Origin of the sequence: Rhodohalobacter sp. 614A (assembly GCF_021462415.1) — a bacterium.
GTDB lineage: Bacteria > Bacteroidota > Rhodothermia > Balneolales > Balneolaceae > Rhodohalobacter.
On sequence record NZ_JAKEDS010000002.1, the window covers coordinates 922,747 to 980,417 of the forward strand.

Consider the following 57,671-nt stretch of genomic DNA (forward strand, 5'->3'; position numbering starts at 1 on the left):
GCACAAAATGTATCCACAGAGGATAACGGTGCTTATACCGGAGAAATCAGCACATCCATGTTGAAGGACGCCGGATGTGAATACGTTATTGTAGGCCACTCCGAAAGAAGAGAATATTACCATGAAGATGATTCATTGGTAGCAGAAAAAGCTTTGAAAGTTTTAAAAGACGGACTGAAAGTCATCGTCTGTGTAGGTGAAAAACTTGAAGAAAGAAAAAGCGGAAACCATGAAAAAGTTGTAAAAAACCAGGTTGAAGCTGTCATCAAACAAGTGGATAAGAGCAATGCTGATAACTTTGTAATTGCTTACGAACCCGTCTGGGCAATTGGTACCGGCGAAACTGCCACCCCCGAGCAAGCACAGGAAATGCACGCGTTCATCCGCGGATTACTCTCTGAAGTATGGGGAGACGATGAAGCTGAAAAAATTCGTATTTTATACGGAGGCAGTATGAAACCGGGCAATGCTGATGAGTTACTTTCCCAAAAAGACGTGGATGGCGGACTAATTGGCGGAGCCAGCCTGAAAGCAGACAGTTTCAGCGGAATTATTGATATTGCTGAATCAATATAGATTGAATGGATACTTATAATGTTTTATTAATTGGCGGTGGAGGGAGAGAGCACTCCATCGCCTGGAAATTGAGTCAATCGGATAAACTCGGGAAACTGTACACAGCTCCGGGTAATCCGGGGACGGCTCAATTCGGGACCAACGTAAAAATCGATCCGTTAAACTTCGAGGAAGTTGAAACATTCGTTCTAGAAAATAAAATTGAGCTTGTCGTTGTTGGCCCGGAAGCTCCTTTGGTAGCAGGAATTGCCGACTATCTTACAGAGAAAAATATCCCGGTATTTGGTCCCAGAACCTCAGCGGCGATGCTTGAGGGTAGTAAGGAGTTTGCCAAGGATTTCATGATGAAATATGAAATTCCCACTGCCGACTACGCAGTGTTCAGTGCTGATGAGTTTGACGATGCCCTGAAGTTTATCCAGCTTAAAGATTCTTATCCGATCGTATTGAAAGCTGACGGACTTGCCGGCGGTAAAGGAGTCTTTATTTGCGACAGTGAAGAGGAAGTGCAAAAAAGACTCAATAAAATCAAAAATGACCAGTCCCTTTCCGGTGCAGCCGATCGATTGGTCGTTGAGGAATTCATGGAAGGAGAAGAAGCATCCGTTTTTGTAATTTCAGATGGTCACACATCTCATATTATTCATAATGCGCAGGATCATAAACGTATTGGAGAAGGAGATACAGGTTTAAATACAGGCGGGATGGGTGCCTACTGTCCCGCGCCCGTTGTTACGGATGAGGTTCTTGCCGTAGTCAAAGAAAAAATTATCGATCCGACCATTGCCGGAATGCAACTCGAAGAATCTGCTTATTTAGGAATTCTTTATGTTGGGTTGATGATAACCGAAGACGGCCCTAAAGTGGTCGAATATAATTGCCGCTTTGGTGATCCCGAATGCCAGGCAATTCTTCCTCCTTTGGAAAACGACCTTTTGGATCTGTTTCTTGCTACGACTCAACAAAGGCTGGATGAAAAATCTATTCAAATCAGCAACAAGCATTATTGCTGTGTTGTGTTGAGCAGCGATGGCTATCCTGTTGAATATGAAAAAGGAAAGGAAATCACAGGGATAGAAAATGTTGATGAAGATACTTTTGTTTTTCATGCCGGTACGACTCTAAAAGACGGAAAACTGGTGACCAATGGCGGACGGGTTTTAAATGTTGTAGGAAGTGGACACACCCTTCAGCAGGCCATTGATAAAACCTACGAAAATGTCGAACGAATTCAGTTTGAGAATCGATACTATCGCAAAGATATTGGGCACAAGGGCCTTCGTAGAAACTGATTCATCGATGTCTGTATTTCAGCTATTCTAACTGGGATTGCCATCTGATATGAAAAATCCAGAGAAAGCAATCGAACTGATTTTCGATTCATCCATTTCGTTTGAGAAAAGATGTAAGACAGTCTTTCAATTTCAGGTTGAAAACAGCCCGATTTTTAAACGATTTGTTGAACCATTTGGGTTACGTGCGAATGATCATCCAGCTTCGTACGAAATTCCACTCTTACCAATTCGTGGTTTTAAAGATGGGAAAATCATCACTCAATTAAATAGAGAACCAGAACTTACCTTCAAAAGCAGTGGCACTTCAGATATGAGCCTTAGTGTTCACAGAGTTCTGAGCCAGAAAATTTATGAGGCTGCAATTCTAAAAGAGTTTCAAACGTACTTTCCGTTTGAGGACTATATCGTTCTTTTTCATTTACCAGGATATGACCAGAATCCTCACTCATCTTTGATATGGATGGCGAAATATCTGATTGAAAGTGATCCTTCCGGTGATAGTCAGTTTGTATCAAAAGAAGATTTAGAGAATCTGGATTTTCGATTTCCAGACAGAAAAAAGAAATTCCTTCTGTTTGGAGCGGCTTTTGGGTTGATGGATTTTCTTGATTCTTCCAAATTCAATCCGATAGATGATTTAGAAATCCTGGAAACAGGGGGGATGAAAACCCATCGCCGGGAAATGACAAAACCAGAGCTTCGTCGGGCTCTCTCAGATGGTTTTGAAATACCACTTGAAAACATTCATTCGGAATATGGAATGTGTGAGCTCCTCAGCCAAATGTATGCAATAGGAGAGGAGTGGTTCCAAACTCCGCATTGGGTTCAGGTTTCTATTCGTGATCCCAAAAATCCATCTCGAATTTGTGACGTTGGGGAAGAGGGAAAAATCGGAATTATTGATTTAGCAAATGTCTATTCCTGTTCGTTTATTTTAACTGATGACAGAGGAGTAATGAATGAGACTGGCCTTTTTAAAGTCTTAGGGCGATGGAATTCCGAAGATTTACGCGGTTGTAATTTTTTGATCGATCATGAGTGATTTGCAAAAACATATTGCGAGAGTTTCAACAGCTATTGATGAATGGCTGCAGCCGGATAATGCTGATCTCAAAAAGGCAATTGATCAAACCGTGGAAGAAGATCTGTTTAGTTTTGAGGATATCAAACATCAGATCCTCGTTCTGAAATCAACTCTTCAACAAAAGAATCTGGAAATATGGGCGAAGCGATCGGGGTTGCAACTCAACTCGCTCAATCAAAAAAAAATCTTATGTCTGCATGCCGGAAATTTGCCTCTTGTAGGACTTCAGGATTTATTGGCTGTAGTTTTAGCTGGAGGCAATTATCACGGAAAAATATCGAAGAAAGATCCTCATTTACTGCCATCACTTTTAAGCAAGTTTGCTGAATTCGATCTGATCAAAAAAAAACAATGGAGCCGGCATCTGAATGAATTCGCCGGGAATCAAATGGATGCGGTATTATTTGCCGGCTCGGAATCATCGTCGGTTGAAGTAAAATCATCTCTAAAATCTTTGAAAATTATGGATGAATTTACGCCAACATTAATGCGAACAGCCCATTTTTCCATCGCTTTTATTGAAGATAATCATCCCCAAACCATGGAAGATTTGACAGAAGCTATCTTTCGATATGGCGGAACAGGTTGCAGATCGGTTGCCATAGTTGTGGCTCCGTTTCATTTGAATGATGAAAAATGTGGTTATACCGATTATGTGGAATCATTTTGGCTTAAGAATCCCCAACACAAAAAACCGGATGAATCCCTTTTTCATCGATATGCTTATAATCGAGCTTTAGAAATTCCGCAGGCATGGCTGAATGATTTTTTAATTGAACAAAATGTTTCTATCCCGAATCAAAAATTCCTCCTTTTTTGGGTGAAAGGAGATATGAATACTTTAGAAGAACTGGTTGAGAAATATAGGAATGGACTTCAATCCGTTTATTCTACTGCCGATCATATCGGGAAAGAAATAAGAACATTTCGGATTGAGCCGTTATCCCAGGCACAGTCGCCTCCAATATGGTGGAAACCAGACCAAGTGGATACTATTGAGTGGCTTCAAAAAAAAGTGGCACATCTTTGAAAAAACTCACAGTTTAAAGCAACTATCACTTAACAATAAAATATTGGAACATGGCTCGATCTATAATTTTACTAACACTTATTACGATACTTTTTTCGTCATTGTCATTTGCCCAGAATGATGAAGCAGAACCGGAAAATTCCGTTTTACTATTTACAAAAACAGAAGGTTGGAGACATGCATCGATTGAACCGGGAGCGATGGCTGTTAAAAAATTGGGCCAGGAAAATGGCTTCAGCGTAATATGGACCGAAGATACCTATAGCTTCTCTGAAGAAAATCTCGCTAAATATGACGCCGTCATTTTCCTGAATACCACCCTTGATGTTTTGGATACTCCGGAACAGAATGCTTTTGAAAATTACATCCAAAATGGAGGCGGTTTTGTTGGAATGCATGCTGCTGCCGATACTGAATATAACTGGCAATGGTATGGAGATTTAGTTGGCGGTTGGTTTAATAGCCATCCAGGTAATCCTAATGTTAGAGATGCAACTGTACTTTTGGTTGATGGAAATCATCCGGCTACTGAGCACCTTCCAAATGAATGGGACCGCGCCGATGAATGGTACAATTACAAGTATTTTAATAAAGACACAAAAACACTTCTTGAATTGGATACAAACAGTTATGAAGGGAGCGAGCATCCTGGCAATCATCCAATATCATGGTATCATGAATATGATGGCGGGAGAGCTTTTTATACCGGTCTGGGACATACAAGCGAATCATTTTCTGAAGAAGCTTATTTAAAGCATATTCTCGGCGGCATTAAATATGCGATGGGAGTGGCTGACGCAGAGTAATATCAATCCCATTTCTAAATGTCTTATTATTTCAAAGCATAATTCATAAGTTTACAGTCTCAGGTTCAAGGTCTAATGGTTAGACTTTGAACCTTATTTTTTGAACCTGAAACCTGTCTTTCATTGGCCAGAAATAGCAGCTTAGATACATTTCGAAATCTTTATAACACTCTCAGAAAAAGAGAATCCATAAAGCCCGTTTACTATCTCTATGGGGAGGAATCTTTCCTGATTGATATGCTTCAGGAAGAGATTGAAAAATTGATCCCTCAAGAGCAGAAAGATTTCAATTTCGATCTGATTTATGGAGGTGAATCTTCCACGGCCAATGTTTTGAACATCGCCCAAAGTTATCCGATGATGGCAGAAAAGCGTATTGTTATTGTCAGGGACTTTTTGAAGCTTAATGACAATTTTGAAGGAGAGGGGATTAAGGAATTCACCGGTTATTTCGAAAATCCAATTCCTACAACGATTCTCTGTTTAATTGACACTAAATTTCCGGATAAAAGAAGAGATCCCGGAAAGTATCTTAACAAGAATAAGGACAACGGAAAATTTTCCATCCATGAGTTTGAAAAAATCGATGAGAGAAATCTGGCCGACTGGATTATTGATTGGGCACGCCATTCTCATAAACGCCAGATTAATCCGGACGCGGCACAGGTTTTAGGCCAACTTGTAGGTTCGGATTTAAAATTATTGTCCTCTGAAATAGATAAACTGTGTACTTTTGTGGACACTTCTGAGCCTATTGAAGTTGGGCACGTAAAAAAAATTACACAATCATATCGCGATTTTAACGTCATAGAGCTAAAAAATGCGGTAATTAAGAGAGATTTAGATCAAGCCCTACGAATTGCGGAACAGATGTTGCTTAAAAGTAATAACAGCACGGGTGAAATAATTAAAACCGTGGGGTTCTTTTACAGTGTGTTTAGTAATATCTGGCAAATTTGTCGTTTGACAGAAAAAGGCTTGAACAAACAGCAGGTTCAGGATCAATTGAATATTAGAAGTAATTACATCTTTAATATTCAATATCAGGAAGCCTCAAGTTTCAGGCTCGCAGAAATGCCAAATATTTTTGAAGCCTTGCTGGACGCAGACAGCGCAGCAAAAGGATTCAGCACTCTGGACACCCCATCAATATTTCTCCTGCTGATAAAACGCATCATCGGCTAACTTTCCGAAGTCGGTGTTGCGATAAATAGCAACTAAGAATTCGGAGGTATTTTATATGGACGGTGCAACAGTAGCTCAGCTTCGCAATATGAACGATGAAGATGTAATGGAACAACTTCAGGACGGTGTGATGCAAGCATTTGATATCATAGTTCACAGGTACAAAGATAGACTCCATAATTTTCTTTATCGTTACACACACAATCATGAAGATTGTGAAGATCTTGTGCAGGAAACATTCCTGCGGGTTTATCGAAGCCGCTATTCTTACCAGCGGATTGCCAAGCTCTCTACGTGGATTTATACAATTGCATTGAACCTTGCTAAAAGCATGTACAAGAAAAAGCAACGAATGAGCCTGGTTTCTATACATGCTGATGAATCAGATCCTGATGACCGGGAAATGGAAATTACAGATATGAATATTCTTCAGGATGATAAACTTCATCTGAAAAATTCCATGAATGAACTGGAAAAAGCTTTAACAGAGCTTAATGATGATTTCAAGGAAGTGATTATCCTGAGAGATATTCAACAATTAACCTATGAGGAGATCTCCGAAATTACAGGAGCTGCCATGGGTACGGTGAAATCCAGAATTAACCGAGCCAGAAATCAACTTCAAGAGTTGATTGGAGATTACGTACAGCCGGAAACATTTTAAAAAAAGCGGAGTATGGATTATTGTAATCACAACCTAATTCATACTCCGCTATGGCTACTAACACAAAACGATTGTCGGAATACAGTTCACTGCTTTGCAATTGCAAAAACTTTGGATCTTTAAAGGTCGAGGATATTCTCTCCTTTGAAAGGTTATCCAACTATCAAAAAAGTATTTCTGAGAAACTCACAGAATTGCCTGAGATAAAAGCACGACGTGGATTTGACCAGCGAATGGCAGCAGCGTTTGCAATGGAACTTGAGAGAGAAACTTTACAACGCAACAGAAGCTGGTTAGAGAAACATCCCAAAATTAAATTACCCGAGATTATTGCTGATCTTAAGAAGGATGTTCTTTAAATCATCATGATTAGCGTCTGTCTCTAAACCTTTTTTTGCATAGGTGAGGGCTTTGTCATATGCTTTAACTTCATTTAAAATCCAGGCGATATTAAGATAGGCGTCAGCAAAGCTTTCCTCGATTTCAATGGCATCTTCATATTTTTTTACGGCTTTAATATGCTCATTTTGCCGTAAAAGAAAATTTCCATGATTAAAAAATGCCAGCGCATTTTGGGGTGCCAACTGTGTAATATATTCAAAGAGCTCTCCAGCTTTCTCTATATCACCGGATGCTTCATAAGAATCTGCAAGATTGGTTAACGATGGTATATGTTCAGGATCAATCTCCAGAGCATCCAGGTAATACTTAATTGCCAATGGATATTCTTCTAACTGCGAATATGCGTTGGCGAGGTTGAAAAGATAAGTCGCATTCTTTTCATCAGACTCCACAGCAGATCTCAAATTTTCCACTGCTTTTCTATATTTTCCAATCAGATAATAACCAACTCCAAGATCATGAAGCAAAGAAGCATCACTTGGATTTTTAGCTAATTGTTTTTTTATCTGATTTATTTGATTGTTGATATACTCTTCACTACTCAAAACTGATATCCAATTTGTAAATCTGCACGCAAGTTATTTAAAGTATTTCCTGAAAAAATCAGTTTGGCAGGGCCTAAAATGGTTAAAGCTCCTACCGAAAGAGAGAGTCCGTATTCCGTATCATCAGAGAGAAAATCGAAACTCCAGTTTTTTTCAAACTGACCTGCATATAATTCGAGCTCTATAAACCGATGGTAGAAGGGCTCAATCTGAATTCCCAGAGAAACCATTTGGGCATTTCGTGTTGATATTTCATATGGTTCGGCTCCACCAAACTGTATAAAATCGTAAATGGGATCGTACCGATTTGGAGACTTCCAATACTCCCAAGGGAGATTGCGCCCGGTTGTGTATCCCATCCAAACTGAATTTGTGAGTGACACATCATCATTAAGCTGATAATATGCATTGTAGTACAGAGTGGAGGAGCTGAAATTTATTTCACTTAAAAAAAGTTCGTCACTATAATGTCCCTCGAGAATCAAATGATGGCCTGCCGTTGGATAAGCTTTGCGATTTAACGTATCTCTTATATATCGAATAAATACCGAATGATAGTTTCTATCTGAAACCTTAATATCTGAAAAATTAATTCGATTCGATATGGTGTTAAAATCCCTTCGTAATCCAAGAGAAACAAGGTTTTGTGCACTGAAGTAGTTCCCTCCTGATATTTCCGCTCTCACAATTTCATTTTTAAACTGAGAAACTCTGGTATCTCCGGAATACCAGTTAACCTGTTCAGAATTGTATTGAATGCTTGAAAGCAGTGCCAGGTTAGAACCTAAAGCTCCGTAGTAAACATGGTCCGCCTGAAAGTTGATACGATCTCCTAATCGTGTTTCAAACCGGGTTAATGATCCATCGTGCAGCAGATTCTGGAAAATTCCTTCCAGCAAAATAGACGCTTGTGAACCCGTTTCATACCGCAGTCCAACTTTAAACTCATCCGAATTGTTTTCCTGCACATTTATCTGAAGTGTGTAAAAATTATCAGAACTGGGAAGAAGGCGATAAGTAACGTTTTCTATATATTGAGAGCTGTATAATTGCGTTACTTTCTCTTCTATTGTCTCCGGGTCCAGTGTAGATCCCGGAATGAAATTCAGTTGATTTAGCACAAAATTGTCATCATAAAATGTGTTGCCTTCAACGATGATTTGATCAATCGGAAACGACCCGGTATTCTCAAGACCTTTTCTTTCATAGGGAGCGGCTTTTTGTAGAGCCGCAATTTTTCTAAAATCATCCAAGTGCCGTTTACCTGCTTCCTGGCCTATTTTGAGAAACCTTTCTGCAAGGTCGAAATCGGCAGCAGAATAGGGTTTCAGTTCGTCAATAGTTACCACATAATCGGCCATTTCCCTCTGAACATCTGCATAATCATGAATTCTGAAATTAATACTCTGATTCAATACTTTCGCGAAGGTGTTTAAACTATCCTTGGCCATTAATGGAGAACTTACATCCACAGCTATGGTATAATCTGCCCCCATTTCAATAACATCCTGAACGGGAATATTTCGAATAAGCCCGCCATCTACGTAAACTTTTCCATCAATGGTATGAGGACTGAAAAAAGAAGGTATTGAAATACTTGCACGAAGTGCATCGGGCAAATAACCGGACCTGAAAACTTTTGCAGAGCCCGTTTCAAGATCTGTAGCAATTGTGGCGAAGGGGATCGGAAAGTCATCAAATTTTTCGATGCCGTGAACACTCTGAGTTAGCCGTGCCAAATATGTGTAAACATTCTGGCCAGATATAATTCCAACAGGCAAATCGATCCTTTTTTCACTGATGGGAAAAGTGGCTATTGTTCGGTCGTCCGTTATTTTCTCGTAATTGGAAATAAATCTTCTGTCCGGTTTTTCCGAAAAAAGTTCAATAAAGTTACTTGATGTAGCCATTTCAGCCAATTGATCGCTTGTATATCCTATGGCATACAGTCCTCCAACTAGACTCCCCATGCTGGTGCCTGTTATATAGTCAATTCGAATCCCGGCTTCTTCAATGGCTTGTATAACACCGATATGGGCAATACCAAGAGCACCGCCACCACTTAAAGCCAAACCAACCCTAAGCGTATCATCATCCTGCTCATGAGGAATGGGGATATTCAAATCACCGGCATCAACATCAGAAATGATGAATGAAAAAAATAATAGAAAAAAAAGGGGAAGTACCCGATGCGGAAAAGCCATGATAAATGAGAATAACTGATTCAGAGCTTTTTAATAAAACGTTAGTTATACACCCGTTTGTATATTTTTATTTCATTATGAGGATAATACCAACACGAAATTAGGTTCGTATTTGTTACTTCACATTTACATCAAATCCTTCTTTTTGAAGAATTTTTTTAACTTTATCCGTATGAGATCCCTGAATAGCAATTGATTTTCCCTCCACATGGCCTCCGGCTCCACACGAACTTTTCAATTTGGACGCCAATTTCTCAATAACCTGGGGATTATGCTTGATGTTTGACACAACCGTCATTTGATTTCCGGTTCGTGGATTGCGTTCTTCATGTATTTTTAAGGTCAATGGTGTACCTCTAAATTTATTCTGGATTTTACAGAGTTTGATAGAATCAATACTAAAAAAGATGATATCATTCCACTCTTTTGGGAATTAGATTCAAACAATACAACGTTTGTCAATTCGTATAAACTCTTTAAGTTTGCTGACTGTTTAAGAGACATAAAAATAGTTAAATTTAGAGCTTTAGGTAAGTTTCCAAAAAAGAAAAGGAGATAACATTGCAAATTATTAGAATGGAAATATTAGGGCTCTCAACGAGTCCAAGCAGCGGTGGCGCTTATGCTTTGATACTCTCGGAGTCGGAAGGCAACAGGCGTCTTCCAATTATTATCGGAACATTTGAAGCACAGGCAATTGCACTTGAGTTGGAAAGTATAAAACCGCCGCGGCCAATGACACACGATTTGCTAAAAAATCTCGTACTCAGTTTTAATTCAGATATTCAAAAAGTTGTAATCAATGATTTGAGTGAGGGCACATTTTTTGCTCAGATTCATTACAACAGGGAAGATGACAAAATAAAATTAGATGCACGCCCAAGTGACGCAATTGCATTAGCCATCCGTTTTGGCGCTCCAATATTTGTAAGTGAAAATGTTTTAGAAGAGGCAGGTATTGTTACTGAGGAATCTTCGGAAGGAGAAAAAGGTTCTGCCCCTGAAACAAACGAAGCGGAAAAAGAGCTCACCCAAATGGAAAAACTTGAGCATGAACTCAAAACCGCTGTTGATACCGAGAACTACGAAAAAGCGGCGAAAATCCGCGATCAGATAAAAAAGTTAAAAGGATAAAGTGAACCTGTCTCAAATCTCATTTCTCGATCTGCCATTTAATAAATTATTTCAGGATTACATTTCTAATTTTCAAAAGCTCAACTCATTCTACGAGGTAAATCCAAACTCGGATGAAGAAATTGAGTCGGCTCTACAGGCTTTCAATTTTCAGGGTGACAGGAATAAGACTGTTGAACTTCTGAAAAAATTCAACAAGCAATTTGGAGCCGGTAAAAAAACGATCACCTCGATCGAGAAATTGGCAGAAGAAAATGCCATCGCCGTAGTTACCGGCCAACAGCTCACAATGCTTGGCGGACCTCTTTTTACAGTCTATAAGATTTTAACCGCTATTCATTTTGCCCAAAAGTGGCAAGAGCAATACAATATTCCGGCTGTTCCGGTTTTTTGGTTGGCTGATGAAGATCATGATTATGATGAAATTGCCGGTCTTGGGTTCCCCTGGAAGGATGATTATAAATCCGTGCAACTTGACAAAGGTTCTGAAGTTGGCCAAAGAGTTTCAGAAATCGAGTTGGATACGAACTTTGCAACGTTTAAAAAGCAAGTTATCGAGAGCCAGTATGATACTGATTTCACGGACCCGCTTTGGCGTATTCTGGATAAATGTTATTCAGAGGGAGAAACAATTGGAATGGCATTTGGAAAACTCATTCTCTCACTCTTTGAGGAGTATGGAGTTGTACTTGCGGGTACAGCTCATACTGAAATAAAAGAACATCTCGTATCAACAATGATTCAATCTGTTGAGAAGGTTGAAGAGCAATTCCAGGCTCTGAAAAATCAAACAGATAAATTAGTTTCAAACGGATATCACGGGCAGGTCCATCTTCAGCCATCCAATCTTTTCTGGATTGATGATGACAAGAAACGAATAAAACTTTCTTATGAAAATAATACCTGGACGGTAGACGATGGGGATAAATCCTGGACATCCGCGGAACTAATTGAAGAGATTTCAGAACAGCCAGAGCGCTTTTCTCCAAACGTATTTTTGCGTCCCGTTCTTCAAAATGAGCTTCTGCCTGATTTTGCCTACATCGCAGGGCCCGGAGAAATTTCTTATTACGCCCAAACAAAAGAGTTTTATTCTGGCTTCAATCAAAAAATGCCGGTTATCATGCCGCGTTTTAGCGCCACACTTGTGGAATCCGGAATTGACAGAATATTTGAAAAGCTACCTTTTGAATTTGCCGATTATAATGACCGGATTGAGGATTTGGAATCTAAATTCATTGAGAAATCCGATTCCCCCGATATTGAATCTATTTTTGATGAATGGAAAAAAAGTATTGAAAATGTGAGTGAAGAAAGGGTAGGAGAGATCAAAGAGGTGGATCCGACACTGGAAGGTAGCTCAGAAAAAGCAATCGCTGCTTTCTTCACCGAATTGGATAAATTAAAAGGCAAAGTATATCGATCCGTAAAAGATCAGGAAAAAACTCAACTGAACAGAATTCGGAAAATTAAAGCCAACTTATTTCCCAATGCAAATTTGCAGGAAAGAGAGATCGCTTCAATTTATTTTTTGAATAAATATGGACTCGATATATGGGACGAACTTTTGGAGATTTTTAAAAACGAGCGTCCGGATTCGCATAAAATCATCCGCTTATAATGTCTGCTCCTTCCATCTCAAAGAAAAAGCTTCGCAGATTCTTTTTGGTTGAGAGGATGAAGCTTTCAGAGGTGGAAGTGGAAACCAAAAGTGAGAGCATTATAAATCGTGTGTTGGAATCCGATGAATTCAAAAAAGCTCAAACCGTTCATACCTACATTTCAATTAAAGAAAAAAACGAAGTCCGTACCTTTCCATTTATCGAAGCTTGTTTTAAGGAACAGAAAAGAGTTGTGGTCCCAAAAATTGTAGGCGACGGAACCCTGGAACACATTGAACTTAATTCTTTGGATGATCTAACCATAAATAATTGGGGTGTCCCGGAACCTCCTACGAAGAAACAAGTTCCGATTGATACGCTCGATTTGATTATTGTACCTATGGTGGCGGGGGATCGTTCTAAAAACAGGTTGGGTTATGGAAAAGGTTTTTATGACAGATTCCTTGAAATATCGGAAGCTGTAAAAATAGGATTGTTATTTGATTGTCAACTTTATAACAACAAATTACCGGTTGAATCCTTTGATATTCCTTTAGACATTTTGATAACGGAATCTCAACGAATTGAATAAAGGTTCGAAACAGACAGAGCAAACATCCGTAGAGTTTAAAAACAATTAATCAAATATCAGTTGCGATGGTTAGCCAAATGGAAAGAACGTTAAATATTTCGGATCAGGATTTGCACACAACCCTGAACGAATTTCTGGAGGAAAAAGAAAAGAAACCCAAAGAGAGTATTTGGAATTTTTCCACAATTACGGGTTTGGTTCTCGTGTTGATTTCCGCTGCATTTGTTGGCAATGTAGTCAGCACGCAGCTGTTGGGAATTGCGACTTTACCATTTCTCAGTACGCTTATGTCTGTCACGCCCTATATTGGCGGGGCCATTCTGGGATTGCTTCTGATAGGGATGTTTTCGAGGAATAAGAGCGAAAAAATTGAAGCAAAAGAAGAAAAAGAGAAAGTGAGGGAAACCTACGATAAACTGGATAAATTCTTATATAGCGAAGAAGAAACAAAGACTTACCGACAAAAAACGAAGACTAAGACCTCAAGTGCTTCCAAATTCGAACGTTTTAAAGTCAGCACTTCAAACCGCTTGATGAAATCAAGAACGGATAAGAAAATTGCCGGGGTTTGCGGCGGACTTGCCAAACATCTGGGCATTAGTGCGACCATTATTCGCCTTCTTTTTGTAGCTGCAATTATTTTGGGTTGGGGATCATTTATTTTGGTTTATATTGCATTGGCTTTTGTAATGCCAAAAGAGCCGATCTATGAAATGGATGATTTTAAATCTTTTTAATTAACTCGACGTGCTCATATCATTTGAAGGGATTGACGGTTGTGGAAAATCAACCCAAATAAAACTTCTGAAAGAATATTTCGATCAAAAAGGAATAAAATACTCGGTTTTTCGTGAACCGGGCGGAACGGAAATTTCGGAAAGAATTCGTTCTCTTTTATTGCACGAAACGGATGAAATGCATCCCATTACGGAACTTCTTCTGTTTTCTGCCGCCAGATCTCAACTTATACAGGAAAAAGTATTACCCCTTCTTCAAAAAAACGAGATTGTGATTCTTGACCGATTCTATGATTCAACTACGGCTTATCAGGGATATGGAAGGAAATCGGCTGAACTTAAAAGTATCCACGTCCTAAACCAACTCGCTACGCATCATACAAAACCTGATCTTACCTTTTATTTGAAAATCGATCCGAAAGAAGCTGAGAGAAGAACAAGTGGAAACAGAAAAGACCGGATGGAAAATGCAGGATATCAGTTCTTCGTTGATGTCAGCAAAGGTTATGATGAGTTGGCCAACAATGAAGAACGGATTCATTCAATTGATGCCATGCAGTCTGAAGTTGAAGTTCACGCCCAAATTGTCTCAATCATTGAGAAGAATCACTGATTTTTTGAACAGGATTTAACCAATAGAAAAGGGAAGGAAGCAGAAATAAATCAGCCAAAAGAGCAGCAAAAATGGTTGTGCAGACCAGTGCTCCCATTAAGGTTGTGGATGTAAATGTACTTGTGATCAGTGTTCCAAAGCCTGACAAAAGAATCAAGCTGGTAATGATAATTGCACGTCCGGTTCGAATGGTGGTTGTTGTCAAAGAGGGTAGAAATGTCCCACTTCTTCTGTACTCAACTCTGAAACGAGCGAGAAAGTGAATACTGTCATCTACGGCAATACCTAATGCAATTGTAAAAATCACAGCAGTCGAGGGCTTTATATCCAGATTAAGATATCCCATCAAACCTCCAACCATCAACAGGGGTAATATATTCGGAACAAGAGCAATTATGAGTAACCGAAAATCTTTAAACATATAAACCATAATCGCTGTTATTGCCGTAATTGCCAGTAAAATACTCCATGCAAGAGAATAAACAATCTTATCTGTAAGGTCGGCATTCAGAATTGTAGTTCCGGTAATGATGACTTCCTGATCCGGAAAAATCCGAGCAATCTCAGTAGCAATTCCCTGTCTGATTTGGTTGATTCGTTTCGAACCGGCATCCTCGGTAAAAGCTGTGATTCTTAACTTGCTATAGTCAAAGTTTACATACCGGGACAATGCTTCAGAATTATTGATCTCAAGCAGTAAAATATATTGAGCAATGGCATTATCAGAAACGGGTAATTGATTTTGAGTAGATACAGAATCCGGATTCATGACCTTGTGAATTTCTTCCACCAATGTTTGTAATCCAACAACCCTGTGTATTTCCGGGTACGACTGTATTACTTCTTCAAGCTGTAAGGCTTTATTCATAATTGTGGCTGAAATAGCCGAATCAGGAAAGTTTGTATTGATAACAAATTCCATTGGAAATGGGGGCGAGATATTGTTCGTAAAGAAACGACTATCTCTCATTAATTTTGTGTCTTCACTAATATCATCAAACACCCGGCCGTTTACGTCCAGGTTTCGAATTCCAACGCTAAAAATGATTGTGATAAGTAGAAAAACCAGGATAATCCTGCGATAATGAAGTCTGTTAAAAGCGGACAGTTTTATAAGCCATTTGTGAACGGCCGGATAAAATGCGCTCGTTTTTTCATTTACCACTTTTTTTTTCCTTACAACTTTTAGTATCGCCGGTAAGAAAGTGATGGTAATCACATAAGCAATCAAAACACCAACGGCGGTATAAATTCCAAAGCGTTTCATCGGGACAACAGAACTGCTGACCAGCGATGCAAACCCAATCGCAGTTGTTATACTGGTAAGAAATGTTGCGCTTCCCAGCGTTTTTAACATTTCAATAATAGATTTTTTCTTGCCTGAACCTGACTCTCTCGAATCATCATATTTTGAAATCATATGTACTGCATCTGCAATACCCACGCACAACAAAATAGGCGCTATTGTTGTACTCATAATTTCAAGATAACCGCCCGATAACTGGATGATGGCTACAGCCAGTAGCAGGGTGGTCCAGACGATCACCATGGGAAACAAAATGCCCCAAAGTGTTCTGTACATATACCAAAGAAGCAACATGATTAAGACGGATGAAATCACGATGTACATCACAATTTCATCGTTCAGCATATTTACATATTGATTTCGAAAATAGGGGATACCGGATATATGAAACTCATAATCCTGACGATGATCTGACAAAATCTCATTGACCTGATGGATGATTTTGTTTTTGACTTCGTACGTATTGCTCTCTTTTTCAATGATCAAAACTACAGATGTGGCATTGCCCTCATGATTCACCAAATATCCTGAGAGAAGGGGATCTGAAGTTATTTCTTTCTTTACTTCATCCGAATTTAAACGCTCCAAAGAATTTGCTTGCAGGTAAGGTGTAAAGCGAAGAGAGTTTTCTTCTGATATGATCTGTTGAGCATCCCAAAGCGATAGGACATTCTCAATGTTTTCAATCTTCTTAAAATCATCGACTATCGTCAGCAGATCATTTAGAACCTTTTCAGAGAATAAAGAATCGTCTTTGAAGCCGACAAGAATTGCATTGTCATCTCTACCAAATTCCTCCTCAAGCTGCTCATATTCTTTGATAACCGGATCATCTTCAGGATAAAATCCTTCGAGATCAAAATCCGTTCTGATATTGCTTGCCGGATAAATCGCCAGAAAAGCCAATATTGTTATTGCTGCAATAATCAGCTTTGGATACGTAATTATAAAATTTCCAAATCGCTCCACGTACGATCAATGTCCTGAAAGATTGTTCAGGAAATGCAACTCAAAGTATTTGAAATGAATTCCCTTTTGACTAAAAAAAGAGAGCAAGCCTGGAAAAAATAAAACTATTCTCTCGATACTCGCTAAAGGAGAGATGACCCGATAATCCGTTTGAACTTTCACCGCCAAAGAGATTGGTTCCAAGGGTAAGTCGAAGGCTATCCGTGAGATCATACTGCCCCTGCAATTGTACCCAAAAATCATTTGTGTCGATATTATATCGTGAGAGAGTCAGCATGTGCAGGCGTTCTCTCAGAAAAGAACGGGCAGCAAGCAATGAGGTGTATTTATACACTTTCTGGTGTAGTATTTCTTCATCGTAATCAAAAATTCCTTCCACAAAAAACTGGGCATCAATTGTTGTTTTGAAGAATTCTGTCCGGATGCCGGCCATGGAATGTATCCATGGTTTCGTAACCAATAAATTATCATCAAATTCAATGTTTTCAGGTATCGTTAATGGATCTGGGAAATCACCCGGTTGGAAATCATCGGGAAATGGAAATCGTGTAAATAATTTATCTCTTACAAAGAGCGATTCCATCAAAACAATCAATTTTGAATGAATTTTAATTGATGAAGAAATCCCGGCCATCAAAGAGTTCTGAGAATTTTCTTCAAAATTAATGGATGGAAAATCCGGTAAATCTGCCAGATCAAAAGTAAGATTATATGCAGGAGTTGGATGAGTCCAACGCATTAAAAACAGGTCCAAGTCCAGATTCTGTGGTGAATATAAACTGTACCGCAAAGCCAGTTGTATATCTTTTATTGAATAAGGCTCTTCGTTAACATTACTTGTTACCGGGGTTATCGAAAAAATTTCTAAAAACTCCTGTGCAGGGAACCATCTGGAATCAATTGCCGGCAACAAATCATGTTGAGGAAAGGGTGAAAAAACGAACTGAAGGGAATTGGCTCCAAAATATCGGATGGCATTAAAAGAGGTGACACCAAATCGAATGTCTTCGGCTGAAATAGTCAAAAACTCTCGTAAATCAACCGGAGTTATAATGTCGGTTACAAATGCCCCATTTGCACGTCCCCAGATAATTTTTTGATGTCCAATTCTGAGATCGTATTTGTCGAGATACCAATCCAGGTAAGCTTCTTTTAATAGGAATTGAAGATCTTGGGTTTTATTAAACGTGTGAATAAGGTCAAGTTCTGCAGTAAGTCCGCCAAAATCCGTTGATTTATCAAATTGAAACCGCAGGCGATTTCGGGCAGCTATAAATTCCTGATCCCCTGAAGTTTGGGCAGCAAGGTAGTTTTGAAGCACGCCATTTAATGTAGATTGTCCCATCGCCCAATCCACTTGGAAAATAATCGTGAAAAAAATCGACAAAAATAGATGAAAAATGGCTCTAATGTGAATACTCTTAGATTTATTTTGAACCTTTATTCCCAAAATGATTGATGCTTAATCAAAATATGCGTAAATTTATTGCATTGTGGATGTATAGTATCTGCAATCTTTTCATTTCAACTCCGAATTAAAACCTTTCATTTCCGAAGTAAATGACACTTATGGCGCACGAAAGAATTGAAGTAGACTTACCTTTAGCCAAAGTTTACGAATTATTATGCAATCCTGTTCATTTTCCAAAGTTTCTCGATCGTATCGATAATGTTGAGAAAGTTAATTCCCAAACTTTCAATTACACAACTACTATTGGTGGCGAAGAGTTTCAATGGACAACCAATATAATCGATAATTTGAGAAATACCCGATTTGCCTGGATTACAATTAATGGCAATTTAAATCAAACTGGAACAATCCGTTTCACACCACTTGATAATGGAGAGAGAACCCGGGTTGATTTTTCTTTGGATTACCGAACATTTTTTGGTGAAGCAGAAGAAGACTTGGCTAATTTTATTGATGGTTTACCAGATCAACTCGCTAAAGATCTGCAAAAATTCAAAAAACTTGCAGAAACGGATACGTTTAAAGACGCAACTGTAGGAGAGTCTGAAAAAACGGAAAGCGAAGTTACTGCTTAAATCCATTCATCAAAAATATAATATGCGACCTGGAAATTCCGGGTCGCATTTTTTTTATCCTCATTTCTTAGTTTGCTCAAAAATGGTTGTTTCATTTGATGATTTCAAAACATCCACCGTTCCAAATAATAAAATTTATGCGGTTATTGGCCATCCTATCAGCCATTCTCTTTCGCCAATTATGCATCAAACGGCATTAGACCATTATGGGATTGATGCTGCATACATCGCCCTGGATTTGTCTCAATCGCAGCTTCATGAGTTTATCTCATGGTGTAACCACGACAATTTTCTGGGATGCAACATCACCATTCCGCATAAAGAAGCGTTTAATGAAATTGTGGATGAGATTGATCCTTTTGCTAAAGAAGTGGGAGTTGTAAATACTCTTGTGAAAAAAAATTATAAACTAATCGGTTATAACACAGATGTTTATGGTTTTTTACAACCCCTGAAACCATTTCTTCATGAAACAACTTATTCACGTGCTATTATATTCGGAACCGGTGGAGCCAGCAGGGCAGTGAAAACCGCGCTTGAATCAGAAGGATTTGAAGAGCTTATTTTTGTATCGCGAAAACCTCACAGACGGAATATTTACAGTGAACAAACTTCTATAAAAATTGTTGACTATAACCAATGGCAATCTTTTGCGAGTGAAGCGGAGCTTTTTGTAAATACAACTCCCGTTGGGATGTATCCGAATTCAAATAAAACATTTCTCAGAGATGACGAGGCCAAATTTTTGGAAGGTAAAATTTGCTATGATCTCGTTTATAATCCTCTCAAAACGAAATTCCTACAGTTAGCAGAAGCACATGGAGCAAACTGTATTAATGGATTAGATATGTTGATATACCAGGGTAGCAAATCATTTGAACTATGGACCGGAAACGAGTTTCCCGTGGATAAAATCAGGAACAAACTGACGGATTCTTTAAAAGTTACTCAATGAACATCATCAGGCCATCCATTTTTTCTGATTGCCCGAAGATTACGGCCGCTTTTACAGAAGCGAATCGTTCACTTTATCATCATCGTCCAATTTCTGGTCTCGATTTAGGAATCAATACAATCACAGAAACAACTGATCTCGACGAAAACTATAAAAATCTTCTGCAATTTTTAGGGTTACAAGAGAATTCCATAGCCCTGGCAAACCAGGTTCATGGGACAAATATTGAGATTGTTGACCAACCCGGTATCTACGAAAATACAGACGGGTTAATCACGAAAATCCCGGATCTACCAATTGGAATACAAGTTGCCGATTGTGCTGCCGTTTTAATAGCCGATGATATTTGTGGCGTGATCGGAGCATTTCATGCAGGATGGCGCGGTGCAATTTCAAATATTATTCCGAAGGGATTGGAAATGATGAAATCCATTGGCGGACAATTGGTTAACTATAAAATCTATATTAGTCCTTGCATATCAGAAGCCAGGTTTGAAGTGGGAGAGGAGGTTGCCGAGCAATTCCCGGATTTCTTTGTTGACAGATCCACTTATTCTAAACCACATGTAGATTTAAAAAGTTTTTTGACACATCAACTAATTGATGCAGGTATAAAAATGGACCAAATTGAAATCTCCACGGCATGTACTATGCAGGATGAACGATATTTTTCATATCGCAGAGAACGAGAAAAGGCGGGCCGAATGTTAGGCTTAATAAATTTGAATAAGAATTGAACTGCATTGCGTGTTAGTTATACTCCGGAGTATGTAGCTCCATTGCCGGACGGACATATCTTCCCGATGAAAAAGTTTTCAGGTTTGTATGAACACCTGATTGCAAAAGGAATTATTACCGATTCAAATGTTGTAGAACCAAGTCTCGTAGATTTTGTGAATCTCAATTTGGTTCATACAACTCGCTATTCCAATGGATTATGGTCAGGCGAATTGTCTGCAAAAGAGATCCGAAAACTTGGTTTGCCGTGGTCTAAAGAGTTGGCTGTTCGCTCCAGACTTGCTGTTCAGGGTACCATTAACGCTGCTGTTATGGCCTTACAGGATGGGATTTCCGGAAACCTTGCCGGTGGAACTCACCATGCCATGCCTGACGGCGGAGAAGGTTTTTGCGTTTTTAATGATGTTGCCGTTGCCATAAAAGTTTTAAAACAGGCAAAATGGATGAAGAATGTTTTAGTGATTGATTGTGACGTTCACCAGGGAAACGGAACTGCCGAAATTTTCAAAAATGATGATGATGTTTATACATTTTCGATCCACGGAGAAAAGAATTATCCATTTGTTAAACCACCGTCCACTTACGATATTGGCATGCCAGACGGCACTGGAGATCAACTGTATATAAATACTTTAACAGACGCGTTGAGCAAAATATTTGAAGATTTTACTCCTGATCTGGTTTTCTATCTTGCAGGAATTGATCCGCTGGAAAGCGATCATTTTGGAAGATTATCGTTGAGCCTGAATGGATTACTGGAACGTGAGAGGCTTGTAATAGAAACGGTAACTCAAAAAGAGGTTCCATTGGTTCTCCTGTTATCCGGTGGATATGCGCCAACACTCCAGCAAACCGTTGAGGCACATTCAATTATGTATCAAGAAGCAAAGGAAATTTCGAAGCCTTACTTTCACTAAACATTTTCTATTTTACTACATAAAGAAATACGACAGGATAGTTTGCCCGAAAAAAAAATTGCCATATTTGGAGCTACCGGTTCAATTGGAACCCAGGCTCTCGACATTCTCAAAAAAAAACCGAACCTCTACCAGGTTGATGTCCTGACGGCCAATAACAATTATCAAAGTCTCGCTGAACAGGCAAATCTATTTCAGCCGTCTTGTGTGATTCTTGCGAATGAAGCTCATAAAGATGAATTCAGGAAATATCTAAACTACTCTCCCCAACATCTTGAATTCGGCCAGTCCGCACTTGAAGAAGTCGCTGCAAATTATGAGTATGATTTACTTCTGAACAGCCTCGTTGGATTTGCTGGTTTTATGTCTACATACATCGCCCTGAAGCGGAAAAAGAGAGTTGCTCTGGCCAATAAAGAATCACTTGTTGTGGGAGGGGAGATCATCACAAAATTACCTGCCTTCAACGAAGGTTTTTTAGTTCCGGTTGATTCCGAACATTCTGCCATGATGCAATGTATTGAAGGCGAGAGTATGGAATCGATCCAAAAAATTATCATCACAGCAAGCGGCGGACCATTTTGGGAATACTCTGCTGAACAGATGAAAGAAATTACAGTCGAAGATGCTCTAAAACATCCGAACTGGGATATGGGATCGAAGATCACGATTGATTCTTCAACCATGATGAATAAGGGGCTGGAAATCATTGAGGCTCATTGGCTTTTTACAATTCCGGTTGAGAAAATTGAACCGGTTATCCATCCCCAAAGTATTATTCATTCTATCGTAGAGTTTGTGGATGGATCATCCAAAGCACAATTGGGCCCGCCCGATATGAAAGTTCCGATTATTTATGCACTTACATATCCTGATCGCGAACCATATCCCAATAAAACCCTGGACTATTCCAACAATTTAGAATTGGAATTCAGGCCTGTTGATTTCGAAAAGTTTCCCTGCCTTCGGCTTGCTATGGAATCGGCAGAGGAGGGAGGCTTTGCACCGGCCGTATTAAACGCCGCAAATGAAATTGCTATCGAACGATTTTTAAGCAAGGAAATTCACTATATTGATATCCCGAAAATCATAGAAAAATCACTTGAAAAAATTACCTCAAACAAGGAATTAACGCCAGCCTCGTTAATGATCATTGATAAAGAAACGCGTAATTATGCAAACTCGTTACTAAGATAAGATGGATTGGATTGTAAATATATCTTCTACAATTCTCATTTTTATAGCTGCAATATTTATTCTTGTCACCTTTCACGAATTGGGACATTTTCTTGCGGCTAAGTTTTTCAAAATGAGAGTGAATAAATTTTCTATTGGATTTCCTCCTAAAATTTTTGGCTTCCGAAAAGGAGAGACCGAATACGTAGTTGGTGCTACACCTCTTGGCGGTTATGTACAGATTGCCGGTATGATTGATGAATCCATGGACGATTCTTTTCTTGAGGAGGAAGTAAAACCCGATGAATTTCGTAGCCGTCCTGTCTGGCAGCGAATTATTGTAATTCTTGCCGGTGTAATTTTTAATATGATTCTGGCAGTGCTGATTTACACAGGAATGACCTGGAGCTATGGTGAAACAATGCTGCCTGTTTCATCTGTAGAAAGTGTCTATATCGAAGAAAGCTCGTTGGCTTATGAAATCGGCTTTCGTACAGGCGACCAGCTCATTGGGATAAATGGCGAACGTGTAGAACATTTCAATGATCTTTTTAACCCTGCTGCTTTAACTGACAGGGATTTGAGTTTTATGGTAAATCGTAGTGGAGAAACTGTTAATATCACTCCACCTCCCAATTTTTTGGATAGGATTAATCAAGAAGGCCGATTTATTCATGAAACGCTCAGTTTGCCAAGTTCCATTTCCAATGTAATGGAAGACAGTCCTGCTGAAGGTGCGGGTTTGCAGGCAGGAGATAAGATTGTCTCAGTAAATAGAGAACCTGTAAACTACTGGGTTCAATTGGTTGACCATATCCAGGAGGCTGAAGGAAGTTTACAACTCGAAATTGATCGAAATGGAGAGTTGATTCAAACGGAGGTTACTCCGGATCCGGAGACAAATCAAATTGGTATTCAATCTCCAAATCCTTTGGAATTTTTCGAATACGAGCGAAAAACCTACAACATTGCTCAATCATTTGTAATTGGCCTGGACAACACAAATGATACATTTTTTGGAATTATTCAGGGCTTGGGCAGAATGTTCTCGGGCGATATTTCCGTTAGGGAAAATTTAGGCGGACCTGTGGCTATTGCCAGCATCACAAGAGAAGCAACGGATGCTGCCGGTTGGCGCGGATTCTGGAACATTACTGCCTTTTTGAGCGTGACGCTCGCTATTATGAATATGCTGCCCATTCCGGCTTTGGATGGTGGACATTTTATGTTCCTGGCTTACGAGGGCATTACGCGCAGAGAACCCTCACCCAAAGTACGAATGGCACTACAACAGCTTGGATTTATTCTTTTGATAGGTCTCTTCATCCTGATAACCTTCAACGATATACTTCGCACATTCGGGGGTTAATGGATGTTCGCTAAAGAAGGTTACAGCACCATTTTTGTTGTTTTTCTATTTAGCATTTCAGTGGCGGTTGCCGTTTCGTTTGGTCCGCCCTGGCTTGGATATATTTTTTATCCATTGCTAATTATTCTTTGTGGGCTCATTCTTTATTTTTTCAGAGATCCGAAGCGAAATCCACCAACCGATGACAGTCTTATCATTTCTCCGGCAGACGGCCGGGTGGTTCTTATTCAGGAAACGGAAGAACATGAATATATGGGCGGACCTGCTACCCAAATCAGCATTTTTCTTTCGCCTCTTGATGTGCATGTAAATCGCGTTCCTATAAGTGGTGATCTGGAATACGTTAAATATTATCCCGGAAAATACCTGATGGCTTGGGAAGATCATGCCTCCGAAATGAATGAGAGAGCCCATTTTGGAGTTAAACATGCCAGTGGGATGAAAATTCTATTTAAACAAATAACCGGATTTATGGCGCGTCGAATTGTTTATCACCTGGAAGAGGGGGATCAAATAAAAGTCGGTCAGCGGTTTGGTATTATGAAATTTGGTTCCAGGATGGATGTATTACTTCCCAAACACATAAAAATTAAAGTTAAAAAAGGGGACAGAACTGTAGCCGGTGAATCTGTTCTGGCTGTGGTTGAATAGATTTTTCACTATTAAATAATTAACAATACTTTTCGTGAATCAAACTTCTTTGTGAAGACCTGTTAGATGAAATACCCTATCCAAAAAAAACGATTCAGAAACCGATTCAAGAAGCGGAAAATAAAACCTCTTCCCAAAATTGTTGTCCCCAGTTTTTTTACTTTAATGAATCTCTTTTGTGGATTTCTCTCCATTCTTTTGGTTCATGAGGGAAATTTCGTGACAGGTGCCTGGCTGATTGTTTTAGCCGGCATGTTTGATGTACTTGACGGTTTCATGGCCCGTCTCACAAACTCAACCAGCGAATTCGGGATGGAACTTGATTCGGTAAGCGATGTCATTTCTTTTGCTGCCGCCCCGGGTTTCTTCGTCTATAATTTTGCATTTCATGAACTTGGAATCATTGGGATCTTATTGAGTGCGCTTGCGCCGCTATGTGGAGCCATCAGGCTGGCCAGGTTTAATGTAGAGTCCAAAATAAGTGAAATTGACTATTTCCGTGGATTGCCCACTCCGGCATTTGCCATCATGATTTCTGCGTTCTATCTCACATTCAGAAACAGGTTAGACTGGTTTTCAGGATTTGAGCATGGAATCATTTCTGTGCTAATCCCGGTTGTTATCGTTCTCGCTTTTTTGATGGTCAGCACGGTACCATTCGATAAAATTCCGCGGTTTGACAGAGCTTCAATCAAAAAATACAAAAACCGACTCATCCTGCTCGTCGTTTATTTCATCCTCATAATTGTCTTACAGGATATTGGCCTGATGATTGTCTTTTCCTTCTTCATTTTAAAAGGACTGGCCCTAGGCGCTTATATATTTTGGAAACAGGCCTTTACGGACGATCCTAATCCCCTTGAAGACGGCATTTAAGCTTCTGAATACATCTTCAGAAAATCCCTAAGTGTATTGGCATTTTCTTCACTAAGCGGAATAACCCGGCTCTCAATTTCATTAAAGTAATACCAGGCATTCTCGTCTTTTTTCTGAAAGCGAACACACTTATCGTTCATCATGAAATCATTATAAATACTCTTGTTTGGGAGTTGATCGGTTTTTATTTGATGAAAATCTGACCGGGGTTGTTCTGACTCGAAAATGATTTCATTACGAACCTTGTATGTGGACTTAAAAAATTCCTCATCTACAAGAACTGTTAATTCAACTTGTCCATCATAAACCTTAAAAAAACTGAGAAGCGCCACTGCAAAAAATGCAAATGCAGCTAACCTTAAATAGCCGATCCAAAGTACATTATCAATAAAGTGATACGAGACAAATATAACGAGCGACAAAATGAGGCTTAAAACAGCAACGGTTGGCCAATACTTCGAATATTTTTCTTTGATAACAAGCTTCTCGTCCTTCATGATAAAACTCTCTTAGAAATGGTTTGGCCTTCAGGAGTGAAGTAATTTCTATGCAAATTTGCGGTCAGACAAGAGTGAATAGGGCAGAGCCATACAGAGTCCCTCTCAACCGGAGGAAGGCCGTTTAATGTGCCGTGTTCTTGTGAGAGAGCTTTTAAAAATAATCCATTGACTTCTTTAACATCTGCATCCAAAGAATAGTCAACAATCTGTCCAAAATTCTTTTGTTCGTTGGTAATAATAAATTCTTTTGACAAATGGACAGCGCCACCGTGAAGAATTGACCTGTCTGATTTTGGAAATGTTTGTCCCACAGGAAGAACAGCAAATAAGGCGACGTCATCAAGATTACAACTACCAATTTGTACCTGCATGTAATCGTAAAAAACTAAGTTTCCCGGAGTCATTTCATCCATCTCATGGAGACGATCAGATACACTGGCTGAAGGCGTATCTCCCAATGAAATTTTGGCTTCAGGAAATTGCTTTTTCAGATTAAGCAAAATATCAATTGTAGGGTTGATGGCATTTTTGATTTCATCGATTCCTCGCGAACCGTATGTTCGGCCATCATGGATATAAAAGCCATGGAAACTCGCATTTTCAAACCTTTCTGATGATTGAATCAATTTTTTAATCAGATCAACATTTTTGTAGTGGATACCGCTTCTTCCATAGTCTGGATCAATTTCTATAAAGAATTGAAAAGGGTTTTTAAGCTCCCGATTAAGAAGCTCGAGATGTTCAGTGGAGTTAACAAAAAGTCTCAATTTGGCTTTTAATTCCAACTGCCGGAGTCCGTCGATTTGCTTCGGAAAGAATGGAAATGCAATGGTAATATCATCCCAACCGTCTTCAGCAAAATATTGAGCCATGGATACCGACGAAACTGTAATTCCCGATACACCGACATCCCTGAACCAACGTCCGACCGTTTGGGATTGATGGGTTTTAAAATGTGGCCGAAAAACGCAATTTGCCTCCTTTGCGCGTTCTGCCATTCGGGCGATATTTCGTTTACAACGCTTTGTATCGAGGATGAGGATTGGCTGTTGTTGACGGTTGATAAAACTCATAGTTTAACATCTATTTAAATGATGACTCATGAAGAAATGTTCTTCAATTGGGATTTCTGCTAAAATAGGAAATGCTTGGAAACCATAAACAACGTATTTTCAAAACTTGAAAATAAGGAACAGGATTGCAGGAAAACGATAAGAAAATAACAATTGGCCGGATCGAAAAGATAGACTTGCCCAATCTGTCTTTGTTCAACCTTGATGCCAAGATAGACACTGGAGCTTATACCTCAAGCCTTCATTGCCATCATATAGAACCGTTTAAAAAAGACGGTAAAGATTGGGTCAGATTTTACGTATTGGATCCGGATCATCCGGAATATGAAGAGACACAATACGAATGTCCGATTTTTAAAATAAAGCCGGTTAAAAGTTCAAATGCTCAGGTTGAAGAACGCGTGGTAATCAAGCAGAAAACCAAATTCTCACGATATCACAGAACAATTGAGTTATCCCTTACGAACCGGTCGGAGATGAAATATCCTGTACTTATAGGACGTAAGTTTTTAACAGGACATTTTATTGTAGATGTATCTAAAAAATTTTTATTAAAATAGTATAATTTAATGTCAGACAGTCAATTAACCATAGTCATACTATCAAGAAACAAGAATCTTTATTCATCGAAACGCCTCATTGAAAGTATTGAAATGAGAGGGCATAAAGCTCTCGTTTTAGATCATCTGAAGTGTGACATTGTTATTGAACAGGACAAACCGGCCATCTATTACAATGGAGAAAAAATTAAGGATGTTGCGGCTGTAATTCCCAGAATAGGTGCATCTGTAACTTTTTACGGCGCATCCGTTGTTCGTCAGTTTGAAATGATGAACGTGCCTTCAGCGGTTGAATCACAAGCTTTGGTCCGATCAAGAGATAAGCTCAGAAGCCTTCAGATTTTAGCCAGGTCAAATGTGGGAATGCCTAAAACGGTTTTCACAAACTACAGTAAGGAAGTCACAAAAATTATTGATAGTGTTGGCGGAGCTCCTTTAATCGTCAAATTACTTGAAGGAACGCAAGGTTATGGAGTTGTGCTCGCACCAACCAAAAAAGCTGCAGAATCGATGATTGAGGCTTTTCACAGCATGAAAGCCCGCGTGATTGTTCAGGAATTCATTTCAGAAGCAAAAGGTGCCGATATACGTGCGTTTGTGATTGGAAATAAGGTTGTCGGGGCGATGAAACGCCAGGGCAAAGAAGGAGAATTTCGATCAAATTTGCACCAGGGGGGAAGCGGCACTCTCATAAAATTAAGTAAAGAAGAAAAAGAACTCGCACTAACGGCTGCCAAAGCGATGAATTTGTCCATCGCAGGAGTTGACATGCTTCAATCAGACCGTGGCCCTTTAATTTTGGAAGTGAATTCATCACCAGGGCTTGAAGGCATCGAAAAAGCGACGGGGAAAGATATTGCCATTGAAGTGATCAAATATGTTGAGAAATTGATTGAACGTTCCAAAAAGAACAATGGACGCCGTAGATTGAAAAGCGATGCCTGATATTATCGAAATTAACGGGGAAAAAATTGGCAGGGGTGAAAAGAAGGAGTTAGATCTTAAAATTGCCCGGTTACCAACTTATACAAATATCGATCTGCCGGTGAGAGTCATCAGGGCAAAAGAGCCCGGACCTGTAGTATTATTGACCGGCGGGCTTCACGGAGATGAAATAAATGGTATTGAAATTGTTCGTAGCCTATTGGCTAACAAATACTTAAACCTTGAGAAAGGATCGATTATTGCGATTCCGTTAATGAATGTTTATGGTTTTATACAGAATGCGAGGGGCGTTCCGGATGGGAAAGATATTAACCGAAGTTTTCCCGGTAGTAAATCCGGATCTTTAGCAAAATTAGTGGCTTACACCATCATGAATCAGATCATTCCAAAAATAGATTTTGGGATTGATTTCCATACGGGCGGAAGCAGCCGATCTAATTATCCCCAGATTCGTTGTGTTCTGGATATAGAAAAGAATCTTGAGCTGGCCAAAGCATTTGCACCGCCGATTATTCTTCATTCCCCGTTAATCGATAAATCATTCCGAAAAGCAGCTTATAAAAAGCGTAAGCACATTCTGGTTTATGAAACCGGTGAATCCATGAGATTTGACGAAAATGGAATTCAGGAAGGAATAAACGGTACTCTAAGGCTCTTAAAACATTTGGGAATGATAGATGAAGCCCCCGAACCGCATCATCCTGAAATCTACGAGAAATCAGACTGGGCGAGAGCTTCGTTTGCCGGTTTGTATCATGCTAAAGTAAAACTGGGTGATTACGTTGAGAAAGGAATGATTTTGGGATTTATTACTGATCCGTATGGAAATGAAAAGAAAAAAGTTAAAAGTCGTTTTGATGGACGGATTATCGGAATTAATAATTGCCCGGTCGTTCATAAAGGCGATGCCATTCTACACATAGCAACACAAAGAAGACAATAAAATAAATTATATGAGCTCAAATCTAATTTTTCATGTAGTATCGAAGCGACAGTGGCAGGAATTTAACCAGGGCGGTTATTTCAGGCCTGAAGGAAGCAGATATGAAGACGGCATTGCCTGCGTAAAAGCAAATAAATTGAAAGAGTATATTAATGAACATTTCAAAGGCAGGCGGCAGGTACTTTTGTTGGTAATTGACAAAGCCAGACTGGTGAGTAAAACGGAGTACAATCAGGAAAAAGAGTACATTTTAGTCCAGGACAAGATTAATATGGATTCTGTGCTTGACAAAATTTTTGTCAAACCAAATAAAGAGGGAATATTTGACGTGGATGTTACCGAGGATTAACCATCAATAAAAAAGACGAACCCATTCTGAGTATTATATATTTGTCGTATAATATATATTATGTAAAGTAAAGATGAGGTTATATTATTAAATCTTGGCTATCCTCTTCCCTTTTACTTATCTAATGCTTTCTGAATGGCTTTAAAATCAGGCAGATTGCCATCGTCTTCCAACACTTCGGCGTATTCAATCATCCCCTCATGATTGACAACAAAGGCTGAACGCATAGAAACTCCTTTCATTCCGAAGTAATCTTCATCCAAAACACCAAATTTCCCGGAGACTTCTTTATTAAAATCACTAAGTAACGGATATGATAAATTATTGGCTTTTTTGAATTCCCTAAGGCTATAAAGGCTATCAACACTTATTCCTATAATATTGGCATTCAGGGAGTTATATAGCTTCATGTTATCACGAACTGTACAAAGTTCTTTCGTACAAACGCTGCTAAATGCCAGCGGAAAGAAAAGAATGACAACTTTGCGGCCGTCATTTAGTAAATCAGATAGAGATACGAATTCCTTTTGTGTGTTTTGTAGTGAGAAGTCCTGAACCTTATCTCCTTTTTTCATGAATCAATGGATTGGTTTTCGTTAAATAGCAGTAAGTCGGAAAAAGAATACATACAGGCAATCATTCCCAATGAGTTGGTAATTCCCCAGGCCCATTCAAAAACGATGTAATAATTCTGCAGAATCCAGTAAAAAGTAAATCCCCATAGTAAAAGTATCACTCCCAGTATTGTAAGAAGTTTATGCTGAAGTTCTTTCACATATCCAACAGTCAACAGAATAAATACAAGAATGGATACGCCGTGAAGCGACATTAAAATAATTTCCTTCATTATTTCTGTCTGCATTACAATCAACTCCGCAATGGGTATTAACAACGGAATAAACACGATGTAATATGGATACCGAAAGATGACTGGCTTTCTTTGGCGGATAAAAATAAGGTAAATAATCAGCAGTAAAGACAAAGCAAACGATTGCAAAAAGATATGAAGATTTGCCTGGTACGGAATATTGGTTGCCACCGAGATATCCCCTATCAGCCATCCAAACAAAGCGGTTAAGCTGAGATATTTAATGTCACGGGTTGTGGAAGGAAATTTCTTGTAGACAATCGCAAGCGAAACGACTACCGTAATAATTGAGAAAAGTTGCGTCCACAAAATAGTCAGCTTAAGAGGATTTCTGTTGAGAGGCTTTTTTTTCGATCTCTCGTTGATGTTGCCGTTCGTTTTGGTATATCAATACAAGGTCGGCAATTTCTTTCAATGTTTTACGCTCATCCCGAATCATTTTGCTTGCCAAATCAAAAAGGCATAACAACTCTCCTCTATCCCCTCTTAATTCTTTTTCCCAATCTATAAGAGAAATTCGTTTAAAAACATTAATGAGTGCGGCCCGATGTTTGATGATTTTACTGAGCGTTTTCTGAATATTGATCTCCTCTTCATCGGTTATTTCCTCAAAAGTATCTTTATAATGTTCGAAATCAGAAAGCCTGACCAATCTGTTTTCAGAAATCACCCTTTCGGTGATGGGCCTGTAATAGTTCGCCTGGGCATGATCAATCAGCTTGAGCATATTGTAAATAGACAATCCCTCGGGCGGGGTTTCGGAATATGGAACAGCGTCTATTACATATTTAAGAGCTTCGGCTTCATCCAGAAGGTATTCTGCATCGCTGAGTAACTCGTTTACTTTTTCTTGCGTAATTTCCTGGTTAGTCATTCTATATATGATCTATCTTACACAGACCAATTTGATGACGCCTCGGAAGCATCGTTTTTCTTCTGTTGTTCAAGCATATCAACAAGCGAAAGTCCCGTATTCCATTTCTGATCTCTGTCTCGCACGGAATGGATGTTGTTTTCTTCCTGGAAGTCCCAAAATTGGCCAAACTGGTTATTTTTATATTTTTTCAAAAAATCGAGCCGTTCTTTCAGGTCTTCTTTCGGCACCAAAAGGCGGCTTTTGTCATACACTGCATCCTCTCTTGATTCAAAAACAATGTCGTAATCCTTACTCATCACAATCGCTTCTTCGGGGCACACTTCTTCACAATATCCGCAGTAAATACATCGCAGCATATTAATCTCGAATACATTTGGATATCGCTCTTTTGGATCATCAGCTTTCTCATCGGCCTGCATACTGATTGCCAACGGTGGACAAGCACGTGCACAAAGGCCACAAGCCACACATCTCTCCTGTCCGTCATCTTCCACCAAAACCGGACGCCCACGAAATATATCCGGCGGACTCCATTTCTCTTCAGGATAATTCAAAGTAAATGATGGTGCAAACATCTGTTTAAAAGAATACCAAAGTGCTTTTAGGATTTCCGGGATGTAAAGCTTTTCAAGAAATGATAATGTGCGCTCCCGTTGGTAATCTTCACTTAGAGCATTTGCTACCGGCTGATCAAGATTATTCTGCATGCTATAATTTAATTATAAGTATGCCTTGGGATTAACAACTCAGGTAAAATAACCCTTTGGACAATTCTGTTCAAAGATTATTATGCGATTTTAATTGCTATTTCTGCCGGAATACCATGGTGATTGGCACTCCTTCGAAACCAAAATATTCTCGCAACTTGTTTTCTAAAAAACGTCTATAGTTGGGTGGGAGTTCCTGAGGATTATTCATAAAAAATTTGAACACCGGCGGATTCGATTTCACTTGCACCGCATACTGAATTTTTAATTGTCTTCCCCTTTTGACGGGCAGCGGGCGTTCTTTCAAAATTTTTGCAATGGAATCATTCAGCTGTGGAGTGGAAATTTTCTTTCTGCGCTGTTCAATCACTTTTTTCGAAAAGTCGAGTACTTTCTCAATCCGAAGCCCCGTCTTGGCCGAAATGGAAATAATTGGAATGTAGTCCAGTGTTCGAACTTTTCCGTAGATATATTGCTCGAATTCTTTCAGAAGATTGGTATCCTTATCGGGTACGGTATCCCATTTGTTGAGTACAATGATTATCCCCTTGTTAAAGTTTTCGGCCTCGCGCAGAATTCGTTTATCCTGTTCGTCGAAGCCCTGCATGGCATCGAGCAATAGCACCACAACGTCGGCTTCTTTAATGGCCCGGTCGGTACGAACCGTACTGTAAAACTCAATATTCTCTTTTACTTTGGCTTTTTTCCTCAGTCCAGCCGTATCCACAATAATGTACGTCTCCCCTTCATACTCCAGCCTGCTGTTGATTGCATCGCGCGTAGTACCCGGAATTTCGGTTACAATACACCGATCACTTTTCAGCAGTGCATTCATCAGGCTGCTTTTGCCAACATTGGGCCGGCCCACAAATGCAATTTTAGGATATTTTTCCTCTTCTTCCCCATCTTTATCCGGAAGTTGTTCAACAACCTTATCGAGAAGATCCCCTGTACCGGTTCCGCTGATTGATGAAACGGGGTACATTTCTTCAAAGCCAAGTCCATAAAATTCAACGGCTTCTAACCGTTTTTCTTCATTATCGCATTTGTTCACAACCAAGAGAACTGGTTTTTCCTGCTTTCGAAGAATTTCTGCCACGGCCTGGTCAAGCGGATGCATGCCGGTTTCCGTATCAACCACGAAAAGAATCACATCTGATTCATCAATAGCCAGATGAATTTGTTCGCGAATACCTGAAGTGATGGCATCCGATTCGTCCGGCAGATACCCGCCTGTGTCAATCACAGAGAAATTTTGTCCATTCCAGAAACTCTCGCCGTAATGGCGATCTCGTGTCACACCGTACTCGTCGTGCACGATGGCTTTCCTCCGGCCGATTAAACGGTTAAAGAGTGTTGATTTTCCTACGTTTGGACGGCCTACTATAGAAACCGTTGCTGGCATGATACTGTATATTTAAAAAATGAATTCCAACTCAAAAAAATGTACCGAACTTTATAGATAATGTTGCGATAACCCATTATGTTTGAGAGGAGATGAATGTCTCGTAAAGTTAAGAATTTTTTAAACAAAGCATATGCTTGAAACACTGCATGGATTTTTTGGATTTGCCGGGTCGTTAATCGTCTCTTTTTTGATTTTTATGTTCTTTGTTTTCTGGATGGCAGGAGTTGCCGGAATCGTAGAAGGTGACCGAAAAACATCCAGACAGATGTTATTTTATGCTCTGGCCATTTTTATCCCTGTCTATCCTGTTATCTGGCTTGTCTCGGATATGATTCGCCAGAGAAAACAGTTACGGAAATTGTAGAATAGTACATAGCTAATTGAGCATTGAGGTTAACAAAGGTGTTCTCATTCAAAATACAATTCTGGCAGGTTTTTAACCTCTCTACCATTCATAGATAATTTGTGTGCCAACAGTCATTTTTTGATAACCTAATCACAATTTTTTAAATATATAATCCCGAACAACTTTCATTGTCCGGGATAAGGTGTTGTTAAACATCAATTAAAGTAACATGTGCCGGTTTTTCCAGTTATGGAAAATGATGTTATCCCAATGTAAATTCTGGCAGTTTTTTGATCTCTCCACCACTCATGGATGATTCGTGTGCCAACAGTCCTACACAGGTCCAGTTAGCAGACTGAACTGCATTGGGATACGGATCTCGATCTTCAATAATCGCACTGACAAATTCATGAGCCAAGTGCGGGTGAGAGCCTCCGTGTCCGCCTCCCTGGATAAAGGACAGATGTGCTGAGTCTTCTGCATCATACACGCCGGCTTGGGTGAATGCCTGGATTTCTTCCGGCAGACGATGTCCATAATCAGGAACTTCCACTCGTTCAGCAATTTCGGGTTCAGGCTTCTTTGCTGTGTGAATAACTGGTTTCTCTCCCTCAATCAATGGCCATTCATACGATTTCTTCGATCCGTACGCATCAAAACTTTCGCGGTATTGGCGGGCCGTATCAAACAAACTTCGGTAAATGTGGGCGGATACATCAGAACCTTTCAGCTTGATGTGAGCCGATTGTACCGCAAATGAACAACCGGATTTCTCAGCTAATTCCTCGCTGATTTTTCCCGACCCGAAGCAGGATACATATTCTGCGGGTTTGTTCATCAGCCCAAGTACCGGACTTACCACGTGTGTGGCATAGTGCATCGGTTTCATGCGCTCCCAGTATTCCGGCCATCCTTCCATATCTTGTGGATGGCTGGCTTGAAGGTATTGAATCTCACCCAGCTCTCCTTTTTCATACAACTCCTTCACAAACAAAAATTCACGGCTATAAACCACCGTTTCTGCCATCGTATATTTTAACCCGGTTAGTTTGACTGTATCTACGATCTCTTCACACTCTTCAATAGTGGTGGCCATGGGAACAGTGCAGGAAACATGTTTGCCGGCCCTCAGAGCCATCAGCGAGTGTTTGGCGTGTAACTGAATGGGCGTGTTGATATGAACGGCGTCAATCTCCGGATCTTCCAGCATCTGCTCGTAGGAAGTGTATCGATTCTCAATGCCAAATTGATCCCCAATTTTATGGAGTTGTGATTCCGTACGCTGACTGATAGCGTACATATTTGCATTTGGGTGGCGTTGATAAATCGGGATAAATTCAGCTCCAAATCCTAAACCTACAATAGCTATGTTTACTTGTTTATCAGTCATGGTCAGATAGTTTTTATTTTTGTTTTTTAAGGGAATTGTTACGCTAAAAGGTTTTTTAGAAATGAAAGTCCGTCTTTAGCCAGTTGATCCGGACTTTCTGCAAGTGGACGCCAAATTGCAGCGGCTTTTGCCAGTAGTTCATTATCTGGCGTAAACGTTTCGATGATAATATGCTGATCGTACCCGATCTCATTCAGTGCAACGGCAATTTCATCCCAGTTGAACTGCCCGGTTCCCGGAGTCCCGCGGTCATTTTCAGCCACCTGAAAATGATACAGGTTATCCCCTGCTGTTCGTATAGCATCACCAAGATTTTTTTCTTCAATTCCGGCATGAAAAAGATCAATCATTACCTTACAGTTTGGGTGATTTACCTGATCAATTACATCACAGACCTGGCTGGTTAAATTCAAAAAACTTGTTTCAAATCGATTCAACGCTTCCAGGCAAATCGTAATGTTTTTTGATGCGGCATAATTAGCCACCTCCTGAAGTTGAGAAACCAAAAGTTTTGTTTCCATTTCTCGCTGAGCATCACTAGCGTCCCAAAGACGCCCCACTTCTGATGCCAGTGGTCCCACAAAAAGTTCAGAACCCAGTTCTTCGGCCGCATTAAGAGAATCCTTCATATATTTCATTCCTGCATCTCGTACCGACTTGTCTGGATGAATCAGATCTCTCCCCCCTCCCATAGCCGCACAAGTAGTAAGCGTTAACCCGTTATCTTCAACAACTTTTCGTGCTCTTTCGCAATCCAGTTCTTCGGGAGCTTCCAAAGGAATTTCTACGGTATTAAATCCTAAATCGGCAATTCGTGGAGCATATTCCTCGATTACTTTGTTATTTACAGGGGCTGTCCAAAGCCAAAGGCTGACACCAAATTTCATAGATTCTGGGGTTTATTCTGAAATTAAATCGCCTTGCATCATCGTAAAATGACCAGCATACGTACAAATATATGGATAGGTGCCTGGAGGCGGAACCGTAAACGTTACATACACTGTTTCACCTGGTTTTGACAAGGACGTATTGGCAATAATACGTTGCTGCATCGCTTCATCTTGAGGGATGTACTCCGTTTGTGAAGCCTGTAGTGCAGCCACACCTACCGGGTTAATATCCGAGCGCTGTTTCACGATTACAACGTTATGAGGTAAATCCCCGCGATTGATATATTTAATGGTGAGCGTGGAACCTGCTTTTGCTCGGATCTCCGTTACATCATAACTCAGATTAGCCCCCACTGATCCCACAACAACTGTATCTCCATCTGCTGTGTTTAGAGAGGGCTTCTTCAATTTGACGGCATAAGCATCCAATGAAATCAAATGGGTAATGAGACATATAAAAACGCAAACAGTGATCGTTTTTAATGTTGGGTAAAGATAACTTCTGCTAATCATGTAAATCGTTTCTAATCATTAATGAATGAATCATTTCATATCAAAAGATTTAGGGGGTCCCAAATAAGTTCGGATTTCCCCAAGTTTCTGCAAGAGTATTTAAATGTTCATGAACATCTTCAGGTAGAACATCTCTTAAACCGCTAAGCTGGCTGGAAACTTCAGCGCTAAATTCCGGGACAGAATCGTCCGGCCATTCCGCAGCAAGTCCAGTAACAAAAGCCGAAGCGATTGCAGAATCAGCTGATGTAAGTTGAACGAGAAAATCAGACACCGAATTGCCTGGTGAGTCACCCAAGGCATAATGCGATGCAATATTTTCTACGACAAATCCAACATTTGCTTTGTATGTGCTGTCGGCATTTTCAGGCAGCTGTTTTTGCAAAATCTGATCCAGAAAGCTGATCTCATTATTTGCAGCCGCCGCCATCGAAGCATGTTGAATCGCTTTGTCTTTGGCACTTCGCTCAAGAACTATAAGTTCCGCAACAGATTTTCCAACTTGATCGGAAGCAGGCATTTCTGCTACAGCTAAAAGCGCGGCAAGGCGAACTTGAATATTTGATGCTAACATCTGTTCTACCGGGAGAGTGTAATTCATCTCTCCGGGTACAACACTCAAGTTTGGTAAAAAGTCGGCCGCTAAAATAGCCTGAAGAGATTCTTCCGTTCTGGGAAGTGTCATCAGTGCGGCTCGGCGAACAGAAGGTGCAGGATGATAAAGAGCTGAAATTACAGCGTCAGTAACGTCCGAGTTTGAGCCATCAAGCGCTCCTAATCCTTTTAGTGTCCAAATGGAATGCAGTGCGCCAGGGTTTAATTCTAATTCATCAATGCTTTCATTTTCAATGAGTGAAATGAGATGTGGGACAACATCCAGATCTCCCCGTTCAACAAGTAATCGCTGCGCGGTAAGCCGCCAGAACATATTATCGTTTGTTAGTGCATTAGCCAGTTCTTCGGCGGAAGCATCCTTCAGATTTATATTCTGTGTGTGATCTGCATTTTTATTGACAATTCTGTAAATCCGGGCATGATCCTGGTCGCGTAAGTCATTGACATAGGCATTTCCTTCACCCGTTTCTCTGCCTTCTGGTGTTGGATTATGTTGAATCACCAAGTTATACCAATCGACTACCCAAAGAGCACCATCAGGTCCTACCCGGGATTGAATCGGTGAAAACCATTCGTCTTGGCTGGCAAGCATGCTTCCCAAGTTTTTAGCTTTAAAACTGCTGCCATCCTCTTCTATGAGAAATTCTCCTAGCAAATGCCCTGTAGGTTCAGCTATAAATGCATGCTTATTCCAGTACTCTTTTGGAAAATCGCGTGCTGTGTACATCTCAAAGCCAGAACCCGAAGTATAGCGTCCGTGCTGATCCACTTGGCGAACTTCGTCCAAAAGTGGATAAATTCGGTTTGAATTGGCAATCATTTGAAGTCGTGGTGTTTGCCCGAAACCTCGAATGTTATTATAAAATCGGTTCGGTATTGCACTGTGCAGAGGAACATCCCTATTTGCGGTTGATCCAAAAATCACTCCCTCTTCATTGAACCCGATTCCCCAGGTATTATTTGTTGTATTTGATATGTATTCTAAATCGGACCCATCAGGCTGAAAGCGATAAAAACCACTGCTAAACCGGTATTCTTTTCCTCCAACAGTCCCTTCAAAAGCAGAATAACCAACGGTTCCCCAGATTTGATTATCAAAACCATACCGTAAGTTGCTTGGGCCGGCATGGGTATCAAATGTGCCCCATCCGGTAAATAAAACTTCTCGCTCGTCGGCTTTGTCGTCGCCATTTGTGTCTTTAAAATAGATAAAATCGGGTGACTGAGAAACAATCACTCCGTCTTTATATAAAGCAAGACTTGTTGGAATATTCAATCCCTCAGCAAAAACGGTAACCTTGTCGGCTTTGCCGTCTCCATTTGTATCTTCCAGAATTTTAATTCGGTCATTACCTTCTCTGTTCTCCGTGAATTTGTTCGGATAATCCACCGTTTCCGTCACCCATAATCGTCCTTGTTCATCCCATGTCAAATCAATAGGATTAATAACCTGATCTTCGGAAGCAAACAGTTGAACTTCAAAATCAGGATCAACCAAAATATGTTTTTGGGACTCTTCGGGAGTTAAAGGATTTTGAATTTTAGTAATCGGATCGCCCACGGTTCCCCAAGGCTCTCCGGGCGGATAATAAGGAAGTTCGCCTTCCCCAAATGTAAAAGACGGCATATCTAATTCGGCCTCTAATGCCCAATCACCAACGGTCCATTTAACGCCCTGCTCTATTAATTGCTTAAATTCTTCTTTTCCCCAGGTTCGTTGATCGTGTCCCCATGCTGTATAAAACACACGGCCATCTCCCTGCTCACGAACCCATGTCCATGGCTCTTCATGCTGACCTTCAACTCTAACTGAAAGAACCTCTTTGTCGGGGTTATGTTTCATGTGAACATACGTTTCGTCCCAACTTTCAAAACTTGATACCCCCTGAATTGCCGGATGGTCTGGTAAAAGCCGTTTAGTTGAAAATGTACCCGTTCCATGAGCTTTAAAAGCACCACCAATCAAATTGATATAAGCATCAGATTCGGGAAACATTGCAGACGCCGAATGAATTGCTACAAGCCCTCCACCATTATTGACGAAATTCAAAAGTGCAGATTCCTGTTTTCCAGATAGCCCGGTTTGATTCCCGTAAAAAATTAATCCATCAAACTGATTAAGACGGTCCGGATTCAAATCTTCCATCCGATGAGTGTAATGAATGTAAATCCCACGACTTGCTAAATACGGGATAAGCTGCTGTGATCTTTCCATCGGTTGATGGTGCCCGTCGCCACCTAAAAACAAAATTTCTATCTTTGAAGCAACTTCAGAGGATTCTTGAAACGCAAGCCCTTGTTGAACTGTAGACAATAGAATGCATAACATTAGGAAAGGAAAAACTTTTTTTCTGACTGTGATGTTACATACTATCATATTTTTGACCAGTATTGAATTATAGATTGAGTTCATAAAACCATATTTAAACATCATCATCAAAAGATGATAATATTTTTGCGTTGATTTCATGACGTATTTTAGGAAACTAGTTATTGGTAAACCGAGCTTTAAAAAGAGTTATTTTTTTCTTTAAAGCATGATTGCACTCATTTTATTACTACCGAGTGTTTAAATACTGCTTCTTAATGTAGTAGGTAAATTTAAAGTGTGCAAATAACACTTTTAAAAAACTTTGTAAAAATTATAAAAAACCGCTTCTATTCCTATATAGGACATTAATTTTTTATTACTAACTCCTCAAAAGTCAGGTGCTATATGGTATCGGTTACTTAATAAATTCAAGAATGAAATGCTTTAAAATTCACTTTCGCAGATAAAACGTGATTTAATAATCAGATTTCTATTTCTGCAAAATCATAGAAACTTCTTCGATCAACATACCTTTACCATAACACAAAGTAGTTTTATTACTTTGCCTTCTGCACGCTTTCACTCTCCTCCACCAATAGCCACGGCTCTAAATAGTCTTTCTCGATATCCTCGATGAACCGTGACGGATTGGTAAAATAATCTCCATAGCGACTTTGAAAAAGCGCGGGATAGGTTATAAAAAGCTGTTCTTTGGCACGGGTGACGGCCACATACAAAAGCCGAATTTCTTCATCCATCTGTTCTTCATCTTCGATGGCGTAACCAGATGGCAAAATTCCATCCAGACATTGGATGAGAAATACGGTGTGCCACTCCAATCCTTTGGATGAGTGAATGGTACTGAGAATCAGCGGGGATTCATCTTTTTCAGTCGCTTCAGTATCAATGGCGGTGGCTTCAATCGGATCGAGGGCGATCTCTTCGATCATTTTTTCGAGTGATTTATACGTTCCGGAAATATCCACAAACGTCTCCAGATCTTTCATGCGTTTGGGATGATCATCAAACCGTTTCTTGCAGAATTTTTCGTAATAATCGACAACAGCCTGTAATTGTTCGGGTACAGAACCATCCAGTTTTTTGAGCTGTGAAAAGAGATCGCCCAACGCTTTCAATTGTTTTAGATAACGGTCGCTGATATTTGGTGCCTGATCCGGTCGATACGGATTCCCTCCTGTCTGAGCCCAGGAAAACAGATCTTCAGCCGTTTTCGGACCGATCCCATCAATCAGCATCAACACCCGGTTCCACGCAATGGTGTCTTTCGGATTGATCATCACCCGCAAATGTGCCAGCACGTCTTTAACATGAGCAGCTTCCGTGAATTTTTGTCCGCCATATTTGATGTATGGAATATTCTTTTTGTTGAGCATCACTTCCAGGTCAAACGAATCTCGTCCGTTTCGAAACAGGCAAGCGATGTCGTTCAGTTCATATCCTTGCTCCCGCAAATTCAGAATCATCTGTGTGATAAACCGGCTTTGATCATTCATATTTGCCGCTTTCACCAGTCCGGGCAGATCTCCCTCTTCGTTGATCGTATACAGTTCTTTTTCAAACTTCTCGCCGGCTTGTTTCAATACACGATTCGCCACATCCAAAATTCGCTGCGTAGAGCGATAATTCTCTTCCAGTTTGATGATTTTCGTATCCTCAAAAAGATCGGGATATCGCATCATATTTTTATGATCGGCACCGCGAAACGAGTAGATACTTTGGGCGTCATCCCCGACAGCCATCACATTATTATGAACGCTGCTGAAGAGTTGCGTGAGTTCGGCCTGGAGAGCATTTGTATCCTGGTATTCGTCTACCAAAACGTGTTTGTGCTGTGCCGCCACTTTCTTCCGAACCTCCGGCTGGTCACGCAGTAGATCCCGTGTTTTGACCAACAGGTCGTCGAAATCCATCACGAAATTTTGTTCTTTGTAGGCAGCATATTTATCAGCAAGCAGTTCGATGGTTTCAGTATAATTCACAAACTGCGGGTACTGCTCTTCAATTACATCGCGGACAGTCATCTGCTTGTTGACCGATGTACTGAAAATATTATAGAGCGTAGATTTCTTGGGAAACCTTTTTTTCTTCGTGGGAATATCCATCTGGCTTCGGACCAGGTTCACGGTGTCCATCGCATCACCGGCATCGATAATGGTAAACTGCTCTGGATAGCCGATTTTCTCTGCATAGCGATGAAGAATCTTGCTGCAGTAATGGTGAAACGTCCCTCCTTCCACACGCTGACACCGTTCGTCCAAAATCTGGCTGGCACGACGAAGCATCTCGCTGGCGGCACGACGTGTAAAAGTGAGAAGCAAAATCTGTGTCGGGTCCACCCCGCTTTCCACAAGACGTGCCACCCGGTAGACCAGCGTTCGGGTCTTTCCGGTTCCCGCCCCGGCCACAATGAGCGCCGAACCCTCATCAAACATGACCGCCTCCAATTGCGCCTCGTTGAGAAGGTCCCCATACTGAATGGAATACTCCGCGGGGGTGATATCTTCTTGGGACAGGACAAATTTCTTCATGCCTTAAACTACAGAATTTTGTATATATGTAAAAAGTATGGAAGATCTATTTTATTACCTCATTCAATAGTACTTGAATTACAGTATCATTCATTTCATTATGAAATTTCTAAATTCATTCATTTTTAATATTTAAAAGTATGGTCGACAAAAAATCTAGTATTTCATATGAAGATTTTATTTATAAAAAAAACAGACTATATCGTTTTTTAAAAAATGGTTCAAAGGAAGTGGAGTATCTTAAATCGCAAGCAAATGATTTACTTGAAGAAGTTCGTTACATATATAAAGATGAGGGAATTTCAGATCTACAATGGGTTGTCAATGTTTCTGAATTTAGAGAGTTTTACAACGGTTTAGAGTTCAACTATGATCGTGCTAAAACGGGAGGTTATCGTATTCATGACAAACGTATTCCATATAGGAATCATATTTATAAGATGGATTATAAGTTATGGGATAGACTTTATAGAAATGGAGTTTATTCAATTTATGACTGTGAGTTAGAAATCGATGACTATCATCTAAGAAACATAGCTTACTATAATTTTTTATATCATTATTCAAACACCGGTTTATTCCAACTTAGACCGCTGGGAATATTAAGCTATCACTTTGAAAATACCTCTCAAGTTAAATCATACGATGACTGTATTAGTTTAGCCTCACGCTATTTGAATGCATACCATACACTCAAAAAGTATGAATATGATTTAAAGCATAGTAAATATTCAGATAAACTAAAGATTCGAAGAGAGCTTATTGAAGGTGCAATAAAAACATACAAATATGCATATGACCGTGCTTTTGAAGCTAAAGACAATAGACTTCAGAGTATTTTTTACTTTCATATTATGAAATCAAAAGAGTTACTCAAAAAAGAGAATATCCATTATTATATAAGCAAATCAGGTAATTATGCCCGGATTAAGAATAGATATGATTCTAAGTTTTCACAATATTTATCCGAATATATATTTGGACAAACTGATTATTTTATAAATATCTTAAAATATCTGGGTCTTAAATTATTAAGATTATTGTGTGGATATGGAGAGCGCCCTCAAAACGTAATTATTTCAGGGGCTTTAACTGTCCTTTTCTTTTCACCATTGTTTATGATTAATGGTATCAGAGTTAATGAAAAAGTTATTGATTACACTTTAGATGTTACTTCCTTTCCTACAATCAACTACGAATATCTTTCAGATATAGGTAATTCATTATATTTCAGCATGATTACTTTTACTACTCTAGGTTACGGTGACGCAAGTCCTATTGGATTAAGTAAACTATTTGCATCGTTAGAATCTTTTTTTGGGGCTATCTTTATTTCATTGTTCATTTTTACTCTTGCGAGACAAGTACAACGATAGTTTCACTAAAAATTAGTTTACTAAATAACTGCTACGATTAAATTGCTAACTCTCCTCAAACAAAGTCTCTGGAATCAATTTGGTGCAAGTATCGATATGGTTGAAAATGCCATTTCACATTACCCGGAAGAACTTTTAGAATCTAATAAACGGCTCTTCTACAACATCTATCATACCCTGATCTTCCTGGATTACTACATGACGATTCCGTCAAAAGACTTTACGTCTCCTCTTCCTTTCACACTAAAGGAACCGGAGGAGATTCCCGAAGAAGCATTGGATGATGTCATTCCTGACCGGTTCTACACCAAGACGGAATTACTGGATTATTTGCAGGTCAGCCGGGAAAAAGGCTACGAAATCATTTCGAATCTGACCGAGAAAAAAATGTCTGAACGATTCATAGAAGAGGAAGAAGGCGGCAAGGATTATCCCTTCATAGAAATCCTGATGTACAACATGAGGCATGTTCAGCATCATGCGGCGCAATTAAATCTGATCCTAAGAAATGAAATTAATGATGCTCCAAAATGGGTTCGGCGGGCAAAGTAGGTGACGAAAATCTTTTTTTTAATTACATTACTTCTTGAGAAGTTTGTTAAGGTTAAAATTATTCATCAACTCAAACTACCATGAAACGAGTAATTATCCCGCTGGTTTTACTTCTGCTGGTTTCGTGTTCAACCGTGGATAACGATACAAAAGAAGTGATCACAACAAAAAACCTGGTTTTTCAAACGGATCAATCATCGTACACCGCAGAAGTTTTAGAAAACTTTCCTCCGGCTTTCTACGGTTTTACACTGATTGCCCGATTCGAGAATAAGACAAATCAAACACTCTATCTCAATCGTTGCGATGTGGATTCGTCTCATCCAAGATATGTTTTCAAACTCCATCTAACTGAAAATCCGCAGTCGCCTGCTCACAATATCATTTTTGCATGTGCCGGCCATAATAACCCGATTACGGTCAAGTCCGGATCAGTACGAATTGATACGCTGGATGTTCGAAGTCCCCAAATGTGGGATCATGCGACAAAAGAGCCGATTGGCATTTTCGAGGGAACTTTCCAACTGGTTTACGATGTGTGGACGTGTAAAACCGGTGACAGATGTGATTTGCCAGATTCGCTATCGACCTCGAATGAATTTGAAGTGCAACTGGCTGATTGAAACATACTTTTGAGTATCAATCAAGAATTACTTCTCCCAAAAGCCAGGATTGTCTAAGGCAACTCATTGGCGTACTCTTTTATTTATCCAATATCAAAAAAGGCTATTCAACTGGTGAATCTGATGAAGAACTCACTTCTTCTTCCTTCGAATCACCATTCTCAGCTTTCAAATCCAGTTCAAACTTTTGTCCGTTTTCGTTTCTTACATAGATGGTTCGGGTTGGGAAGGCAATGTCAACGCCCATCTTTTCGAATCTTTCGTAAATCTGAAAATTGTAATCCTGCTGGATATCCATATACGTATTGAAATCCGCACTGTTGATGTAATAGCAAATCTCGAAATTCAGACTGGAATCGCCGAACGTTTTGAAGTGAGCCCGGTCAAAATCAACAATATCCTGGGTTTCTACAATTTCTTTCAGCACGCCGGGAATCTGGCGGAGTTTGTCAGCAGGTGTTTCATACGTCACCCCAACCGAAAACACAATACGGCGGCGTTGCATTTTCTTGTAATTATGGATGCGGGAATTCGTCAAGTCGGCATTGGCAAAAACCAACTGTTCTCCGGAAAGTGTCCGAATGCGCGTGGTTTTAATGCCGATCTTATCCACAATTCCGTTCTTATCATCAATGATTAAGAAATCTCCGATTTCAAAAGGTCGGTCAAAAAAGATCACAAAGTAGTTGAACAAATCGCCCAGAATATTCTGCGCAGCAAGGGCGATGGCAATACCTCCAATTCCAAGACCGGTGATAATGGCGGTGACATCGTACCCCAAATTATCAAACAGGAAAACAAAGCCGAGAGCCCAAATGATGATGTTGATGATCAGCATTACTCCGCCTAATTGTTTCACCTTTTCCTCTCCATTCTCCTGTCGTCTCACATACTTTCGAAGAGCCAGAAGTACGATGCTGGAAACCAGTCTCACAGAGAAGTAGGTGAGAATTACGATGTAAGCCGCTTGTATGGCATTACTCACATAATTACTCAAACTCAGCGTCATAACTGCAGCATAGATGATGCTGAAGTAAATAATCGGGATCACAAATCTATCAAAACTCTCAAAAACGTAATCGTCAATGTCATTTTCAGTTTCACCAATCCATTTCTCTATTCTCTTGAGTACAAATCGTTTGAAAACTTTCACAATAAAAATTCCAAGAATAATTGCTCCCAGAACCAGCAAATATTCCTGAACGGTGTTTCCGATAAAATTCTGACTTAAAAATGATTCCATTAAACTCTTATTTTATTTTGAAAAAGACTTTATGTTTTGTGATGACGCAATTATCACTAACGCCAAACCGTAATTTATTACCGTAAAATTTAAAAACTTCTGGCTTTTGTATCTAATGATATCTCGATCCCTATTTTGACAACTCTTTCAGGCATTTCAAAAATGATTCTTCCTATTCTTTTGTTTGAGATTAAAAATTTCATTTTGCCAGTTTATACTTGCCGGAAAAAACGAGATTTTGTGAACGAAAATAAACGTATTGATTTAATTTTATGATTTTTATTGAAAATGAAGGGATTACAGATCCCCGGCTGAATCTTGCCTTAGAAGAGTATGCACTTCGAAATTTTGGAGAAAACGAAGATTATCTTCTTTTCTACATAAATGAACCTTCCATCATTATTGGCCGCAATCAAAACACCCTGGAAGAGATTAATGATGAATATGTGAGGGCGAATGGTATTTATGTTGTTCGAAGAATTTCCGGAGGCGGAGCTGTTTATCACGATCTGGGAAATCTGAATTTTAGTTTTATCACAAATTATAAAAAGGAGAACCTCCATAATTTTAAAAAGTTTACGGAGCCGGTTGTGCATGTACTGCGAAAAATGGGCGTTCAGGCAGAGATGAGCGGACGAAATGATCTTCTTGTTGATAACCGGAAAATTTCCGGAAATGCCCAGTTTTCAACTACAAAACGGATGTTTAGCCATGGCACCCTCCTTTTCGATAGTGACCTTGATGAAGTGACCCGGGCTTTGGATGTAAAAATGAGTAAGATAGAATCAAAAGGGCATAAATCAGTTCGGAGCCGGGTAGCCAACATCTCCGAATTTATGGATGAGAAAATGGATGTTTATGAATTTAGATCACGCATTTTACATGGGCTTTATGAAGAGCGCCCTTCTTTTGAGCGCTACCATTTAACAGAAAATGAATGGGAAAAAGTCAGACAGCTTAAAGACGAGAAATATGGAAATTGGGACTGGAATTTTGGGCGATCACCGAAGTTCAATATTCAGAGAAATCGTAGATTCCCAATTGGAGAGATCGATTTACGCCTGAATGTGGAGCAAGGTCATATCAAGAATTTAAAAATCTATGGAGACTTTTTTGGCGTAGAACCGGTTCAAAAAATTGAAGATCATTTGCAAGGTGTGAGATACGATCCGGCTGCATTGCAGACTGAGGTAAAAAAACTGAACCTGGAATCCTTTTTTGGAAAGATAGAACAGGATGATTTTCTGCAACTGGTGTATGGAGAAGACGAATAGATTTGGATACGTCAAATGGCAAGCTCTTTTAATACTTGATAAACCGGCTGACACTCCTTCAGCAATGGTTTTAAGTGATCCGGAAATGGTGTTGTTTTGGGCTGATACGGTTTAAAGCCAGTTGAATTATGAACGGACTGATACCAGTATTTAGCCCAGATTCCATCTTCTGGCCTTGCCCCTTTCTCCCGGCACAACATCTTTTTTAGAAAATAACCCTCCTCTATATACTCAGTAAGTACAAGTATAAAGAGGAGGTTTTTGGGTGATACATATGCTCTTAATCTTCCCTATAAATGTTTCACTTACTCATAACCAGGATTTTGCTGTAAATTCGAATTCACATTTAGCACATCATTATGAAGTGGAAAGATTGTCAAATGATCGGAATGTGTTGCCCGATGTTTAAACCAACTTTTCGCTGTAAAAACAGATTCTCCGGATGTTGTTTTAAACCGGATGATCTGTCTTCTGCGGAAAGATTCAGCCGCAAACTCATATCCGATTTCATCCAAGAATCCGCCAAATACAATATCTTCGCCTCCTTCAAAATCAACAATTTCACCAGCTTCCGTAAAGCCGTATTGATATTTGCTGCCCCCGGTTAAATCGGCTGCAGTCACAATTTTATCTTCAGAATATGGATCAAAATTCCGTTCTCTTACTTGATTTACAATCACGGCTGCTTCACCGCTTCTTCCAGTATGAAGGAGAGCTTCTGCTTTCGCCATCAGTGTTTCGGCAAAACGGAAAATGGGATAATCTGTGGAAATATCAACTTGCGCTCCGGGTCGAGGGACCTCATACTTAGCGGGAGAATATCCCCAGTCGAATGGTTGCGGTACACCAGACTCCGTTGTTTCCATATAGTTAATAAAATTGGCTAAAACTTCGCCGGTTTCCGGATCTTCAACTTCTCCCATTAACCAGGTATCGTCTAACCTGCCGTCATCTTCATCATATGTATCAATAAATTGAGGTAAGGCTGCATTGCCGCCCCATGGCTGAGCTTCCATTCCATATGCTCTTTGCATAATAGGTGGAAAACTTTTCATATGATATTGGTTTCCGGTTCCCAGGAGTTCATCATAAGGAACAGCCCATATAAATTCCTGAGAATTGTGATTATTTAACGAGAAGTTGTCTTTGTAGACAGGTTCCAGCATAAAAGGACCATTATTGATAATATAGTCCGCTTCTGTAATCACCTGCTCCCATTGAGGGGTTCCCGTGTACACTTCTGCATTCAGATACGTTCGTACCAAAAGAGACCTAGCCGCCCAAGCCGTAAATCGTCCATACGTGGCTTGATTCACTTCATCGGTCAAATTTGGGATTACAGCATTCAGTTCACTTACTACAAAGTCGTAAACTTCCTGCCTTGTATTTTGCTCGGGAACAGACTCGTCAGAGAAATCGGTAACGATGGGTACATTTCCAAAGTTATCGAGCAAAATCCAGTAGTAATAGGCTCTAAGCCCGCGTAGTTCGGCAAGAATTGCTTCTTGCCCCGTCTCCAAGGGTACAACTCCGGATTCTATTTGATAGATCACCCGATTTGCCGTATTGATTCCACTAAAGCTCTGACCATATGTGCTGTTAGGCTGCCCCTGAAATCTATCCCATTCATGTTTGTGCATCCGAATGTACGTACCACCATCATACCATCCATTGGGACGTACAGGAGTTACCATTACATCGGATGATTCTTCCTGAAGGTCAAAAAAAGAATACCAGCCTAATTTCATTCCTCTCAATACAGAATAGGCAGGTGCGATCAAAGCGGAAATATCATCCTCAGTCGGGTTAAAGTTCTCCTCGGTTATTTGATCGTGAACCGTTTCCGTCAGATCTGTACATGCAGTCATCACTACAAGAGTACTTATAATGACAATCGTTAAATAGGTTTTTAGTTTTAACATCATAGTTTTTGATTTAAATTTTTTTGATCAAATACTGTCTGTTTTAAACACGAACAGATTTTTTTAAAAAGTTAGATTCACACCCAGTGTAAATGTACGAGTAGTCGGAAATTTATCTCTGTGGTCTGTACCGGGATCGAGGCCATTGATTCCCACCTCGGGATCCATTCCTTTATAACCGGTAATGGTTAAAAGATTGCCACCCGATACGTATACTCTGGATTGGGTAATTCCAAGGTTATTTAAGTCGAAGGAATATCCCAGAGTTACATTATCCAGTTTCCAATAATCTCCATCTTCAATGTAGTAGCTAACATATGCCAGATCCTGGTTCAAGCGGGCTTTTCCATATACATCATCAAATGCAGTTTCCAGCATGTTGTATTGAATCACCCTGGGGTTTTCATAATACAAGCGTTGGAAATTGAGAATCTGATGACCGAAGGCACCATACATTGTGACATTTAAATCAAAGTTTTTGAACCTGAAGTTATTATTCCATGATAAGAAGTGATCCGGAATACCATTACCAAGAATAGTTCTGTCTCCTGGGCCTGCTTCACTAGCGGGAATACGTTCTCCCTCATTATTCTGAATAATCCATTCTCCCTCTTCAGTAATATCCACCGAATCCCATCCATAAAAATTACCAACAGGGCCACCGATTTCCACACGGTGTGTAGTTACCTGAATGGGTTCTCCGGTATGGCCTGGATAAAAATAATCACTTCCAAGATCGAAGAGCTCATTGGATAAACTAATCAGACGGTTAGAGTTTGTTGAATAGTTTACACTTGTATTCCAAGAGAAGTCTTGCTTTTGAACAGCAGCAGCCTTCAGTGAAGCTTCCATTCCGTAGTTACGAATGTGTCCCACATTTGCAAGAATATTGTTATATAGATATGGAGGTACTGGTACCGAATAATTCCAAAGCATATCTCTCGTATCTCTGCGGTAAATATCGTATGTACCACTAAGCCGGTCATCAAAAAGCGAAAAATCTACCCCAACATTTATCTCTTCTTTTTGTTCCCAACGAAGATCAGGATTCGGATTTCTCGCAGGAGAAATTCCCTGAATCCATTGACCATTATTAAAGAACCTGCTGCCATAAGAAAAGCTTGTTAAAGATAAATAAGGGTCATCCGGAGCAACACCTGTAACCCCAAATCCAGCACGAACTTTCAGGTCTGATATTATATCTACTTCATCCATAAAGGATTCTTCACTAATTCTCCAACCTGCGGAAATCGCTGGAAATAATCCCCATTTATGGTTTTCACCAAACTTGGAATTACCCTCATATCGAAGACTTCCCATAAGAAGATATTTCCGATTCCATATGTAGTTTAAGCGGCCAAAAAACCCAATCAGTTTGGAAGAGTTTTTATAACTGCCCATTCCAGCTTCCCCCTCAGATAGGCCATTACCAATACCAAGGTTATTGTAACTGAAAAGATCTGTCGCAAATCTTCTATTGTTTGCACCAAATCCATCATAGATGGTTTCCTGCCAGCTATAACCACCAAGAATGCTAAAATCATGAGCATCAATCTGATTCTCGTAAGTAGCTGTAAATTCAACAAGATTTTCTGAGGACGAATCTAAACTTCTACTTGCATAACCTCCTTCTCCACCTGTTACATTTGCCGTATGCTCAAATGTTCTTGAATATCCAATATCCCGATTAAAAAGAGTCGTTGACCCCAATAAAGAGAGGCTTAAATTTTCAATTGGATTGAGTGTAAGGGTTCCGTTTAAACGGAGTTCTCTTTCTTCCACATCACTATTAGTTTCTTCAATCCGAGCAACCGGGTTATCATAATTAAATCCATCCCGTTCTATCCATGTGCCATTTTCATCAGTTACGATATCTGTCGGATTCCGAATGAGTGCTTGTCGATAATCATAATTACCAAAAGAATCATCATATGTTCTTCTGTTGGCAATTAAGTTTACATTTGCATCTAACTTTCCTTCAAGCATCGAGTGATTGATATTAATCCGACCGATAAGATTATTATCGTTAGATGTTAAAAAGATACCTTCCCAGTTTTTGTAATTAAGAGAGGCCGTATAACTGGTTTGCGCAGATCCTCCCATAAGAGTCAGATTATGAGTCTGACCAAATGGTGTCTGCATAATTTCATCTTGCCAATCTGTGCTTGATCCGTAATCAGTAAAGTTTACGCCCTCGTCAATTAACCGACGATAATCATTGGCATCAAGCATATCAGGTTTGTTATAAATTGTTTGAGTATTAACATAACCACTATACTGTAATGTTGGAGGCTGCCCCTTAGTGGATTTTCTGGTGGAAATTAATATTACCCCATTCTGTCCTCTTGAGCCGTATATAGCCGCTGCTGAACCATCTTTGAGTATATCTACAGATTCGATGTCTTCCGGAGCAATTGTATTCAAAGAGCCCGGAACTCCATCAATGAGTATTAATGGTTCGGAACTAGAGTTTATAGTTGTAATTCCCCGAAGGCTAATATCCCCATTATCTCTGGGATTTCCACTGGATGTGGTCACAATCAGACCGGCTGTTTGTCCCTGAATCATTTCCGCAGCACTTCTTGCAGAGGCCTGTACAAATTCGTCTGTTGAAACGGTAGAAACAGAACTTGTTAAATCTTCTCTTCTCTGAGTTCCATACCCAACCACAACTACTTCATCGCCAACTACAGCCTGGCTAACCATGTGAACATCTATTTCAGAGCGGCCTTGTATGGCTATTTCCTGACGTTCATAACCAATAAAAGTAAAAATTAAAACCGCATCTTCTGATGGAACCTCAAGACTATATCGTCCATCCAGATCCGTTGCAGTTCCCTGATTGGTCCCCTGGATAAGGATACTTACACCCGGAAGCGGTTCCATGTTTGATTCATCTAAAACAGTACCAGTCACCATCTGCTGTGCCAGCAAATTGGTGTGTAAACCAATGAGCAACATCAGCACACATAACACTTTTTTAACTGTTACAAACTGTATTTTTTTTATCATTTGAATCATATTAGGTTTGATTTTTTAACTCCTCAGCACAGAATTTTTCAGTACATATACATGACTCAAAAAACTCTTTTATTAAAAAAGCAAAACAGAAATGCCTAAACTAATACTATCTTACAGCTTATTTATTCAATTTTTTTAAATGCACTTCTTTAGATGGCTTATTTGGATGAACAATTGAAAGGAAGTACTAAATTTCTAAGCCATTCGCAGACTAGAATCCTTGAGTTATTACCATGGATTATTAACCCAGAAACATTTCCAGGTATTCAATCTGAAATTCGTTCTGAAGTTCTGAACCTTAATGATGAAAAGTGATTCTATGTTTAGCTCAAACTCACTTTATTTATAAAAATGATTTTCCAGGATGAGAATATGTGGACTCTTGATTAATATGGATTCAACTTGGGGCAACACTTTTGTAGGTCCGAGAGATAGGTTTGCTAAAACTATATCTTCAAACCCATTGCCGGTTAAATCACCGGTATCCATGGTAATCCATCTTCCGTAAGAAGCTCTTTGCGGATGATAGGGTTGAAATGAAAAATCCCCGCTATTTTTAAATATTATGAATCCCTCCTGAGGTTTTTTAGGATAATCAGCAAAGTAAGAAATGGCGGCGATATCAAGATTTCCATCCTGATCAAAATCTACAGCTTTTGCAGTGTAAGCTCCATTAACCGGATAAAACCATTTTTCTGAAAAAGTGTTATCACCATTATTTAAGAAAATATATACCCCATGATAGGGTTTGTAGATGAGCGAATAATCGGCATTGTCTCCGCTGGTGTAGAGAATATCCAGAAGTCCGTCATCATTAAAATCAACCAATTCAAATGAACTGGAACCGGCAGTTATTGGAAATTCCAGAAGTGTTGATTGCTCAAAAGAACCTTTTCCATCATTTGTGAACAGATAGATTGCCTGATCGACTTGTGAACACAGAGCCAGGACATCAGGATAGCCATCCCCGGTAACATCTTTGACTTCTGATTGCAAACACCCGGGAGTGGCAATTAATACGCGTTTATTCAAGTCGTATTGATCTCCCTCATTTTTCAACCAAAATAAACTTCCCCTCCTGTGGCCAAATTCACTGATTAAAAGATCATCGAATCCATCTTCATCTAAATCACGTTCCAATGTTTCGACGGGTCGTGCGATATCGTCAATAATTATTGAGTCAAAATCCCCTTCACCCGTTTCCGTATCAAACCAGCCCTTTATGATGGCCCCTTCCCGGGCGTCTGATGGGGCCAGACTCCCGATATGTGTAAGAAATACTTCACGAATGGATGATGCACCAGATGATTTTGCAATCTGGATATCCGAAACGGGAGAAGGAACGTTAAAATCAGCGAGAACTTCTAAGTGTCGATTGAAGATGAAAAGCTTTTCCGATGCAGCATCTGCCATATAAATCAACTGGCTTTCAGGATCGATGCGAACTGCACTTGTCATGGGATTGGAAGGCAGTGCTAATGAAGAAGGATGAGATTGAAAGAAGAGATTGTCTGTGATGATTTCAGTTTCAATATTCTCAGGCTGAAGTCGATCAGGGGCTGTTTGTTCATAGTAATGAAGAATTTTTTTCCATTCCGATTCCTGAATCACTGCATTTTCGGGATAAAAATTTTCAGGTAATTCCGGAGTTTTATCTAACGGGTAGACTTCTCCATTGTATTCCTTAATTCCCAGAAATGGCCCCATTGTGGGTAAGGTTTGCGTTCGCCACGTTTTTTTATCCAGCAATTCAGGTTTTGGAAAACTATGGCAACGGCTGCAATAATTTTTCGCTAAGGTCTCTCCTTCCCGGGTGATTAAAGCAATGGCTCTTTCTCTCTCAGTTCCAGAGGTGATAGAATTCTTATTCCAAATGAATAGAAAGACTAAACATATGATGAAAGCAATGGCAAAGAACAGTAGAAATTTAGCTTTTTTCGATACCATTGCAGATGATTTTGCAGAATTTATTTTTATTCAAGAGAATCTATTTCACCTAAACGCAGGGAATTGATGCTTTGAATTCATAAGCATTTTATACCCCTAGAGCTGTTTCAATTAAGAAATACAGATTTTATCCGGAAACTACATTTCGGAATGCTGATTCCAATTGGGAGTGTCAACATCCTTCAAGTGCTGCAAAAAATAATCGAATCTTTTGCGTTCTTCATACTCTCCAACGCTGCCGTGTCCTGCTCCCGGAATGGCAAGAAAATCGAAATCTTTATTCGCTTTAATAAGCGCATCGGCTACCTGGTATGTTGATGAGGGATCCACATTTGTGTCGAGTTCACCCACAATCAGTAACACATTCCCCTGTAATTTGTGTGCATTTTCAACATTTGAAGAGGCTGCATAATGCGGACCGATCGGCCAGCCCATCCATTGTTCATTCCACCAGATTTTATCCATTCTGTTATCATGGCATCCTACGGACGAAACCGCAACGTGATAATATTCAGGATGGAATAACAACGCTCCTAAAGAACTTTGTCCGCCTGCAGAGCGTCCGTAGATTCCAACTTTACTATTATCATACCAGGAATACTCTTCAGCAACGGCTTCGTGCCATAAAATCCTGTCGGGGAAACCGGCATCTTTAAGATTACGCCATGCAACATCGTGAAATGCTTTTGAGCGGTTTGATGTACCCATGCCATCAATTTGAACAACAATAAAACCCATTTCCGCCAATCTCATCATATGGCTAAAGGGAAGAAAACTCTTGGGTACGAAGTTATCGTGCGGACCGGCATAAATATATTCGATCACCGGATATTCTTTATTTGGATCAAAAGCGGTCGGTTTTATGATGATTCCGTAAATATCGGTTTCACCATCTCTGCCCTTTGCAACAAACTGTTCTGGTGCTTGCCAGCCCGCTTCAACAAGTGGGCTGATGTCTGCCTCTTCCAGCTTCATAACCAGTGACTGGTCACTCGTCTTTCGAAGTTCGGAAATGGGTGCTTTATCTACCTGAGACCAGGTATCAACGTAATATTCCCGGTCGGATGAGAATACCACGTCGTGGTTACCATTTGCTTTTGTAAATCGAGTTAAATTTGAACCGTCGAAGTTTACTCTGAAATAATGGATGTAGTATGGATCCTGATCCTCGTCCATACCACTTGCCTGGAACCAAATCTGCCGGTTTTCTTCATCCACATATTCAACTTCCCGAACGACCCACTCTCCTTCAGTAATTTGGGTTTTTACTTCTCCGGTGGCCGTATCATACAAATAAAGATGTCGCCAGCCGTCTCTCTCAGACATCCAGATAATTTCCTCACCATCTTCTGTATAATGTCTGAAAAGAGAGGTAGCATAGCTGAAAAACGTCTCAGGTTCCTCATTTATAATTGCACGTGCCTCGCCATTCCCGGCATCTACTTCAATGATTCTATATCGCTGATGTCCTCTCTCATTGTATTCAAATGTAAAAGCTTCACCGTCTTCCCGCCATCGTAATCCGGTTTGAGAAAAAGCATTTGGAAACAACGAGGAATCAATATGCAACTGTTTGCCCTGTTCCACATTAAAAAGTACAGGTTGTTCTTTATCCAACACATCGCCGGGTTTTACATATGTTCGGCTTAGATGTTTGGGCTGAAGCTGACTTTCAGGTGAAGATTCTACATAATGCACTTTTCTAACGTACCCCGGAATGACCCGATAAACAGCTAATTTTTCAGAATCAGGAGACCAAGAGATAGAATTAAAATTGTAATAATTATTTTCGGAACCATCCTGGCTGAGATGGAGAACTTCATCAGAATCCGTTCGCTTAACAACCAGGTTATAGTTTTGAATATATGCTTCCCATTTTTTATTCGGCGATGTTATGGAAGAGTCACTTGCACTTAAATCAACCTCTTCACGTTCATGGTCCCAAACTCCCCACTGCCAATTGGGCCTTTCAGAAGTATCTTCCCGCCCCTCACATTCATACTGATCTAACGTGCAGGTAAAGATCGTATCATCAAAAGAGACTTCTATAGATTGTCCATTATTTTTGTATTCAAATGAGTTAAAAGGAAGTTCTTTCGCTGTGTATGATTCTTCTGTGATTTCAGAAAGTGAGCTGGCTAATCTGGCATGATCAAATGCAGGTCTTTTTTCCGATTCTTCTGCATTTACACGAATAAATTCATGTCCTCCTTCAATAGTTTTTCGATACCAAAAGATAGGTTCATCTTCCAGCCATTCGGGGTTCCCGGTAATGTTATTTATAACTTTTCCATCAAATTTCTCCCAAAGTTCCTGAGCATTCTTATAATCTTCTACGGTTGCTTGCGCAAAAAGAGTATGAGTGAAAGGCGTAGCTAAAAAAAGAATTAATAAAAATCGTAGATAATTGCTATTCATGCACTTATAATTTTTAATGTGAGTAATAATCAATGAACCGGTGTAATTTGGAATGAGGATTCGTTCATCAAAGGGATTTCAAATTTTAATTTAAAAGACGAATAAAAGCCTTAATGATATTTAATAAAGCTTGATCATACAGGCTTATAATATCTTATTCTATATTTGATGATTTATGTCATTTACATTCTTTATCACATAACCGACAGAATCTGCTGATATCACTTTTTGATAATGATTCAGAACATGTCGGATCGCTATTTTAATCGATATCAGGATGAACGATTCGGTATTCCATCTGCCCTTCGATAACCTCTACCATCTGTTGATTTCCATCGTGCCATTGTACTTCAATTGCTTGAGGCCATTCTTCATAACCAAGTACCTGAGCAGAACTATTTTGTGACCAATAACCCGAACCCGCATAAATACCCCGCAGCGGACCATATTTTTGATCTGAATATTTCAGACGAATACTTGAGCCAATTCCATCAGTATTTCCGGGAGGACCTGCTAATTTTATCTGAAATCCAGCCTTTTTATTCTCGTTTAGGAAAACACGGGTATCTGCATAATTCTGAGAAACGATGAGATCCATTTTACCATCCTGGTTGTAATCACCTAATGTAGCACCTCGCTGTTCTCCATAAAGTTTTACTCCTGAAATCTGCCCCGGAATGGACTCAAAATTACCCGTTCCATCTCCCCTCAACCACAACCCTCTTCCGGCATCCAGTCTTGGTTTACTTTGGGGATCAGACACAGCAAAAAAGTTTTGCGAGAGAAATATGTCTTCAAAGCCATCATTATCAAAATCGGAAACAACGGTAGAAAATCCGGCTGAAAATTGTGCTTCTGCAGACAAAGGTTTCGCAGAAAATGATGTACCTCCCTCGTTGATAAATACCGTACTCAATACCGTATTCACCTCTTTATAAGGAATTTTAGTGATGTCTTTTTGCAGCATTTCTGCTACTGTC

54 protein-coding genes (2 of these 54 only partly in view) are annotated in these 57,671 nt (G+C 39.8%); 30 read left to right on the forward strand and 24 right to left on the reverse strand.

Going from position 1 to position 57,671, the window contains the following annotated elements; translation table 11 throughout:
• The 8 genes from tpiA to L0B18_RS12725 form a co-directional block, all read left to right on the forward strand.
• A protein-coding gene (gene tpiA / locus L0B18_RS12690) for a triose-phosphate isomerase (RefSeq protein WP_234572158.1) crosses the window boundary here: on the forward strand, positions 1 to 576 show its 3' portion. It extends 189 nt beyond the left edge of the window; the window shows 576 of its 765 coding nt (coding positions 190–765); its start codon lies off the left edge, out of view; the stop codon is at positions 574 to 576.
• Positions 577 to 581: 5 nt separating this feature from the next.
• On the forward strand, positions 582 to 1,868 hold the full coding sequence (gene purD / locus L0B18_RS12695) for a phosphoribosylamine--glycine ligase (RefSeq protein ID WP_234572159.1): 1,287 nt from the start codon (positions 582 to 584) through the stop codon (positions 1,866 to 1,868).
• A gap of 49 nt (positions 1,869 to 1,917) precedes the next feature.
• Positions 1,918 to 2,913, forward strand: a complete 996-nt coding sequence (locus L0B18_RS12700) for a LuxE/PaaK family acyltransferase (protein ID WP_234572160.1) — start codon at positions 1,918 to 1,920, stop codon at positions 2,911 to 2,913.
• On the forward strand, positions 2,906 to 3,985 hold the full coding sequence (locus tag L0B18_RS12705) for an acyl-CoA reductase (RefSeq protein WP_234572161.1): 1,080 nt from the start codon (positions 2,906 to 2,908) through the stop codon (positions 3,983 to 3,985). Before L0B18_RS12700 ends, L0B18_RS12705 begins: the two co-directional genes overlap by 8 nt.
• 50 nt (positions 3,986 to 4,035) lie before the next feature.
• Positions 4,036 to 4,791, forward strand: coding sequence for a ThuA domain-containing protein (locus L0B18_RS12710; RefSeq protein WP_234572162.1), 756 nt, complete (start codon positions 4,036 to 4,038; stop codon positions 4,789 to 4,791).
• 123 nt (positions 4,792 to 4,914) lie between these two features.
• Positions 4,915 to 5,976 (forward strand): DNA polymerase III subunit delta, encoded by a 1,062-nt coding sequence (holA, locus tag L0B18_RS12715; RefSeq protein ID WP_234572163.1) that lies wholly within the window; start codon positions 4,915 to 4,917, stop codon positions 5,974 to 5,976.
• A gap of 55 nt (positions 5,977 to 6,031) precedes the next feature.
• A complete protein-coding gene (locus tag L0B18_RS12720; protein WP_234572164.1) occupies positions 6,032 to 6,640 on the forward strand; it encodes a sigma-70 family RNA polymerase sigma factor in 609 nt (202 codons plus the stop codon).
• Between the two features lie 50 nt (positions 6,641 to 6,690).
• Positions 6,691 to 6,999 carry a hypothetical protein gene (locus tag L0B18_RS12725; RefSeq protein ID WP_234572165.1) on the forward strand — a complete coding sequence of 103 codons (309 nt, stop codon included), beginning with the start codon at positions 6,691 to 6,693 and terminating at the stop codon, positions 6,997 to 6,999.
• On the opposite strand, the gene L0B18_RS12730 is transcribed toward L0B18_RS12725, so the two are convergent.
• The 3 genes from L0B18_RS12730 to L0B18_RS12740 all read right to left on the reverse strand — a co-directional run bounded on the left by L0B18_RS12730 (position 6,958) and on the right by L0B18_RS12740 (position 10,137).
• Positions 6,958 to 7,587, reverse strand: coding sequence for a tetratricopeptide repeat protein (locus tag L0B18_RS12730; RefSeq protein WP_234572166.1), 630 nt, complete (start codon positions 7,585 to 7,587; stop codon positions 6,958 to 6,960). The two genes, L0B18_RS12725 and L0B18_RS12730, sit on opposite strands and share 42 nt — an antisense overlap.
• The gene (locus tag L0B18_RS12735; protein ID WP_234572167.1) at positions 7,584 to 9,791 is read right to left on the reverse strand and encodes a patatin-like phospholipase family protein; all 2,208 of its coding nucleotides are present in this window, start codon (positions 9,789 to 9,791) and stop codon (positions 7,584 to 7,586) included. Before L0B18_RS12735 ends, L0B18_RS12730 begins: the two co-directional genes overlap by 4 nt.
• Positions 9,792 to 9,906: 115 nt before the next feature.
• On the reverse strand, positions 9,907 to 10,137 hold the full coding sequence (locus L0B18_RS12740; RefSeq protein WP_234572168.1) for a translation initiation factor: 231 nt from the start codon (positions 10,135 to 10,137) through the stop codon (positions 9,907 to 9,909).
• Between the two features lie 230 nt (positions 10,138 to 10,367).
• Here L0B18_RS12740 and L0B18_RS12745 point away from each other — a divergent pair, with 230 nt between their 5' ends.
• From L0B18_RS12745 to tmk, 5 genes are all read left to right on the forward strand, one after another.
• A complete protein-coding gene (locus L0B18_RS12745; protein ID WP_234572169.1) occupies positions 10,368 to 10,925 on the forward strand; it encodes a bifunctional nuclease family protein in 558 nt (185 codons plus the stop codon).
• 1 nt (position 10,926) lies between these two features.
• Positions 10,927 to 12,546 carry a bacillithiol biosynthesis cysteine-adding enzyme BshC gene (gene bshC, locus L0B18_RS12750; protein ID WP_234572170.1) on the forward strand — a complete coding sequence of 540 codons (1,620 nt, stop codon included), beginning with the start codon at positions 10,927 to 10,929 and terminating at the stop codon, positions 12,544 to 12,546.
• On the forward strand, positions 12,546 to 13,118 hold the full coding sequence (locus L0B18_RS12755; RefSeq protein WP_234572171.1) for a 5-formyltetrahydrofolate cyclo-ligase: 573 nt from the start codon (positions 12,546 to 12,548) through the stop codon (positions 13,116 to 13,118). Before bshC ends, L0B18_RS12755 begins: the two co-directional genes overlap by 1 nt.
• Before the next feature lie 77 nt (positions 13,119 to 13,195).
• On the forward strand, positions 13,196 to 13,855 hold the full coding sequence (locus tag L0B18_RS12760) for a PspC domain-containing protein (protein WP_234572172.1): 660 nt from the start codon (positions 13,196 to 13,198) through the stop codon (positions 13,853 to 13,855).
• A gap of 10 nt (positions 13,856 to 13,865) precedes the next feature.
• Positions 13,866 to 14,468 (forward strand): dTMP kinase, encoded by a 603-nt coding sequence (gene tmk, locus L0B18_RS12765; protein ID WP_234572173.1) that lies wholly within the window; start codon positions 13,866 to 13,868, stop codon positions 14,466 to 14,468.
• On the opposite strand, the gene L0B18_RS12770 is transcribed toward tmk, so the two are convergent.
• Together L0B18_RS12770 and L0B18_RS12775 are read right to left on the reverse strand one after the other, a co-directional pair.
• Positions 14,449 to 16,743: an efflux RND transporter permease subunit gene (locus L0B18_RS12770; protein ID WP_234572174.1), complete on the reverse strand. Its 2,295-nt coding sequence runs from the start codon at positions 16,741 to 16,743 to the stop codon at positions 14,449 to 14,451. The two genes, tmk and L0B18_RS12770, sit on opposite strands and share 20 nt — an antisense overlap.
• Before the next feature lie 70 nt (positions 16,744 to 16,813).
• The gene (locus L0B18_RS12775) at positions 16,814 to 18,130 is read right to left on the reverse strand and encodes a hypothetical protein (protein ID WP_234572175.1); all 1,317 of its coding nucleotides are present in this window, start codon (positions 18,128 to 18,130) and stop codon (positions 16,814 to 16,816) included.
• Positions 18,131 to 18,312: 182 nt separating this feature from the next.
• On the opposite strand from L0B18_RS12775, the gene L0B18_RS12780 reads away from it, so the two are divergent.
• The 8 genes from L0B18_RS12780 (at position 18,313) to pssA (ending at position 25,471) form a co-directional block, all read left to right on the forward strand.
• Positions 18,313 to 18,789 carry an SRPBCC family protein gene (locus L0B18_RS12780; RefSeq protein WP_234572176.1) on the forward strand — a complete coding sequence of 159 codons (477 nt, stop codon included), beginning with the start codon at positions 18,313 to 18,315 and terminating at the stop codon, positions 18,787 to 18,789.
• An 82-nt stretch (positions 18,790 to 18,871) separates the two neighbouring features.
• Positions 18,872 to 19,744, forward strand: a complete 873-nt coding sequence (gene aroE, locus L0B18_RS12785) for a shikimate dehydrogenase (RefSeq protein WP_234572177.1) — start codon at positions 18,872 to 18,874, stop codon at positions 19,742 to 19,744.
• Positions 19,741 to 20,481, forward strand: a complete 741-nt coding sequence (gene pgeF, locus L0B18_RS12790; protein WP_234572178.1) for a peptidoglycan editing factor PgeF — start codon at positions 19,741 to 19,743, stop codon at positions 20,479 to 20,481. The genes aroE and pgeF overlap by 4 nt, the downstream gene beginning before the upstream one ends.
• Positions 20,482 to 20,487: 6 nt before the next feature.
• Entirely contained in the window at positions 20,488 to 21,399 is a 912-nt protein-coding gene (locus L0B18_RS12795; protein WP_234572179.1) for a histone deacetylase family protein, read from the forward strand.
• A 42-nt stretch (positions 21,400 to 21,441) separates the two neighbouring features.
• Positions 21,442 to 22,596 carry a 1-deoxy-D-xylulose-5-phosphate reductoisomerase gene (locus tag L0B18_RS12800; protein WP_234572180.1) on the forward strand — a complete coding sequence of 385 codons (1,155 nt, stop codon included), beginning with the start codon at positions 21,442 to 21,444 and terminating at the stop codon, positions 22,594 to 22,596.
• Between the two features lies 1 nt (position 22,597).
• Complete coding sequence (gene rseP, locus L0B18_RS12805; protein WP_234572181.1) at positions 22,598 to 23,944, forward strand: RIP metalloprotease RseP; 1,347 nt, start codon at positions 22,598 to 22,600, stop codon at positions 23,942 to 23,944.
• Positions 23,945 to 23,947: 3 nt separating this feature from the next.
• On the forward strand, positions 23,948 to 24,595 hold the full coding sequence (locus L0B18_RS12810) for a phosphatidylserine decarboxylase family protein (protein WP_234572182.1): 648 nt from the start codon (positions 23,948 to 23,950) through the stop codon (positions 24,593 to 24,595).
• Between the two features lie 66 nt (positions 24,596 to 24,661).
• Positions 24,662 to 25,471 (forward strand): CDP-diacylglycerol--serine O-phosphatidyltransferase, encoded by an 810-nt coding sequence (gene pssA, locus L0B18_RS12815; RefSeq protein ID WP_255695638.1) that lies wholly within the window; start codon positions 24,662 to 24,664, stop codon positions 25,469 to 25,471.
• On the opposite strand, the gene L0B18_RS12820 is transcribed toward pssA, so the two are convergent.
• On the reverse strand, positions 25,468 to 25,968 hold the full coding sequence (locus L0B18_RS12820) for a hypothetical protein (RefSeq protein WP_234572184.1): 501 nt from the start codon (positions 25,966 to 25,968) through the stop codon (positions 25,468 to 25,470). The two genes, pssA and L0B18_RS12820, sit on opposite strands and share 4 nt — an antisense overlap.
• Positions 25,965 to 27,044: an alanine racemase gene (locus tag L0B18_RS12825; protein WP_234572185.1), complete on the reverse strand. Its 1,080-nt coding sequence runs from the start codon at positions 27,042 to 27,044 to the stop codon at positions 25,965 to 25,967. The genes L0B18_RS12820 and L0B18_RS12825 overlap by 4 nt, the downstream gene beginning before the upstream one ends.
• Positions 27,045 to 27,169: 125 nt before the next feature.
• Between L0B18_RS12825 and L0B18_RS12830 the strand changes: the two genes are divergently transcribed.
• From L0B18_RS12830 to L0B18_RS12845, 4 genes are read left to right on the forward strand one after another with little or no spacing between them, the layout of a single operon-like run.
• The gene (locus tag L0B18_RS12830) at positions 27,170 to 27,604 is read left to right on the forward strand and encodes an ATP-dependent zinc protease family protein (protein WP_234572186.1); all 435 of its coding nucleotides are present in this window, start codon (positions 27,170 to 27,172) and stop codon (positions 27,602 to 27,604) included.
• Between the two features lie 9 nt (positions 27,605 to 27,613).
• Positions 27,614 to 28,549 (forward strand): 30S ribosomal protein S6--L-glutamate ligase, encoded by a 936-nt coding sequence (rimK, locus tag L0B18_RS12835; RefSeq protein WP_234572187.1) that lies wholly within the window; start codon positions 27,614 to 27,616, stop codon positions 28,547 to 28,549.
• Positions 28,542 to 29,492, forward strand: coding sequence for a succinylglutamate desuccinylase/aspartoacylase family protein (locus L0B18_RS12840; RefSeq protein WP_234572188.1), 951 nt, complete (start codon positions 28,542 to 28,544; stop codon positions 29,490 to 29,492). The genes rimK and L0B18_RS12840 overlap by 8 nt, the downstream gene beginning before the upstream one ends.
• Positions 29,493 to 29,502: 10 nt before the next feature.
• A complete protein-coding gene (locus tag L0B18_RS12845) occupies positions 29,503 to 29,841 on the forward strand; it encodes a DUF952 domain-containing protein (protein ID WP_234572189.1) in 339 nt (112 codons plus the stop codon).
• A 113-nt stretch (positions 29,842 to 29,954) separates the two neighbouring features.
• Here the strand turns inward: L0B18_RS12845 and L0B18_RS12850 are convergent, their stop codons facing one another.
• The 5 genes from L0B18_RS12850 to der form a co-directional block, all read right to left on the reverse strand.
• Complete coding sequence (locus L0B18_RS12850; RefSeq protein ID WP_234572190.1) at positions 29,955 to 30,416, reverse strand: redoxin domain-containing protein; 462 nt, start codon at positions 30,414 to 30,416, stop codon at positions 29,955 to 29,957.
• Complete coding sequence (locus L0B18_RS12855; RefSeq protein WP_234572191.1) at positions 30,413 to 31,018, reverse strand: hypothetical protein; 606 nt, start codon at positions 31,016 to 31,018, stop codon at positions 30,413 to 30,415. Before L0B18_RS12855 ends, L0B18_RS12850 begins: the two co-directional genes overlap by 4 nt.
• Before the next feature lie 10 nt (positions 31,019 to 31,028).
• On the reverse strand, positions 31,029 to 31,583 hold the full coding sequence (locus L0B18_RS12860) for a hypothetical protein (RefSeq protein WP_234572192.1): 555 nt from the start codon (positions 31,581 to 31,583) through the stop codon (positions 31,029 to 31,031).
• 17 nt (positions 31,584 to 31,600) lie between these two features.
• Entirely contained in the window at positions 31,601 to 32,293 is a 693-nt protein-coding gene (locus L0B18_RS12865; protein ID WP_234572193.1) for a NuoI/complex I 23 kDa subunit family protein, read from the reverse strand.
• 97 nt (positions 32,294 to 32,390) lie between these two features.
• A complete protein-coding gene (der, locus tag L0B18_RS12870; protein WP_304622019.1) occupies positions 32,391 to 33,698 on the reverse strand; it encodes a ribosome biogenesis GTPase Der in 1,308 nt (435 codons plus the stop codon).
• 133 nt (positions 33,699 to 33,831) lie between these two features.
• Here der and L0B18_RS12875 point away from each other — a divergent pair, with 133 nt between their 5' ends.
• A complete protein-coding gene (locus L0B18_RS12875; RefSeq protein WP_234572194.1) occupies positions 33,832 to 34,065 on the forward strand; it encodes a hypothetical protein in 234 nt (77 codons plus the stop codon).
• A gap of 244 nt (positions 34,066 to 34,309) precedes the next feature.
• Here L0B18_RS12875 and L0B18_RS12880 read toward each other — a convergent pair whose 3' ends face one another.
• The 5 genes from L0B18_RS12880 to L0B18_RS12900 all read right to left on the reverse strand — a co-directional run bounded on the left by L0B18_RS12880 (position 34,310) and on the right by L0B18_RS12900 (position 42,315).
• Positions 34,310 to 35,437: a Gfo/Idh/MocA family protein gene (locus L0B18_RS12880; protein WP_234572195.1), complete on the reverse strand. Its 1,128-nt coding sequence runs from the start codon at positions 35,435 to 35,437 to the stop codon at positions 34,310 to 34,312.
• A gap of 38 nt (positions 35,438 to 35,475) precedes the next feature.
• Positions 35,476 to 36,324: a sugar phosphate isomerase/epimerase family protein gene (locus tag L0B18_RS12885; RefSeq protein WP_234572196.1), complete on the reverse strand. Its 849-nt coding sequence runs from the start codon at positions 36,322 to 36,324 to the stop codon at positions 35,476 to 35,478.
• Between the two features lie 12 nt (positions 36,325 to 36,336).
• The gene (locus L0B18_RS12890) at positions 36,337 to 36,735 is read right to left on the reverse strand and encodes a plastocyanin/azurin family copper-binding protein (protein WP_234572197.1); all 399 of its coding nucleotides are present in this window, start codon (positions 36,733 to 36,735) and stop codon (positions 36,337 to 36,339) included.
• 154 nt (positions 36,736 to 36,889) lie between these two features.
• A complete protein-coding gene (locus L0B18_RS12895) occupies positions 36,890 to 39,925 on the reverse strand; it encodes a PVC-type heme-binding CxxCH protein (RefSeq protein ID WP_370647574.1) in 3,036 nt (1,011 codons plus the stop codon).
• Positions 39,926 to 40,323: 398 nt separating this feature from the next.
• Entirely contained in the window at positions 40,324 to 42,315 is a 1,992-nt protein-coding gene (locus L0B18_RS12900; RefSeq protein WP_234572199.1) for an ATP-dependent helicase, read from the reverse strand.
• A gap of 140 nt (positions 42,316 to 42,455) precedes the next feature.
• Between L0B18_RS12900 and L0B18_RS12905 the strand changes: the two genes are divergently transcribed.
• The 3 genes from L0B18_RS12905 (at position 42,456) to L0B18_RS12915 (ending at position 44,866) form a co-directional block, all read left to right on the forward strand.
• Positions 42,456 to 43,691 (forward strand): potassium channel family protein, encoded by a 1,236-nt coding sequence (locus L0B18_RS12905; RefSeq protein WP_234572200.1) that lies wholly within the window; start codon positions 42,456 to 42,458, stop codon positions 43,689 to 43,691.
• 42 nt (positions 43,692 to 43,733) lie between these two features.
• A complete protein-coding gene (locus tag L0B18_RS12910; protein WP_234572201.1) occupies positions 43,734 to 44,243 on the forward strand; it encodes a DinB family protein in 510 nt (169 codons plus the stop codon).
• An 80-nt stretch (positions 44,244 to 44,323) separates the two neighbouring features.
• Positions 44,324 to 44,866, forward strand: coding sequence for a hypothetical protein (locus L0B18_RS12915; RefSeq protein WP_234572202.1), 543 nt, complete (start codon positions 44,324 to 44,326; stop codon positions 44,864 to 44,866).
• A gap of 103 nt (positions 44,867 to 44,969) precedes the next feature.
• Here L0B18_RS12915 and L0B18_RS12920 read toward each other — a convergent pair whose 3' ends face one another.
• Positions 44,970 to 46,109 carry a mechanosensitive ion channel family protein gene (locus tag L0B18_RS12920; protein ID WP_234572203.1) on the reverse strand — a complete coding sequence of 380 codons (1,140 nt, stop codon included), beginning with the start codon at positions 46,107 to 46,109 and terminating at the stop codon, positions 44,970 to 44,972.
• Between the two features lie 272 nt (positions 46,110 to 46,381).
• On the opposite strand from L0B18_RS12920, the gene L0B18_RS12925 reads away from it, so the two are divergent.
• Positions 46,382 to 47,383: a lipoate--protein ligase gene (locus L0B18_RS12925; RefSeq protein WP_234572204.1), complete on the forward strand. Its 1,002-nt coding sequence runs from the start codon at positions 46,382 to 46,384 to the stop codon at positions 47,381 to 47,383.
• A gap of 11 nt (positions 47,384 to 47,394) precedes the next feature.
• On the opposite strand, the gene L0B18_RS19880 is transcribed toward L0B18_RS12925, so the two are convergent.
• From L0B18_RS19880 to L0B18_RS12950, 6 genes are all read right to left on the reverse strand, one after another.
• A complete protein-coding gene (locus L0B18_RS19880) occupies positions 47,395 to 47,583 on the reverse strand; it encodes a hypothetical protein (RefSeq protein WP_370647575.1) in 189 nt (62 codons plus the stop codon).
• Positions 47,584 to 47,688: 105 nt separating this feature from the next.
• The gene (locus L0B18_RS12930) at positions 47,689 to 49,308 is read right to left on the reverse strand and encodes a RagB/SusD family nutrient uptake outer membrane protein (RefSeq protein ID WP_234572205.1); all 1,620 of its coding nucleotides are present in this window, start codon (positions 49,306 to 49,308) and stop codon (positions 47,689 to 47,691) included.
• Between the two features lie 60 nt (positions 49,309 to 49,368).
• On the reverse strand, positions 49,369 to 52,317 hold the full coding sequence (locus tag L0B18_RS12935) for a SusC/RagA family TonB-linked outer membrane protein (RefSeq protein WP_234572206.1): 2,949 nt from the start codon (positions 52,315 to 52,317) through the stop codon (positions 49,369 to 49,371).
• Between the two features lie 348 nt (positions 52,318 to 52,665).
• Positions 52,666 to 54,273 (reverse strand): FG-GAP repeat domain-containing protein, encoded by a 1,608-nt coding sequence (locus tag L0B18_RS12940; RefSeq protein WP_234572207.1) that lies wholly within the window; start codon positions 54,271 to 54,273, stop codon positions 52,666 to 52,668.
• A gap of 138 nt (positions 54,274 to 54,411) precedes the next feature.
• Complete coding sequence (locus tag L0B18_RS12945; RefSeq protein ID WP_234572208.1) at positions 54,412 to 56,691, reverse strand: S9 family peptidase; 2,280 nt, start codon at positions 56,689 to 56,691, stop codon at positions 54,412 to 54,414.
• Between the two features lie 262 nt (positions 56,692 to 56,953).
• A protein-coding gene (locus L0B18_RS12950; RefSeq protein ID WP_234572209.1) for an FG-GAP-like repeat-containing protein crosses the window boundary here: on the reverse strand, positions 56,954 to 57,671 show its 3' end. It continues 2,963 nt past the right edge of the window; only the last 718 of its 3,681 coding nucleotides appear in the window; its start codon lies off the right edge, out of view; the stop codon is at positions 56,954 to 56,956.

Bases quoted from the DNA above. Each gene is read 5' to 3' on its own strand.
- purD (WP_234572159.1), top strand. From the start codon at position 582: ATGGATACTTATAATGTTTTATTAATTGGCGGTGGAGGGAGAGAGCAC.
- L0B18_RS12700 (WP_234572160.1), top strand. From the start codon at position 1,918: ATGAAAAATCCAGAGAAAGCAATCGAACTGATTTTCGATTCATCCATT.
- L0B18_RS12705 (WP_234572161.1), top strand. From the start codon at position 2,906: ATGAGTGATTTGCAAAAACATATTGCGAGAGTTTCAACAGCTATTGAT.
- L0B18_RS12710 (WP_234572162.1), top strand. From the start codon at position 4,036: ATGGCTCGATCTATAATTTTACTAACACTTATTACGATACTTTTTTCG.
- L0B18_RS12720 (WP_234572164.1), top strand. From the start codon at position 6,032: ATGGACGGTGCAACAGTAGCTCAGCTTCGCAATATGAACGATGAAGAT.
- L0B18_RS12725 (WP_234572165.1), top strand. From the start codon at position 6,691: ATGGCTACTAACACAAAACGATTGTCGGAATACAGTTCACTGCTTTGC.
- L0B18_RS12735 (WP_234572167.1), bottom strand. From the start codon at position 9,791: ATGGCTTTTCCGCATCGGGTACTTCCCCTTTTTTTTCTATTATTTTTT.
- L0B18_RS12745 (WP_234572169.1), top strand. From the start codon at position 10,368: ATGGAAATATTAGGGCTCTCAACGAGTCCAAGCAGCGGTGGCGCTTAT.
- L0B18_RS12755 (WP_234572171.1), top strand. From the start codon at position 12,546: ATGTCTGCTCCTTCCATCTCAAAGAAAAAGCTTCGCAGATTCTTTTTG.
- L0B18_RS12760 (WP_234572172.1), top strand. From the start codon at position 13,196: ATGGAAAGAACGTTAAATATTTCGGATCAGGATTTGCACACAACCCTG.
- L0B18_RS12780 (WP_234572176.1), top strand. From the start codon at position 18,313: ATGGCGCACGAAAGAATTGAAGTAGACTTACCTTTAGCCAAAGTTTAC.
- aroE (WP_234572177.1), top strand. From the start codon at position 18,872: ATGGTTGTTTCATTTGATGATTTCAAAACATCCACCGTTCCAAATAAT.
- pgeF (WP_234572178.1), top strand. From the start codon at position 19,741: ATGAACATCATCAGGCCATCCATTTTTTCTGATTGCCCGAAGATTACG.
- rseP (WP_234572181.1), top strand. From the start codon at position 22,598: ATGGATTGGATTGTAAATATATCTTCTACAATTCTCATTTTTATAGCT.
- L0B18_RS12810 (WP_234572182.1), top strand. From the start codon at position 23,948: ATGTTCGCTAAAGAAGGTTACAGCACCATTTTTGTTGTTTTTCTATTT.
- pssA (WP_255695638.1), top strand. From the start codon at position 24,662: ATGAAATACCCTATCCAAAAAAAACGATTCAGAAACCGATTCAAGAAG.
- L0B18_RS12820 (WP_234572184.1), bottom strand. From the start codon at position 25,968: ATGAAGGACGAGAAGCTTGTTATCAAAGAAAAATATTCGAAGTATTGG.
- L0B18_RS12825 (WP_234572185.1), bottom strand. From the start codon at position 27,044: ATGAGTTTTATCAACCGTCAACAACAGCCAATCCTCATCCTCGATACA.
- rimK (WP_234572187.1), top strand. From the start codon at position 27,614: ATGTCAGACAGTCAATTAACCATAGTCATACTATCAAGAAACAAGAAT.
- L0B18_RS12840 (WP_234572188.1), top strand. From the start codon at position 28,542: ATGCCTGATATTATCGAAATTAACGGGGAAAAAATTGGCAGGGGTGAA.
- L0B18_RS12845 (WP_234572189.1), top strand. From the start codon at position 29,503: ATGAGCTCAAATCTAATTTTTCATGTAGTATCGAAGCGACAGTGGCAG.
- L0B18_RS12850 (WP_234572190.1), bottom strand. From the start codon at position 30,416: ATGAAAAAAGGAGATAAGGTTCAGGACTTCTCACTACAAAACACACAA.
- L0B18_RS12860 (WP_234572192.1), bottom strand. From the start codon at position 31,583: ATGACTAACCAGGAAATTACGCAAGAAAAAGTAAACGAGTTACTCAGC.
- L0B18_RS12865 (WP_234572193.1), bottom strand. From the start codon at position 32,293: ATGCAGAATAATCTTGATCAGCCGGTAGCAAATGCTCTAAGTGAAGAT.
- der (WP_304622019.1), bottom strand. From the start codon at position 33,698: ATGCCAGCAACGGTTTCTATAGTAGGCCGTCCAAACGTAGGAAAATCA.
- L0B18_RS12875 (WP_234572194.1), top strand. From the start codon at position 33,832: ATGCTTGAAACACTGCATGGATTTTTTGGATTTGCCGGGTCGTTAATC.
- L0B18_RS12880 (WP_234572195.1), bottom strand. From the start codon at position 35,437: ATGACTGATAAACAAGTAAACATAGCTATTGTAGGTTTAGGATTTGGA.
- L0B18_RS12885 (WP_234572196.1), bottom strand. From the start codon at position 36,324: ATGAAATTTGGTGTCAGCCTTTGGCTTTGGACAGCCCCTGTAAATAAC.
- L0B18_RS12895 (WP_370647574.1), bottom strand. From the start codon at position 39,925: ATGAAATCAACGCAAAAATATTATCATCTTTTGATGATGATGTTTAAA.
- L0B18_RS12900 (WP_234572199.1), bottom strand. From the start codon at position 42,315: ATGAAGAAATTTGTCCTGTCCCAAGAAGATATCACCCCCGCGGAGTAT.
- L0B18_RS12905 (WP_234572200.1), top strand. From the start codon at position 42,456: ATGGTCGACAAAAAATCTAGTATTTCATATGAAGATTTTATTTATAAA.
- L0B18_RS12915 (WP_234572202.1), top strand. From the start codon at position 44,324: ATGAAACGAGTAATTATCCCGCTGGTTTTACTTCTGCTGGTTTCGTGT.
- L0B18_RS12920 (WP_234572203.1), bottom strand. From the start codon at position 46,109: ATGGAATCATTTTTAAGTCAGAATTTTATCGGAAACACCGTTCAGGAA.
- L0B18_RS12925 (WP_234572204.1), top strand. From the start codon at position 46,382: ATGATTTTTATTGAAAATGAAGGGATTACAGATCCCCGGCTGAATCTT.
- L0B18_RS19880 (WP_370647575.1), bottom strand. From the start codon at position 47,583: ATGTTGTGCCGGGAGAAAGGGGCAAGGCCAGAAGATGGAATCTGGGCT.
- L0B18_RS12930 (WP_234572205.1), bottom strand. From the start codon at position 49,308: ATGATGTTAAAACTAAAAACCTATTTAACGATTGTCATTATAAGTACT.
- L0B18_RS12935 (WP_234572206.1), bottom strand. From the start codon at position 52,317: ATGATAAAAAAAATACAGTTTGTAACAGTTAAAAAAGTGTTATGTGTG.
- L0B18_RS12940 (WP_234572207.1), bottom strand. From the start codon at position 54,273: ATGGTATCGAAAAAAGCTAAATTTCTACTGTTCTTTGCCATTGCTTTC.
- L0B18_RS12945 (WP_234572208.1), bottom strand. From the start codon at position 56,691: ATGAATAGCAATTATCTACGATTTTTATTAATTCTTTTTTTAGCTACG.